The following is a 44,757-nucleotide window of genomic DNA, read 5'->3' as shown; positions in this document are numbered from 1 at the left end:
ACTTACAACACCGTGGGATCGCTCCCTCTTGGTCTCGTAAGCCGCCTCAGACACATCAAGACTTTCGCCTCAAGCGCTTCGGCTTGCGCGCTCGCCTCTCGGCTCCCGCGCAAGACAAAAACATAACCCACTAAGCCCCCTTCTCGCAACAGAGACCTTTCAGGGCCGCAGCAAAGCCTCTCCCCAGGGGAGGAAACGAGCCAGATGAGCCCATGAACCGGCCGCTAAAACAGGAAAGCCGAGGTCGGCAACGTCTTGCCCTGCAGAGAGGTGCGCAGGATCCGCATCCAACCAGCGAATCGGACAACCCAGTTCATCGAGCACCAACCAAGCCGCTGCAAGATCCCAGATTTTTGGCGTGGCCTCCAATGAGGCGATGGTCTGCCCCATCGCAACACTGACCAAATTGAGGCTGGCGACACCAAGCAGACGGATCTTCCCGGGAAAACGCTGATCCGGTTTGCGCTGCAACACTCGAATCGAGCGGCTGCAAAGGGAGACGCAAGCACTGGTGGCCAAGGCTCGGGTCTCCGAAGTCAGCGGCTGATCGTTTCGAGTGGCACCCCGACCACGCAAAGCGACAAAGCGTTGATTCAGCGCAGGCACATCCAGGAAAACCTCACTGGGACGGCCATCGACGAAACGGGCCACGGAAATCGCCCAACAAGGAATGCCCGCCGCGAAGTTGGTGGTCCCGTCCAGGGGATCCACCACCCAGTAGGCCCGCGTGTTCGGAACTGTTTTCGATCCTTCCTCACTGAGGACGCCTTCACCGGGGGCGATGCTGGCCAACCCCTCCACCAAAGCAGCGTCACTCCAGCGATCGCAGTCCGTAATCAAAGAGCCATCGGGCTTTACGTCAGAACCGATCTGGCCGAAGTCCTGCAGCTGACGAGCACGGATGCGATCCAGCAACACATGAACAGCGCCCAGTTGGTCGTCACTGAGCACCGATATCACCACAGAGGCTGAACAGGAGTGATCTCAGTTTGATTCACCGACGAACCTGTGGTGGCCACCGATGGGCAGGCGGACTTGAGCGGTGTGGGCTCAATCGGGATCGGTTCTTGATCAGGTTCTGGCTTGGTTCCCGTCAGTGAAACCGCATTGCAGGCCACCAGGGCATCCAGTCCTGTGCGTCGGCTGAGCTCCGACAGGTTGGTGTTGTAGTCACGAATTGCACGCGCGTATTTCAGCTCGGCCTGAGTGAGATCACGCTGAGTGTTGACCACCTCACGCTGAGTGGTGACGCCTGCCTGAACCCTCAGCTGGGCCAGACGCAGAGATTCCCGAGATGAGAGAACCTCGCTGGCTGTGGTGTCGATGTTCTGAACAGCAGTCCGAAGACCGAGGAAGCTTTGCTCAACCTGAAAACGGATCTGATCGCGGGTTTGAGCGAAATTGAAACGGCTTTGATCCGCAGCCTGCTTCGAACGACGGTATTCGGCACGAGCACGGCCTCCATCGAACAAACGCCATGTCGCCGTCAACGCAGAGCTGTTCTGAACGCTGTAGCTGAAATCGCCCTGATCGATCGGACTGACTGAGGTCTGGTTGGTCTGACCTTGGGTGCGAGACGCCGTGGTGGAGTTCACGAAGCTCAGAACCGGCTGCACTGCGGCTAATGAAGCATTGGCCCGACTGTTGTTAACAGAGATATCAAGGATCAGTTGGTCGAGCTCTTCGCGGTAATTGAAAGCAGCGACGATGCTGTCCTGCAATGAGGATTGCCACAAGCCCAAGGGTCTTGAGGGTGAGGCCGCCGTCGGTGTCACCTGCTGGGGAAGGTCCAGCACAACCGCCAAATTGCGGCGTCTCAACTCCTGCTGACCAAGATTTGTCGCAAGCAGGTTGCGATCTCGAGCAAGCTGGGTTTCGGCCTCCAACACCTCCAGTTTGGTGTTGACACCAGCATTGAAGCGGGCACGGGCATCACGAAGGCTGACCAGGGAAGCTTTGACACCTGCCTGACCAATACGGACGCCTTCATCTGCTTCTTGGAGATTGAAATAAGCCGTCTCCGTCTCGAGGCGTAGATCCCGCAATGCGATGAGATACGCATGCCTTGCTCTCTCAAATCGATCCCGAGCTGCAGCAATCTCCGGGACACGAGCAGGATTGATCAAATCCCAACTGACCCTCAAGCGACCGTTCAGCCTCCACTCACTTCCATAGAACTCGTTATTGGTTTTGCCTGTACTGGGATCCGGGGTGACAAAGTCTGGATTTCGGTAGGAGTAGGAAGCGAAATATTCAGGAAGAGCACTTGAGGTGAGGTCAACGGTGGGATACCAGGCTGCAATTGCTGAGCGCAGTGATGACTTGGCCTGATCCACCTGGCTTGCAGCAGCCTTGAGGGTTGGACTGTTGAACTCCGCGAGCTGAAGCGCTTCCTCGAGAGTGAGCGGGCGCAGCTCATGGATGCGCACCTGCGCCGGCTCCTCGGGAAGAGCAATAGGAGGGGGAGCAACCAACGACTCGAGGGATGGCGGCAAGCCCTCCACTGCTGGAGTCAAAACAGAGGGGTCTGCCTTGGGACGAGCACCCTTCAGATCGATCGCATCCGGGAGGGTGGCTTGAACAACCAAGGCCGACTCAGATTGAACTGCGTCTTCGCTGAGCGCAGGGGGAACACCGGAAGAGACAACGCCAGCTACGAGACAAATACCCGCGGTGATCCGGCGCACAGCAATCAATGAATTTCATCGAGCTTAGGGACTTTTCCCTACGGCACCCAAAACTGAGTCCACGACGTCAGCCGCCCCATGCACGATCTGAATGGGGACAGGCAACTGCGCGGCCAGGGATTCCAGGGTCATGTCATCCAGGAAAACGGGCTCCTCTTGCCGCAACATCACCGATGGCAGCAGCAGCTCATCGCCCAGCTCTCGTCCCTGCAGGCCAGTAAGCAGATCCTGTCCCGTCAGCAATCCAGTCACCACTTGCTCCTGCCCCCAGTAGGGACTCGGCAAGCCGATCAGGTGAAACTCGACGCCATCAACTGCATTCAGCCGGTCAGCCACAGGCTGCAACGCCTGCGCCACGATCTGACCGACCACCCAGCTGCAACGACGGGGCTGAGCAACCGCGATGGGCAACTCCTGAGTTGCCGCATCCAACGCTTCAAGGAAGGCACGGATGCTGCCCACGCCGTTTTCCTGCTGCGGGAGATCCTCGTAGTTATCCCGGGGCGGCAAGGGCAACCCCGCCACCAGGTACCACTCATCGGAGAGCCAGGCGAAACGGGTGCCCAAAACCTCCTGAAAGTGCTTCTGCATCGGTTCCACCTGAGCAATCACCCTGCGGGCGCAGTCCGGATCCACAGGAACCAGGCCATCGTCAGCCGGCCTGAAACGGGTAAGCCCCACCGGCACCACCGCCGCAGACAGCACCGCCGGCCAGGGGCCAGCCGCGAAGGAGGCGAGGTCGTTCAGCGTTCTCGCCAAGGCAGGACCGTCATTCAGTCCCGGACAAACCACCACCTGGGCATGGATTTGCAGATCGCGCTGATCAAACCAGGCGAGCTGGTCCATCACCTGGGCAGCACGCGGATTCACCAGCAGGCGTGAGCGCAACTCGGGATCCGTGGCATGCACCGACACAAACAACGGCGATAAACGCTGGTCTTCAATTCGCTGCCAGTCGGCCTCGCCCAGGTTGGTGAGCGTCAGATAGGAGCCATAGAGAAAACTCAGGCGGTAGTCGTCGTCTTTGAGATAGAGACTGTCGCGCCGCCCTGGGGGCTGCTGATCGATGAAACAGAACGGACAGTTGTTGTTGCACTGGCGCAAACCATCGAACAGAGCCTCGGTGAAAGCCAGCCCAAGGCCGTCATCGGCATCCTTCTCCAACTCAACCCGATGCAGCGCACCTTCTGCATCACGTACCTCAAGGCAAAGCTCCTCCTCCACGCAGAGGTAGCGGTAATCGATCAGATCGCGCGGTCGAATGCCATTGATGCTGAGCAACTGATCACCGGGCTCAAAACCCAGCTCATCCCCGATCGAGCCAGCCTCGACGGAGGCCACCACCGCGGGCTGCGGTTGACGACCACTGCTACTTGGATCCAGGGCTGCAACGGCAACCCCGGCGGATGGCTCATTCCACACAAGCCGGCTTCGTCTGAACTCAGTGTGCGTTGTGAACGCCCCACCAGACCAGCAACAGCAGCCCGAACAGCAGCCGGTAAGCAACGAAGACCCAGGTGCTGTTGCGCTGCAGGAACTTCAGCAACCAATCGATCGCCAGCCACGACACCACTGCAGCCGAAGCAATGCCAACCAGCAACGGCAGGGGGCCGTTGCCAGGGCTGGCCGCCAAAGCATCCTTGAGCTCCACCAGACCCGCGATGGTGATGGCGGGAATGCCCAAAAGAAAGGAAAAGCGGGCTGCATCAGCACGATTCCAACCGTCGAACAAGGCCGCCGTGAGGGTGCTGCCGGAACGCGAGACCCCCGGGATCAATGCGAGGGCCTGAGCCAGCCCCACCAGCAGGCCATCGCGGCCTGAAACCCCTGGAAGCTGCTTTAGTCGTGCGCCGACCTGTTCGGCAAGGGCCAGCAGCAACGCCATCACAATCGAGACGATGGCAATCGAGGGAACACTGCGCAGGGGTGACTGTTCATAGCCCTGGGCCCAGGCAAATTTGATCCCTAATCCGATCAGCAAGATCGGCAGGGTGCCCACCACCATGGCGAACCCGAGACGCGCCTCAGGTTCGCGCCACTGGCCATTGCGAAAGGCGCGGCTGATGCCCCGCAGCACCTGGCTGAGATCGGTGCGGAAATAAGCGATAACGGCAACGATGCTGCCCAGCTGAATGGCGGCGGTCACGGAGACACCCGGATCGCCCCAACCGAGGAGCTCAGGCACCACCTTCAGATGGGCGGTGCTGCTGATCGGCAGAAACTCAGTGAGTCCTTGAACCACCCCCAACACCAGATCACGCCAGCAGGCCTCAAGCAGGCTGAGGGATGCAGAGGGGTCCGCCATCAACGTGTGAGTGTCGCTCTGACGGTATCCCCGGCAGGAGAAGCGGGCATGTCAGCCACGTCACTTGATGATGTCTTCTAAGGTTCCGTGACTTTCTTCACAAAGGACATTTGATCGGCGGCACCTGGCAAACATCAGCCCCCGATCGGTCGTGGTCCTTTCCCGTGGCCCGCATCGCAGCAGCCATGGTGGTGCTGCCGGTGTTCCTGCAAGCCCCCTGGGTGAGGCTGGATCCGTTTTCAGCCACCTTGTTCACCGGAGTTCTGGTTGCAGCTGGACTGGTGATGCATCAGAGCCGCTCCCAGACAACATCCGACCTGGGTTACCTGCTGGTGGGTTTCAGCGGCAGCTGGCTGGCAGGGTGCATTTTCTGGGGTTGGCTGCGGGCCCATCCCGTTCTGCACCTGCCGGTGGAAGCCTTCGCCGTGCCCGTGGCCTTGGGCGGCCTGCAGGGGCGCTGGCGTCTGGCGGCCACGTTCTATTTGTCGTCCCTGGTGGGCACAGCTTGCACCGACCTGGCCATGGCAGCCACCGGCGTGATGCAGTTCTGGCCCGCAGTGGTGACGGCGTCCCTCGATCAAGCACCGCTACTGCTGCATCAAGCGGGAACCCATCTGCTCCAGCCGCTGCCTTTGGTCACCCTTGTGATCTCAGCGGTCCTCGTTCTGTTGGCTGGACGTCGCCTGAGCAGGAACAGCGGCGGTTTCACCGGTGACGCGGGATCCATGGCCGCTGCCGTCTTGATCACCACCCTTTGGGTGGATGGCTTGTTCTTGCTTTCAGCCTTGCTGCAGCCGGGGCTGAGTGGCCTGATCGAGTGAAACGAACTGCAAAAGCTGCCCCGGTTCAAGGGCTTGAACGGCGCAACGACTTGTAGTCTTCCGGAGCCGGCACTGCCGGTCGACCCGTTCCGACCCCTGATCGAGAGTTGAGATGAAGCGGCTTCTGAGCTGGCTGACCGGCGCACTGGTGATGGCGAGCCTGATGGCAGGCCTTGTGCTTCCGAGCAGCGTTTACGCCGACGACGACCTTCGCAGCAAGTATTCCGGCAATGAGATCCGCAACATTGCGGACGACAAAATTGCCGCACGGGACGGCAAGGTGGATTTGAACAATTCCTCCGTGCGCCGTTTCCAGCAATTCCCCGGGATGTACCCGACCATGGCCGGCAAGATCGTGCTGGGTGGCCCTTACGACAGCGTTGACGACGTGCTCTCTCTTGATCTGACCGAACGTCAGCAGGAGCTGTTCGCGAAGTACCGCGACAACTTCACCGTCACCCCTCCCTCCATTGCTCTGAACGAGGGCGACGACCGCATCAACGACGGTCAATACCGCTGATTCCTGACCCCGTCACACTGGTTGTGATTGCTTGAACCGCCGGACCACCGGCGGTTTTTTTGTCCCCGTGATGGCCCAGCCCCGCAGCTCTGATCCCATCCCCTCAGGTCCCTGGGACGTGGTGGTGATCGGTGCCGGGGCTGCCGGCTTGATGACCTGCCTTGATCTGCCGCCGGAGTTCAAGGTGTTGCTGCTCAATCGCAACACAGGGCGGCGTTCTTCCAGCCGCTGGGCCCAGGGGGGCATCGCCGCCGTGACCCGCAAGGAGGACAGCGCCGACAGCCATGCGGAGGACACCGTTCTGGCTGGAGCCGGCCTTTGCGATGGCGATGCGGTGCGGCTGTTGGTGCAGGAGGCACCCCATTGCGTGGAGCGCCTGGAGCAGCTGGGCATGGCCTTCGACCGGGATCAGGACGGTCTGGCCACCACCCTGGAAGCAGCCCACAGCCACAGGCGGGTGCTGCATGTGCAGGACCGCACAGGGCGAGCCCTGGTGGATGTGCTGCGGGATCGTGTTGAGCAACGGCCAGGATTGCTGCATCGCCGCGGCGTGCGCGTGACGCAACTGCTGGTGCGCGATGGGCGCTGTTGCGGTGTGCAGGTGCTGGATGGGGCCCATCTTCACGGGATCGAAGCCCGCGCCGTGGTGTTGGCCAGCGGCGGTGGTGGTCATCTGTACGCCAACACCACCAACCCAGCCCAGGCCTGTGGCGAAGGCATCGCCCTCGCCTGGCAGGCGGGCGCAGCCGTGGAAGATCTGGAATTCGTTCAGTTCCATCCAACGGCCATCCGCCTGGATGACGCCCCATGCTTTCTGATCTCCGAAGCCGTTCGCGGAGAGGGCGGCGTGCTGGTGGATGCCCTGGGGGGCAGCCCTGTGGCCCACCTGCCCCAACGCGACCTCTCACCGCGGGACCAGGTGAGCCGAGCCTTGATGCAGGCCATGCAGCGGCAGCAGGTGAAGCAGATGTGGCTCGACTTCGCCGCCATCCCGCGGGAGCAAGCGGAACGACGCTTCCCAACGATCCTCGACCGCTGCGACGAACTCGGACTGAATCCATTGGAACGGCCCATCCCCGTGGCCCCAGCCGCCCACTACTGGATGGGAGGGGTGGCCACAGACCTGCAGGCCGCCACCACGCTGCCGGGGCTCTATGCCGTGGGAGAAGTGGCCTGCACAGGCCTGCACGGCGCCAACCGGCTGGCCAGCAACTCCCTGATGGAGTGCCTGGTGTTCGCCCATCGCCTCAAAGAGATCGAGCTCGGCCCCGTCCCAGCGGCCCTCGCCAGCGACAGAACGCAGCCGCTTGGCTTGGACCTCGACGGCTGCAGCAGTTCGCAGTTGATCGACGCCATCGAGCAGCTGCGGCAGCTCTGCTGGCGACGGGCGGGGGTGGAACGATCGGCCGCTGGACTGCGCCAGGCCATCGGCAAGGTGAAAGCCGACGAACAACATCTGGAGCAGCAGGCACTGCTCCAAGCCCTGCTACGGGAAGACCCTTGTGCCTCCAGGCTGTTGGCTGAAAACAGCAGGCGCGATCTGAACCTTTTGCTGGATCTCCACCACAGGTTGCTGACCAGCCGGCTGATGCTGGAGGCCTGCCTGTTTCGCGGAGAAAGCCGGGGAGGCCACTACCGCAGTGATGCTCCTGCGCGGCTACCGCAATGGAGGCAGCATTCCCGGCAACAACGGCAACGGGGCATCGTCACCCGTGCCGTCCGGGACTGAAGGCAGTCCTGATTCAGAAGTCGGTGTCGCCCTCATAGCCACTGAGTTCCGCAAGGGTGTCGAGCCCTTTCACCCCGGAATCGATGCTGCCGTTGATCTCCCAGCTGGGGAAACCCTCCAATCCTTTGCTGCGGCAGAGATCAGCCTGGTTGTTCTCACCGTCCGGCGCACACTCGACCACGTTCAGCTGGTCCGAGGCCTGCTTGCCAAACAGCTCCTTCTGTTCGTGGCAGTGGGGGCACCAGTAGGCGGAATACATCACGGCGCCGCTGCTGGTGAGGTGCTCAGCCAAGGCGATCGAAGCGGCCGTGCTCTCGGTGGTGACGACGGGTGCAACGCCGGATCCGCTGGCCACAGCGTCGGGCCGGTTTGGATCCACCACCGACGCCCAGATCAAGCCCCCCAGCAGCACCGCCAGGGCCAGAAGCACGCCGCGGAACAGCAGCTGACCGAAGTCGTCCCAACCACCACCAACGATGGACAGCACAAACAGGGCGAGGGAGAGCGCAGCCGAAAGAACGCAGAAAAAGCAGAAAGCCTGGATCTTGAGCAGCATCACCCCCAACAGCACACCGCTGAAGACGGCCATACCGAGGGACACGGTGAACAGCCCCCACCAGGTGCGACGGGACAAGTCACCCTTGTTCTCTTGCAGCCCTGGCAAAAGGGGCAGCAGCGCCATCAGCAGCACAGCGCCATAGGCCAGCACCCCCACCAACGAGAGCGGAATCCCGGCGAACACCGTGCCCCAGGCGCTGTTGAGCACCTTGTCGCAACCGTCAGCTCCCATCGGACAGGTGAGGTTGCCGAGCAGACCCCAGCGCTTCAGGGTGATCGAACCGGTGTCGATCAGCCCAGCGGTGGCCAGCATCGCCATGGCGATGCGGGCCCACTTAGCGCCGGAATCCTGACGGCGACGACTGACGAGACGGGTGGTGCCCATCCTTGAACTTCAAGTGATCGGATTCTGTCAGTTCCGGCGTGATCAGGCCGCTTCGTAGGCTGATCTTTGGCCTGCCGGCGACGTGATGACCAGCACCCCGACGAAACCGACGGTCGCCTTCGCCCATCTGGGCTGCGAGAAGAATCGGGTGGACACCGAACACATGGTGGGGCTGCTGGCGGAAGCGGGCTACGGCGTCAGCACCGATGAACGGGATGCCGCCGTTGTGGTGGTGAACACCTGCAGCTTCATTCAGGACGCCCGCGAAGAATCGGTGCGCACCCTGGTGGGACTGGCGGAACAGGGCAAGGAATTGATCATCGCGGGATGCCTGGCCCAACATTTCCAGGAGGAGTTGCTGGAGTCGATCCCCGAGGCCAAAGCCATCGTAGGAACCGGCGACTACCAGCACATCGTGGATGTGTTGCAGCGGGTGGAAGCGGGGGAGCGGGTGAACCAGGTCAGCGCCGTTCCCACCTTTGTGGGTGACGAACACCTGCCACGCCAACGCACCACCGACCAGGCGGTGGCCTTCCTCAAGGTGGCAGAGGGCTGCGACTACCGCTGCGCCTTCTGCATCATTCCCAAGCTGCGAGGGGATCAGCGCAGTCGGCCGATCGAATCCATCGTGGCTGAAGCCCACCAACTGGCGGAACAGGGGGTGCAGGAGCTGATCCTGATCAGCCAGATCACCACCAACTACGGCCTTGACCTCTACGGCAAACCCAAGCTGGCGGAACTGCTGCGAGCTCTTGGCGACGTGGAGATCCCCTGGATCCGGGTGCACTACGCCTATCCCACCGGGCTGACCCCAGATGTGCTGGCGGCCTACCGGGAGGTCCCCAATGTGGTGCCTTATCTGGATCTGCCGTTGCAGCACAGCCATCCGGAGGTGCTGCGGGCGATGAACCGCCCCTGGCAGGCGGATGTGAACGACCGCCTGCTGGATCAGATCCGCGACCAACTCCCCGATGCGGTGCTGCGCACCACGTTGATCGTGGGGTTCCCCGGCGAAACCGAGGAGCACTTCCAGCACCTGATGGGCTTCCTCGAGCGCCAACGCTTCGATCATGTTGGAGTGTTCACCTTCTCTCCGGAGGACGGCACGGCAGCGGCGGACCTGCCCGATCGCGTCGATCCCGAGGTGGCCCAAGCCCGCAAGGATGCCCTGATGGCTCTGCAACAACCCATTTCGGAGGAACGCAACAGCCGCTGGGTGGGGCGCACTGTTGACGTGCTGATCGAACAGCACAACCCGCAAACCGGCGAGATGATCGGGCGCTGCGCCCGCTTTGCGCCCGAAGTGGATGGTGAAGTGCGGGTGCAGCCCGGCGCCGATGGTCAACAGGCCGCGCCGGGGAGCCTGGTACCGGTGGAGATCACCGGGGCTGACATTTACGACCTGAGCGGAAGGATTGTTGGTGCCCGCGCCATGGTGGCCGCAGCGAAACGCCAGGGTTGACCCTTCTCAAACTGCAGGCCGAGCAGCAACGCCAGCTTTTTCTGATCGCCTCCGGCGTGAGCACGGCGGGTTCTTTTGCCGGCATCACCGCCAAGGGCTGGATTCTGATGAAAGGGGGCGTGGACCCCTTTGTGCTGGCGTTGAACTTCGCCGCTCTTTCACTTCCAACCTTGCTGGTGAGTGGTCCAGCGGGGGTGCGCACCGACCGGGTGGGCTGTGAACGGGTGCTGGTACAGGCGCAATGGGCACTGCTGACGGCCTCTGGCCTGGGGGCCCTGGCAATTCCCCTGTTGGAGGGCACAGCCCAGGTGCTGCTGCTGCTCTGCAGCACCCTTTTGGTGGGCATCGCCGGCGCCTATGAGTTAACGGCCCGCAACAAGTACTGCTCGATCCTGGTGGAGCAGCCGGAACAACTGGCGGGCTACCTCACCAGCTTTTCGGTGGTCTTCAACATGGGCAAGCTGGTCGGCCCCCCGATCGGCGGGTTGTTGCTGGCGGCCACTGGCCCGGCCTGGGCCCTGGGCATTGATGCGGCCAGCTACCTGCTGCCAATCGCCAGTGTGATGTTCTTGCTCAACCCGAATCGGGATCAGGAAGTGCGCAGCAGCAGCGGGCAAGACGCCAGCCTGCTCAACGCCTGGCACCACTGCGGTGGCACCCTTCAAGGGGTGCTCAGCTTCACCGCGGTGCTGTGTCTGATCGGGTTCTATCACCCGGGACTGGCCCCATTGATCGCCTTCGATCAACTGGGACCCAATCCCACGGATCTGGGGCTGTTCACCAGCGTGCTGGCGGGCGGGAGCATCGTGGGCGGGCTGGTGCTGCAACGCAACAGCCAACGTTTCTGCCGGCGCCCTTTCCTCACTCTCGGGGGGTTTGGATTGATTACCGCCGTGGCCCAGCTGGGAATGGCCCGTACTCCAGGGCCTGTGTTCAGTCTGGCCATGGCGTTTCTGATCGGGGCTGGCACAGCCGGGCTGCTGAGCAGCTGCAACCTGATCAGTCAGATCGGATCACCGCAGGTGATGCGAGGCCGAATGGCTGGGCTCAGCCAGATCGCCTTCCTCGGTGGTGGCGGGCTCAGTGGATTGATCGTTGCCCTGATGGTGATGTTCACCAATCTCTCCACGGCTTTCGCCGTCACCGGTGGCCTCAGCGCTGCTGTGGCTGTGCTCTGGATACGAAAGAGAGGGGGGAAGACGCTGGAACCGCTCAGATGAGCTTGATTCCCTTCAGCAGCTTGGTGAGCACAAAAGCCGTCACCAGACCGGAACCAACCAGGCCGAGATAGATGCCGACGCCCATGTGCAAGTACGGAGGTGACCACCATTAGATCAGACACCGGCCTGAGTTCCGGCCATTGCGCTTAGGGTTTGTGAAGAGCTGATACCGACTGAAAGGCATCTCAAGCCGGGCTGACCGGACGTTCATCCACCAACGCCCGACGCCATGCGCACGCTTTTCGTTTATCCCGAGTTCCCGAAAACCTTCTGGAGTTACGAAAAGATTCTCGAGCTGGTGAATCGCAAGGTGTTGCTGCCTCCCCTGGGGATGGTGACCGTGGCAGCACTTCTCCCTCAGGAGTGGGAGATGAAGCTGGTGGACCGGAACGTGCGGGAGGTGACGGACGAGGAGTGGAACTGGGCCGAGCTGGTGATCATTTCTGGAATGATCGTCCAGAAGGACGACATGGCTTTGCAGATCAGCAAGGCCAAGCAGAGAGGTCTTCCTGTGGCCGTTGGTGGCCCCTTCGCAAGCTCCACACCGGATGCACCGGAACTGGAGCTGGCGGATTTCAAGATCCTTGATGAAGGGGAAATCACCCTGCCGATGTTCCTGGATGCCCTGGAACGGGGGGAGACCGGTGGTCGCTTCACCGCAGAGGGAGACAAGCCAGACGTCACCGCCACCCCGATACCACGCTTCGATCTGCTGCAACTCGAGGCCTACGACTCGATGAGCGTGCAGTTCTCGCGGGGCTGCCCGTTCAACTGCGAGTTCTGCGACATCATCGTTCTCTACGGCCGCAAGCCCCGCACCAAGACCCCCGAGCAGTTGGTGGCCGAACTGCAATATCTGTACGACCTGGGCTGGCGGCGCTCGATCTTTCTGGTGGACGACAACTTCATCGGCAACAAACGCAACGCCAAGTTGCTGCTGCCCCAGATCCGCACCTGGCAGGAGGAGCGGGGCTACCCCTTCAGCTTCTCCACTGAAGCCTCCGTGGATCTGGCCGACGACGAGGAGATGATGCGGATGATGCACGACGCGCGCTTTGAAAGCGTCTTTCTGGGCATCGAAACCCCGGACGAAGCCAGCTTGGAAACGGCTCGCAAGGTGCAGAACACCCGCAACCCACTGGATGCCGCAGTGGACCGGATCACCGCCAACGGAATCCGCGTTATGGCGGGTTTCATCATCGGTTTCGACGGCGAGAAGAATGGCGCAGGCCACCGCATCGTGGACTTTGTCACCCGCACCGGTATCCCCGCCGCGATGATGGGCATGTTGCAAGCCCTGCCCAAAACAGCCCTCTGGGCACGGCTGGAGCGGGAAGGCCGCTTGATTCAGGGAGAAGACGCTGCCAAGGGTGTGAACCAAACCAACCTGCTGAACTTCAAACCCACCCGACCGATCCGCGACATTGCCAACGAGTACGTGGACGCGTTCTGCGCGCTGTACGAGCCCAACGCCTACATGGATCGGGTTTACAGCTACTACCTCAAGATGAGCGCACCCCGCTGGAAAGCCGCGGCCAAACTGCCCAGCCTGGTGGACCTCAAGGCTCTGAGCATCGTGGTGTGGCGGCAAGGCATCAAGCGCAACACCCGCACCCGTTTCTGGCGTTACCTGCTCGGCATGGCACGCAACAATCCTGCCCTGCTTGAACAGTTTCTATCGGTGCTGGCCCACAACGAGCACTTCCTCGAATACCGCTCGATCGTTCAGAAAGAAATCAGCGAGCAGCTGGAATCACTGCCCCCAGAAGAACCCACAGCAGCCAAAGAACTGCAGCCGGCCTGATCCTCAGTCCTGCACATAGACCGTGCCGTCACGCAGGCACTGCTCAGCCTTCTGCAACTCCCGTCCCAAATAAAGGGCATGGTCGAGGCGACTGACCGGGTGTGGGGCTTCCCCTTCCGTGAGCTGGATGCCCAGCTGTTTGGCCGTACTGCCGCGGTAAACCGCTGAAGGGCGCCGAGGAGCATTGCCCCCGTCGCAGCGCAACACCTCACCAGTCTCGGAATCTCGGGCCAACCCCTTGTCATCGATGGTGTTGCCGTAGTGCTCAAGCACCAATTCGGCCGCATCACGATCCAGTTTGATCAAGAAATAGCCACTGGGATCCAGAGCGATGAACCGCTGGGACAGGCGCTGATCAAGAGCATCCATCGCCGCAGCAGTGGATGCCGGTGCTCCCGGGGTTGTGGTCATGCCTTCAACCTACAAAGCCAAGGCCGGAGGTTCTGCTTTGAAGGGCAGCTCCGCATTGATCGCCTCGATCTCCTCCAGCATCAAGCCATTCACCTTGAGCAACCAGGCACGGATCAACTGATCCATCTGGGGCTGATACCAGCGGTGCAGGCTGGCGTGGGGACGAGCTACAAAGCCTCGCCGGCGTTTATGGCTGCCACCGGCTCCAGGGTCAAAGCTGACGATGCCGTTGGCCAGGGCCCATTCGATCGGAGCGTAGTAACAGACTTCGAAGTGAAGACAATCGATCTCCTCGTGGCTGCCCCAATAGCGGCCCCAGAGCTGCCGGCCGTCCTGCACGCACATTGACATCGCCACTGGATCACGCGGGTCACCTCGATGGGCAGAAAAAAGCACCAGCTGATCGCGGTGCAGCCGTGCCAATGCTTCAAAGAAGCCCTCTTCCAGGTACTTGCTGCCCCACGGTCCCCAGCGCGCACAGTGCTGCTCGTAGAAGCGATGCATGGATTGCAACAGCGGCAGATCCAGCTGATCGCCGCTGAGGGGTGTCACAGTGATCCCGGCCTTGGCCACAGCCTTGCGTTCCCGCTTGATGTTGCGGCGCTGGTTGGCATTGAAACCCTTGAGGTAATCCTCAAACGTCTGGTCGTCGTCGCGGCTCCACAGGCTCTGCTGGTTCAGCCAGGCGGCACAGCCGGCGGCCTCCGCCAGGGGCCGCCACTGCGGATCCACGTAGAGGAAATTGCAGCTGAGGATGCCGTTCTGTTCGCAAAAGCGATCGATCGCCCGCAGCAACTCCCGGGTGAGCAGAGCTTCATCTTCTCCAGATCGCACATGGAAGCGGTAACCCAGCACTGGGCTGACCGGACTCATGCCCAGGAGCTTGGGGTAGTAGCGGAGCCCCAGATCCGCCGCCAGACGCGCAAAGGTCTGGTCGAACACAAACTCGCCATAGCTGTGGCCCTTGAGAAACAGCGGAGCCACCGCAATCGGGATGTCATCACGCCAGAGGGCCAGATGCAGGGGCTGCCAGCCCTGCTCAGGAATGATGCTTCCGGAGCTTTCCAAAGCCTCCAGCCAGCTCCAGCGATAAAAGGGAATCGCGTCGGCTCCCACCAGGCTGTTCCACTGTTGCTCCGGGATTTCCTTGATGGAGCGATGCCAGCGGGCCGTGAGTGACGTCATGGCGACGGTGCCTTTGGCCTTTGTGCGATGACCTTAACCAGGTCGGATCCGTTGGTAGCGAAGGAGCCACTCACCGTCTCCGAGGTCCTCAACGCCTTCGGACTGCCAAGCGCCCGGTTGCGCCAAGGCAGCTGGCAACGGTGCATCGGTGCAAGGCAACCAACTGAAGCGGCCGCCCAGGAGCTGGGGCACCAAGGTGAGCTGGATCGCATCGACGCAATCGGCTTGCAACAGATCGGCACTGAGTTGGGCGCCACCCAGGAGCACCAGACGCTGAATCCCAGCCTCTCCAAGGGCCTTGAGCCGCTCCGGCCAGGTTGGGGCCAGAGGGAACCAACGATCAAAACCTTGATCCACAGGTTCAGGAGCCAGCAACCAACGCTGAAGCGGCTGGTCAAAGAAGCGCCAGGTGCTCGAGAAGTTGGGCGATCGGGTCACCACAACGGCAGCCGGCTGCTCCGCTCTGCCCTCCTCTCGGCGTTGCTCCAGCAACTGAGGGCTGCGGATCAGGCAGGTGCACTGATGGGCACGCAGGGTTCCTGCACCGATCAAACAGGCATCCCCCCAGGCGAGTGCCTGCTCCAAGGAGCGCCGGTCTCCCTCACCGCCCAGCTGAGCAGCCCCCCCTTCTGGGGGCGCCAAGCGGCCATCCATGCTGATGGCCAGCACCAGTCGGACTGAGGGGCGTTTCAGACGGCAGCCACGGCATCAAGGGCAGCTGGGGACATCTCCAGTTGCGGTGCTTCGGCGTAAACCTCGGCCGCATTGTTCGGGCTCTCCTGCAATCGCACCTTGTGCAAGCTGGCGCCGATGGCCTTGATCGGGCTGGAGAGACGATCAGCGATGTGCAGGGCGATGTTCTCGGCCGTGGGCACGCACGCCTCGAAGAAGGGCACGTCCTTGTTGAGGAAGGTGTGGTCGAAGGGCTCGACCACCAGATCATCCACGAGGCGCTGCAGCGCGGAGAGGTCGCAGACCATGCCGGTGCGGGGATCAATATCACCACGCACGGTCACATCCACCAGGTAGTTGTGGCCATGGCCGTGGGGACGGGCGCACTTGCCGTAGATCGCTTCGTTCTCTTCCTGACTGAGTTCCGGGCGGGCCAGTCGGTGAGCGGCGGCGAAGTGGGTGCGGATGGTGAGGAAGGCGTCCATGGGATGTCCGAGATAGTCGGCCCAAAGGCCCGGTTGTTCGTAGAGGCGCAGCGCCGTGATCGGCAGATGAGGGCTGAGGCGCTGCCAGATCACCCGCACCAGGGCCTCGGTGGTGGGGAGGCAACCTTCAGCGGTGGCAACGTCAAATTCCGGCCAGGCCTCATTGAGGAAGCGGAAATCGAGTTGGCCCGTCACCTCGTTGCGGATGGCGTGCTTCACCTCCGAGAGGTTGAGCACCATGCCGTCGGCGTCCAGACCGCCAGCCATGGAGACAATCAGCTCGTAGTTGTGGCCGTGGCCAGGAGCCAAAGCGCAGGGCCCGAAACGGGCGGCATTGTCATCAGCAGACAGTTCTGGCAGCCAATAGCGATGGCTGGCACTGAAACAGGCCCTCCGGGTGATGACACAACCACGACCTTGGCCGTGCCGTGCTGGTGACTTCGTTTCAGTCATGTGACGTTCCGGCCGCGAGGCATCCTAATGAGCTATTGCCGTTTCCGAGTCATGGCGGATTCCACCCCCACCCTCAAGCAGCGTCTTGCCGGGCGCAGCCTCTATCTGGTGGGAATGATGGGCAGCGGCAAGACGAGCACGGGCCGCCCCCTGGCCGAACGTCTGGGCTACGGCTTTGTCGATGCCGATGCGGTGATCGAACAGGCGGCGGGCTGCAGCATCCCGGACATCTTTGATCGGGATGGTGAAGCGGGCTTCCGCAAGCTGGAAAGCCAGGTGCTCAACGCCATCAGCCAGCGCCACTCGCTGGTGGTCGCCACCGGTGGTGGCGTGGTGACACAGCCGGAGAACTGGGGAATGCTCCACAGCGGCATCGTGATCTGGCTCGATGTGGTGCCGGAGCAGTTGCTGCAGCGGCTGAACGCCGACAGCACCGTGCGCCCATTACTGCAAACCGCCGATCCGGAGGCGGCTCTGAACGCACTGTTGAACGAGCGTCGTCCCCTCTATGCCGAGGCCGATCTCACGGTGGTGATCAATGACGAAACCCCAGAGGCCGTGGCCGACGGAATCCTGCAACTGGTGCCAAGCCTGCTGAAGGATCCGACCCAACGTCGAACCGACTGAACCTCAAGCGGTGGGCGGCTCCAACCGCACCGCAAACCACTGCAAGGTCACCCCAGGGCTGATCTCCAGATCACAGGCCGTATCGATCAACCGCTGCGCCGCTGCGTCGACATCGGGTTGATCTGCCAGATCGGCCGGCAACTGATCGAGGCTGCGCAACCAACCGCTCAGCCATGTCAACGTGTCGGCAGCGCTGAGCAGCTGCTCCGGCTTGCCGGGCTCCAGCACCACATAGTCATCAAGGGCACGGATCAGGGGATCAGACATGGAACGGCGGTTGTGGATGCTGCTGATCAGCCTCACCATCCTGCTCAGCGGCAGCCCCGCCTGGGGCCAGACAGGTCTTGAGCAGCGGTTGAACAGTTGGCCCGACTGGAGCCTGCCGGCACCGTTGCCGCGGCCCTCAAATCGGGACGACCTGATTTACCCCGACTGGTTTGCCGGGCAGTGGCAAGTGGAGAGCATTGATCTCGATGCCCCCGACGATCCACCCCTGCTGCATCAGGCACGATTTCAAGCCGACCGGCGCGGTCGACTGGTCGGCGATCGCAGCTTCAACGCCACGGCCATCGGTCGTGCCCTGCTTGGCGAGCAGCTGCTGAAGGTGGAAGAAGACCCCGACTCCGCCAACCGCCAGATTGCCCGACTGAAAGGGGATCTCTATCTCGAGACCACGGTGACGGGCCGCCGCCAGGAGAGCCCGAGCACCGACACCTTCCTGGCCGATGAATTGGTGCTGCAGATCCTGCATGCGCCGGGGCCGCCGCGGCTGAGCCGGGTCGAAACCCTCAGCCGTTATCACCGCTGCGGCAAGGACATCTGCGCCGAGCAATGGCAAGGGCGCTACGCCTCGCCAGGCGAGAGCCTGCGGGATCAGGCCATCGCCCAGCACCACTACCAATTGCGCTTCACACCTCTTCCAGAGTCCGCTCCATCAATTTGAGTTCGATCTGGTCGCGCCACTGGAACAGGGGCTGCAGCTTGGGGTGATCGCTCAGTCCAGGCACGCCCTTGCCGGCCAGGGCCGAACCCGCAGAAGAGGGGAAGCGCAGCAGCGACAACTGAGCGGCAACGGCGATGTCGGCAATGGTCATGCTGTCCCCCACCAACCAGGGGCTGGCCTGCACGGATGTGGCCAGCTGCTCCAGGCTGGCCAGCAGCTCGGTGCGCTCCTTCTGGTTGACCAGTTCGGTGATGTTGCTCACCCAACCTCCGGGGATCACGCCCATCACCGAACGCACGGGGTCGGGCAGGTCGTCGGGCAGCAGAGCAACCCGTAGCTCAGGATCCAGTGCCGCGGCCTGCACCAGAGAGGAGCGGCCCGCCATGGCTAGGGTGGTGTCGGCCCAGTCCTCCAGCAGATGCACCTGGGCGGCCTGACGCGGATCGGCGGGAATCAGGGCAGGGTCTGGCTCCCGCTGATCCAGATGCAGTGCAATGGCGCTGGAGTCGGCAATGACCTGATCCCCATCCACCAGCACGGGCACCTGCCGTTGGCCGGACAGCCGGAACACAGCCACCTGGCCGACACCGGGGGTCACCTCCACGGTGCGGAAACTCAGCCCCTTGGCCTGCAACACCATCCGCACCTTGAGACAAAACGCGGAATGGCGGAATTGATGCAGCTCCAACATGTCCAAAACAGCCATGGGCCCGGCAGAGTAGCCAGCAGATTTGCAAGCACGCCAGAACCATGCGGGAGTTTTTCCTCAACGTCTCCCGTTACCCCCGTTACTTGATCGCCTTCACCCTCGGGGTGATGAACTCCGTCGCCGAACCCCTGGCCGCACGCCGGAGCAATCCCGTCACGGCTGTGGCCTTGATCGGCGCCTTGATCAGCGGTGGAATCAGCCTCACCTTGGTGCTGCGTGCCATGGTGAATTCAGCACCGATGGCGTGATGGCACAGGGGCGTCGAGTGGAGAGGGTGGCCGCCCTGATCCGCAAAGAAGTCAGCGAACTGATGATCAACGGCATCCGTGATGAACGGGTGCACCAAGGCATGGTGAGCATCACCGAAGTGGAAGTGTCCGGCGATCTGCAGCACTGCAAGATCTTCGTGAGCGTGTTTGGGGAAGCCCAGGAGCGCGACCAGGTGCTCGAGGGGCTTCAAGCTGCCAGCGGCTTCCTGCGGGGAGAACTGGGGCGACGGCTGCAGATGCGACGCGCCCCCGAAGTGGTGTTCCAGCTGGATCGGGGTCTGGAACGCGGCACCTCAGTGCTGGGACTGCTGAATCGCCTCGAAGACGAACGGCAGCAGCGGGGCGAGATTCCACCCGGGAGTGATCAACAGCCAGGCGGCGATGAACAGCCCGCCGGCTAACAGCCTGCGGCGCCGCGTAGCGGAACTGCTGGTGGTGCGGGCCAGTGGTCATCTGAGCGACCAGCAGCGTTGCTACCCGCAGTGGGAGCTTCCAAACAGCGAACTGCAGCGCCTGCTGCGGGAAGGTGTTGGTGGCGTGATCCTGCTGGGGGGGAGCGCTGTTGAGCTGCAACAACGCACCAAGCAACTGCAGGGCTGGAGTGAGCAGCGGTTGCTGGTCTGCGCGGACGTTGAAGAAGGCGTTGGCCAGCGCTTCGAAGGGGCCAGCTGGCTGGTGCCGCCCCTGGCCCTCGGGCGACTCCACCAGCGGGAGCCCGAGCTGGCCTTGGAGTTGAGTGAGCGTTATGGCCGCTGCACCGGCGAACAGGCCCGCCGCTGTGGCCTGAACTGGGTGTTGGGGCCGGTGTGCGACGTCAACAACAACCCCGCCAACCCTGTGATCAACGTGCGGGCCTGGGGCGAGGATTCCAAAACTGCCAGTGCCCTGGCGGTGGCGTTCCAGCGGGGGCTCAAGCAAGCGGGGGTGCTCGGATGCGCCAAGCACTTTCCCGGCCACGGCGACACCAGCAGCGACTCCCATCTGGACCTGCCGGTGCTGCCCCACAGCCGCGAACGGCTGGAGCAGATCGAACTTCCGCCCTTTCAGGCCGCCATTACCGCCGGTGTAGAGAGCGTGATGACGGCCCATCTGGTGCTGCCGGAATTGGATCCGAAGCAGCCCGCCACCCTCTCCAAAGCCGTGCTCACCGATTTGCTGCGGCGCCAGATGAGGTTCAACGGGCTGGTGGTGACCGATGCCCTTGTGATGGAAGCGATCAGCGCACGGCACGGCGCCGCCGAAGCAGCTGTGCTGGCCTTTGAAGCCGGGACCGACCTGATCCTGATGCCGGCGGATGCGGATGCCGCCATCGATGGTCTCTGCGACGGTTTCAGCAGTGGAAGGCTGTGCCTCGAGCGGTTGGACGAGAGCCTGCAGCGCCGGGCCCACGCCCTGGCATCGATCCCCACCAGCACAGCTACAGGTCCGATCGTCAGCGTAGACGAGCAAGCCCTTGAAGCTGAACTGGTGCGTCACAGCATCACGGTCGGCGAAGCAAAGGTCCTTCCACAAGCAGGCATCAACCTGGTGCGCGTGGATGCCATGGTGCCCAGCGCAGCCGCCCTCAGCGGCTGGTCCCCGGCTCTGCGCACTCCTGAAGCACAAGGATTTCGCTCAATCGTGATTCATGGCGAAGGGCTATCGCCCTGGAGCGGCCAAGCGGACGCGCCCCTGGCGATGGACCGCCTCGGCGATGGAGCGGTGCTGCTGCAGCTGTTCCTGCGGGGCAACCCCTTCCGCGCCGGACGGGATGCCCAAGAACCCTGGGCCGCAGCGATCCAGCAACTGATCGCCCTCAACCGGCTGGCCGGAGTCGTGGTCTACGGCAGCCCTTACCTCTGGGACAGCCTGAAGCCGCTGCTGCCCAGCAGCTGCCCTGCCGCCTATTCCGCCGGCCAAATGCAGGAAGCCCAACGCCAGGTGCTCACCGAACTGTTCCCCAGCGCGACGCCGACCGGCAACAGCGGTGCATTCACCGACTGACCACCACCAACCAACCGCACTGGCCAACCGCACTTAACCTCGCGCCAACCCCAAGCCGGCCGGCCATGCTCAGCCTCTCGATGATCGTGCGCGATGAAGAGGCGCGTCTCGGGGAGTGCCTGCGCTCCGTGCAGGGCTTCGCCGACGAGATGGTGGTGGTGGACACCGGCTCCACCGATGCGACGGTGGCCATCGCCGAAGCGGCCGGAGCCCGGGTTGAGCAGATTCCCTGGCCGGGGGACTTCGCCCCAGCCCGCAACCAGGCCCTGGAGTTTCTCAACGGCGACTGGGTGCTGGTGCTGGACGCCGATGAACAACTGCGCCCCGAGGCCATCCCAGCCCTGAAGGCGTTGATGGCCCAGCCCGATGTGCTGGTGATCAACCTGCTGCGTTACGAGGTGGGGGCTGCCATGGCTCCCTATTCCAGCGTCAGTCGTCTATTCCGCCGCCACCCCTCGATCCGGTGGAGCCGGCCGTACCACTCGATGATCGACGACAGCGTTCGCACCCTGCTGGACGCCGAACCCCAATGGCGCATCGCCGATTGCAGTGAGCCGGCAATCCTCCATGACGGCTACCGACCGGAACTGCTGGCGGGCAGCGACAAGGCCGATCGGCTGCGGCAGGCCATGGAGGCTGATCTGCAGGAGCGTCCCGGTGATCCCTACGCCAGCGCCAAGCTCGGGGGGCTGTTGATCAGTGAGGGCAAGAACGAAGACGCCATTCCCTTGCTGGAAAACGGCCTGAAGCAGTGCAGTTCAGCCGGTGCCGAACGGTATGAACTGCTGCTGCACCTGGGATTGGCCCTGACCCCCAGTGATCCCGACAAGGCGGTGAACTGCTACCGACAAGCCCTGGAGATTCCCCTGGACACTCGGGTGAGTCTTGGAGCCCGCCTCAACCTGGCGGCTCGACTGATGGACCAGGGCAACCTGGAGGAAGCGATCAGCCTCACCCAAACCGCCGCCCAGCGGGCACCGGAAGTGGCCCTCGCCTGGTACAACCTGGGGCTGATGCAGCGGAGGCGCGGCGACCTCGCCGCGGCCCTGGAGGCCTACAGGCGCGCCCTCAGCCTGGATCCCAACAACGCTGAGTGCCATCAGAACAATGCCGTGGCCCAGTTGTTGGGCGGCAACATCGACGCCGCTCGCGGCAGCTTCATCCGCGCCATCAACCTGCTTCAGGCCCAGGGAAACGCTGACGCTGCTCAGCAGCTGCGCGAAAGGGTGGAGGGGGTGGTGAAACTGGACGGGGAGGCTGTCGCTTGAGCCAGCCCTTGCAAAGCCGAACGGTGGTCGTCACCCGCGCGGCCGACCAACTGGGAGCCGCGCGCCAGCTGCTGGAGCAGCGGGGGGCGACGGTGCTGGATCTCCCTGCCCTGGTGATCGGACCACCTGACCACTGGGGTCCTCTGGATGACGCCCTCGAGGACTTGGAGAGCTTTCACTGGCTGGTGTTCTCCAGCGCCAATGGCGTGCAAGCCGTGGAACAGCGGCTGAAACGCCTTGGCCGTTGCCTAGCCAGACGCCCCGCCAGTCTCAAGATTGCCGCGGTGGGCCGCAAAACGGCGCAGGTGCTGGACGACCTGGGGGCGGCCGCTGATTTCGTGCCTCCGAGCTTCGTGGCCGACAGCTTGATCGATCACTTCCCGGTGTCGGGCTGGGGTCTCAAGATGCTCCTTCCACGGGTGCAGAGCGGTGGTCGCACCCTGCTGGCGGACGCCTTCGGTGAAGCCGGGGTGCGGGTGGTGGAAGTGGCGGCCTATGAGTCCGGCTGCCCCGCCACGATGCCGGAGCCCACAGCGACCGCCCTGGAGGGAGGTGACGTTGATGCCATCGCCTTCAGCAGCGGCAAGACGGCGGAACACACCGCGCAGCTGCTGGAACAGCGCTTCGGCCAAGACTGGGCTGAACGGTTGGAGGGGGTGAAGTTGGTTTCAATCGGCCCCCAGACCAGCCGCAGCTGCCGCCAATGCTTCGGCCGGGTGGATGCTGAGGCCGACCCCCACGATCTCGAAGGGTTAGCCGAAGCCTGCGTTCAGGCGATGCAGAAGGGATCCTGAGGCTCATCGTTCAGCGCGAAGCGAATGCAACCGCGCGCCACATCGATGCTGAGCACCGACCATCCAGTTGGCAGCAACAGCGGAGCATCCGCGCCGCAGCGGCCATCTGCGCCCACACAGATCACACCACTGCCGCTGGGGGTGGTCACGATGGCTCGTTTCTGATCTCCCACCAACAAGACGCCAGTCAGGGCGAGGCCAGTCGTGGGGTCCTGAGCATCCGCAGGCTCCGCACCAACAAAAGGAGCAAAGGGATCCGCCCGGCCGCCGGGGGCAGCCTGCTGCACCTCCTCAGCCGAAGGCAGAGGGGTCAGGCCAATCGGCGGGGCCTTAACCGCTGAGGTTTCCGGAAGCGGCTCAGGTTTCACTGGAACCGATGGCAGCGCCGTGGCCGTTGGCGTTTCGCCACCACAGCCCCCCACGACCACCAACACGGCAACGGGGGCAAGCCAATGCTTAGCCGCCTGCTTCCACCAGGTCACGGAAACGGTCAAGGTTCGCCTGAAGCTCCTTGGTCACGATGCCCCCCAGGATGCTGGGTTCCATGAGCGGTGCCAAGACACGCGGCAATTCGTAGGTCACGCTCAACTTGACCACAGTGCGGTCGTCGGCTTCGGGGTAAAAGCGAACGGCACCCTTGGTGGGCAGGCCACCCACTGATTCCCAGTGCAGTTGCTGGGCTTCAACCCGCTGGGTGATCCGGGCCTTCCAGCTGAAGCGGAAGCCCTGTGCCGCCAAGGTCCAATCGGTGAGATCAGGGTCGTCGAGGGGCTTGACCGACTCAATCCAGCGCATCCAACGGGGCATCGCCTCGAGATCACTCCAGACCTCCCAGACCTTGGCGGCCGGGGCCCGCACCTCGGAGGTGACCGTGTGTTCGAGCCAGCGTCCCATCAGGCCACCGCCGCGTTGGTGGCCAGCTTCACCGGCTGATCGAGGATGGCCGCCGCCGCCAGATGACCGCTCATCGTGGCTCCCTCCATCGAATCGATGTAGTCCTGACGGGTGTAGCTACCGGCCAGGAAGAAATTACGAATCGGCGTGCGCTGCTCCGGGCGGTAGGGCTCCATGCCCGGGGCTTCGCGGTACAACGACTGCGCCAGTTTCACCACGTTGCTCCAGGTGAGCTTGAGGTTGCGGGCCGATGGGAACAGCTCGCGCACTTGACGGTCGGTGTGGGCCACGATCTCATCCACCGACTTGGGAATCCAGGGATCACCAGGGGTGAGCACGCATTGGAGCAGAGAGCCCTCTCCCTCCTTGCGGTAATCCTCCGGACTGGCCAGGGCCAGATCGGCAAAACAGCTGAAATCGGCATCAGCCGTGTACAGCAGGTTGTTGAGCCCCGTGGGTGTCGCCACATCCCGGCGCTGGGCTTCCTGGGCATCTCCCAGCTCGGTCACCCAGCCGTCGTAGCGGAGCTGAACCGTGGCCACGGGTACAGCCTCCAGCTGATGAATCGCCTTGAACTGGGGGTAACGGTTCCAGGCCTCGGGCAGCAGTTTCTGAATCCCGGGCACATCACAGGCGGCCAGGTAAGCGTCAGCCTCAACACGAATGTCTCCTTCGGGCGTTCCCAGCTGCAGGCCAGTGATCTCAGGGGATTCACCCTCGCTGTAGTCCACCTGCTTCACCCGATGACGCAGATGCAACTTGCCTCCACGCTGCTGGATGTAGTCGAGGATCGGACCCGTGAGCCAGCGATGGGGTGATCCCTTCAGCAGATTGAGCTTGGAGGCTTCCGTCTTGGCCGCAAACATCATGAAGATGGTGAGCATGCAGCGGGCGGAGATGGCCTCGCAGTCGATGAAGCCCAGGGCATAGGCAATGGGATTCCACATCCGCCGGATGCTTTCGGGGCTGCCGCCATGGCCCACAAACCAGTCCTGGAAACTGACGGAGTCGAGGGCTCGGATGGTGCGCATCGCCCCCTCGTAGTCCACCAGACCCCGCACGATCGGACTCGTGCCCAGGGCCAGGGCATTGCGCAGCTTATCGATCCAGCTGAGCTGCGGTGTGGTGAAGAACGCCTTGAGGCCGTTGAAGGGTGCGCCGATGGGGAAGCGGAAATCCAGCTCCCGCAGATCGCCCCCCTTGTTCACGAACAGGTGTGTGTGCTGCTTCGGCAGAAGGTTCTCGAACGCTCCCACCTTGCGCATCAGAGCGAAGAGGTTGGCGTAATTGAAGAAGAAGACGTGCAACCCCATCTCGATGTGGTTACCGCCCTCATCCACCCAGCTGCCCACCTTGCCGCCCATGAAGGGACGGGCTTCGTAGAGATTCACCTCATGGCCCGCATCCACGAGGTCCACTGCAGCGGAGAGGCCGGCCAGGCCGGAACCAACGATCGCGACCCGCACATGATCTGGTCAACTAAGGCGACTCTATGTATGAGCGTTCATAGAGTGAGAGCGCGAGCCTGCGTTGAACATGACTTCCACCCCCGATACCGCGCCGGCCCATACCGCCAAAGACGGCAAGGGCATCCTGATCACCGAACCGGCGATGCAGCAGCTGGCCAAGCTGTGTGGCGAACAGGGTGAGAACCAGGTGCTGCGCGTCGGGGTGAGGTCCGGTGGTTGCAGCGGCATGAGCTACACGATGGATTTCGTGCCCGCCTCAGACACCCTCGACGACGACGAGACCTACGAATACATGGCGGCTGATGGTCAGAGCTTCCGGGTGATCTGTGATCCCAAAAGCCTGCTCTACATCTACGGAATGCAGCTGGACTTCAGCACGGCTCTGATCGGTGGTGGCTTCAACTTCACCAACCCCAACGCCAGCCAGACCTGTGGCTGCGGCAGTTCCTTCGCCGTATGAGCGAAGCCACGTGGGAATCTGAAGGGAGATCACTGCCCTCTCCCTGTTGATGGAGACTTCCCAGGACAGCCTGTTTGAGCAGGCCATGGCCCGATATCAGGCTGGCGCCGCGGCCGAAGAGGTTCTCCCTGATTTCGCCCGCATCGTTGACGCCGCCCCCCGCCAATCGGCGGGCTGGACCTGCCTGGCCTGGCTGCAGCTGCTCTGCAATGAGCCAGAGGAGGCGCTGCGGTCGGCACGTTTCGCGGTGAGACTCAACGGCCAGGACCCCCAGGCCAGGATCAACCTGAGCCTGGCGTTGCTGGAAACCCAATCCAAGGGCGTGCGTGACCACATCCAGGTGGTCCAGCAGGTAATGACCCTGGCCCCAGAGGTGTCTGGCGAACTCAAGGCCTCGATCGCCGACGGGCTTGAGCGCAAACCCGGCTGGAAGGCCCTCGAGAAAGTGAAAGCCTGGCTTGAGCTCTGATCACAACGGACGCGCTGCATGACAGCCACTGCCTGACAAACCCTGCATGACAGCCACCTGGACCATCACCCGTCTGCCGTCCCAGGTTCGCGTGCGACCTCCAGCGGATCGTTCGGCTCAATTACGGCAGGAACGCCTGGCCAGCGAAGCGCGACGGTTGGAGCTGGCCAGGCGCGCCAACGGCATACCGGATCCGAGCACCTGGATGTGGTGATGGGCAGCCCGGCGATGGCACGCATCCTGCTGCTGAGCAATGGCCACGGTGAAGACCTCTCCGGCGCCCTGCTGGCCCAGGAGCTTCAGCAGCAGGGCCACAACGTGCAGGCTCTTCCGCTGGTGGGCCTTGGCAGCGCCTACCAAACAGCCGGCGTACCGCTGCTGGGACGCAGCCATGAATTCAGCACCGGCGGCATCGGCTACACCAGCCTTCGCGGCCGCCTCACCGAGATCGCCCAAGGGCAAGTGCTGTATCTGCTCCGACGCCTCGTGCGTCTGATGCGGTACCGGCGTCGCTTTGATCTGATCCTGGTGGTGGGAGATGTGATCCCTGTGATCGCGGCATGGCTCAGCCAACGGCCTGTGGCGACCTACCTAGTGGCCTACTCCAGCCACTACGAAGGGACGCTGCGCCTGCCCTGGCCCTGCGCTGCTCTGTTGAAAAGCCGCCGCTTCAAAGCGGTGTACAGCCGCGATCAACGCACCGCCGAAGACCTCAGCAGACAACTGCAACGGCCGGTGACCTTCCTGGGCAATCCGTTCATGGATTCGGTGCTCACAGCGGCCACCCCGCCGCCCAGCAGCACGCCACTCATCAGTCTGCTGCCCGGCAGCCGCCGACCGGAACTGGAACAGAACCTGCAGCTGTTGCTGCGGCTGATCGAGCTGCTGCCCAACACAGTTCGCTGCAACGTCGATCTGGCCTTGGTGCCCAGCCTCGATGACGACAGCTTGCGGCAGCTCGGCGAACGATGCGGTTGGCGGCTGGACAACAACGGCGTGCTGCATCGCGATGGAACTTTGGCCATCAACGTGCGCCGCGGAGCCTTCGGTGCCGTGCTGCAGGGCAGCGACCTGGTGATCGGCATGGCGGGCACCGCCATCGAACAAGCCGTTGGCCTGGCCAAACCGGTGCTGCAGCTGCCGGGCCAGGGGCCTCAATTCACAGCGGCATTCGCTGAAGCCCAGCGGCGCCTGCTGGGCCCCACGGTGTTCTGCGCCGACGGGGAGAGTGGCAGCCGTGAGGCCCTGGAGGCCACAGCGGAGCTGGCCATGGCCCTGCTGGATCGTGCGCGACAGGATCCTGGCTTGCAGCGGCAATGCCAGGTGGAAGCCCAACGACGGCTCGGAGAAGCGGGAGGAGGCCCGAGAATGGCGGCAGCCATCAGTGCACTGCTGTCATGAGTGCCCCCACAGAACCGGTCTGGAAACGCTGGCTCGACCGGCTGCTGATGGTGAATGTGCTGCTGGTGTTTATCGGCGCCGGGGTCTTCGCCGTTGCCGTGGTGCAACAGGGCCAAGGCCATGACTGGCTGATGGACCAGGTTCAGCTGCTGTGGCAACCCCTGTTCGCCCCAGCCATCAGCCTGCTGATCATGGCGGCCCTGGTGAGCGGCATCTTCAGCTGGTGGCAGCGGCGAGTGCTGAAGCCAGATCGGGGTAGCGGAAGCTGAAGTTCAAGCCGTCAAGCCGCTCCGAAGCCACCTGCTGGCCCTCAAGCACCACCTTGGCGCCATCCCCCAAGAGCACCTGCAGCACGGGGGCCGGCACTGGCAGGAGGCTGGGGCGGCCCAGGCTGCGCCCCAATTGCTTGCAGAAGGCCGTCATCGAGACGGGCTCGGGAGCCACGGCATTGATCACACCACTCCAGCTCTCGTCCGTGAGGGATCGAAGGATCAGAGCGCAGAGGTCAGTGCGGTGGATCCAGCTCATCCATTGCCGGCCACTGCCGATCGGACCGCCAAACCCTGTGCGGAACACCGGAAGCATTTTTCCGAGTGCGCCGCCGTCGGCCGCCAGCACAATGCCGATCCGCAAAGTGACCTGCCGTACAGCGGAAGGCACCGCCTCAGCCGCCGCTTCCCAGCGCTCACACAAGCTCGCAAGGAAGTCGTCGCCAGGGGTGCTCGATTCAAGAAAACGCTTGTCCAGGCTGGAGCCGTAGAAGCCGATGGCCGAGGCATTCACCAGCAGCTTCGGTGGCGTGGCACAGGCCTCAATCGCCTTCACCAACTGAGAGGTCGTTTCCAGACGGCTGGTTTCAAGCAGCTGCCGATGGGTCGGGGTCCAACGCTTCTCGGCAATCGGTTCGCCCGCCAGGTTGACCACTGCATCGGCCTGGTTCAGGGCATCCAACAGCCCGGCGTCGGCCCAGGTGCTGCTGCTGGCGGGGTCGAACTGCATCCAGATCAGTCGCCCATCCGCCCGTTCAGCGTCGTAGCCGCGGGCCAAGCGGCGGCTCACCACCGTGAGCTGATGGCCGGCCTGAAGCAGGAGCGGCAGGAGCTCACGGCCAACAAAACCAGTGCAGCCGAACAGCAGCAGACGCATGAAAGCGGGGGTGGTGCGGCTGGGAGGCTAAGGGGGTTCGTGGGCGATTGGTTTTAGCCTGGTGCCATCACCATCCCCTGTCATGGCCGAATCCGACGCCGCTGCCCCCGCCAAGGCCAAGCCTGCTGCGCTGCGCAAAGGGGCTTTGGTCAAGGTGAACAGAGCCGCCTACAGCTCCAGCCTTGAGGCTGGAGCCAGCGATCCCACAGCACCCGACTACATCTTTGAAGGTCCCGGCGAGCTGCTGGTGGTGAAAGGGGACTACGGCCAGGTGCGCTGGAACCGTCCGGTGCCCGATGTGTGGCTGCGAATGGATCAGCTGGAAGCCTGCTCCTGATCCTGATCTTGATTGGAGGCGGGCTCCAGGGCCTCCTCCACGGCTGTGACGGCCGCTGGAACTGACGTGATGGCAGCAGGGATGCGCCACAAAGCACCGGAGAGCACGCCGCTGAGATCCCCCAGCCCCGCCAGCACAGGATTCGAAACGCCGGCCCCATCCGCAGCGGCGGCGGCCTGCCAGGGGTTCCACCCCGCCAGGTTGACCACACTGCGGTAGGCCGCTGGCCAGGGGTTATCAGGCAACAGCCGTTGCAGCGCCTCGAACTGCTCCGCTGCCTGCGCCGGGCGGTTGTCCAGCACCGCCAGCAGCGCCAGGGTCCAACGCGGTTGCACAGCATCGGGATCCTGCGCCAAGGCCGCCAAGGCCTCAGAACGCACCGGCTCCCGATAGCTGAAATGGCCATCGAGCATGTGCTCCTGCCCCACCACAGCGAACACCGGATCCAGCCCCACCGGCCCTGCCGCCAAGCCAGCGGCGAGCTCGGGGAAGCGCTGCGCGAAGGAAGGGCCTGCAATCGGGTGCGTCGCGCTGCGGCGCCAGAGGGAATAACTCCCCCCCTTCGGACGTTCAAACTGCTGCACCAGCTCGAACACACCGCTGCTGCGCACCGCTTGATCCAGCTTTCGCGCCGCTTTGCGCACGGATCCCTGGTTCCCTTCCGCCAACACCACCCATTCCGTCCGTGCCAGCACAGGCTCACGGTCCTCGCGATTACCACCCAACTGACGTCCAACGGTCTGACCACCGCGGCGACGGCCGTAGAAGCTGACGTTGTGCTGGTTGAGGTCGGAGGTGCTGGGAACCACGATCAGGGTGGCAGAAGGCCTACTGGGATCTGCACCGCCGGCGGCCTCCACCACAGCCTCCACCGGACCGCGGGAACGGTGCTCAAACCGATGCAGCTGATGCGCCCAGCCCGCGGGCACACAAGCCAGAAGCCCTAACGCAAAAAAAGGCTTCGCCATCCAAGGGCGCCTGGTTGTCCACCAGTGACCCCACTGCCACCACCCCCGGGCCAGCAGCAACACAAGTGAGGGCAAAAGCGGCGTGATGTAGCGACCATCCTTGTTCGGGCTCAGGGTGGTGAGGACCCAGGCCCCAACAAGGTTGAGCATGAGCCAGCGCCAGGACCATCCGTGATCGGTGGAGACCTTCTGACACTGCCAGCACCAGAGCAATAGTCCAGAAAGCCCCACCAGCAGCAACACACTGCCCAGCTGCTCCGGCAACAGGCGCGGATACCAAAGCCAACTGTCCAGACTGAAAACGCTGGGGTCCCCCTCCCGAACCGCCGACTCGAACACGGCCCGGTTGGTGCCGCCGAGGCTGGTGATCCAGTTATGACGCAACCAGGGACCAATCAGCACCGCCGTGAGCAGGGGCAAGAGCAGGGCCTGCCGCAACCAAGGACCACCACGCCGCAGCGCGATTCCTGCGGCCCAGACACCGGCGGGGACCAGCACCAGAAGGGCACTTTGCTTCACCAGCACGGCTGCCAAAGCCGCCACGGTGCAGCCCCAGGCCTGCCCCCAGCGGCCACCTCTCTTGGGATCACACCAGACCCCAAGACGCCAGATCGCCAAACTGCAGCTGGCCATCAGAGCCATCTCCAGCACGTAATCCGTGCGCAACTCCATGAACACAGGTGTCAACGCTGTCAGGAGGCAAGCGATCAGGCCAAGGCCATCCCCCTGCAGACGCCGCCCCCAGCCGGCCATCACCACCAGCAACATGCCGTTCCAGAGGCTGAGGCTCCAGGCCGCCTGCTCAGGGGCATCTCCAGCGATCGCCATCACACTGCCGTTCACCAGGGATGCCAAAGGCGGAATCTTGGGAGATAGATCCAGCAGCGCCGGCCAACCCTGCCAAGCCCCACCGGGAAGCAAGCCCAAGGCGCGGCCATGGTCCATAGCGCTATTGAGGTAGTCAGCCTGATCCCAGGCAGGGACTCCGGTCTGGAGCGTCCACCACAGCCGATCCACCAGAGTGGAGAGCACCCAGATCAGGGCAACCGAAGCCCAGAAACGCCAGCGCTGTTTCACACGATCTCCAACCGACGCCGTTCATCTTGGAGCCGCTTGCGTCGCTGCTTAGCCTCCCGCAGCATCTCGCGACCATCGTGGAGGTACCCATCCACGTAGCCCATGGTGTAGCGCTCCAATTCGGCCAGAGCGTCTTCCACTTCCGAAAGACAGTGATAAAGGCTCAGACCAAAGCCACGGGCCGAGGCCGGCGTGGGCAACGACTGAAACAGCTGCTTGACCTTGTCCATCCGACGTCCGCTCGCCTCGAGATAGCTGCAGAACGCCTCCATCAGCTCATCGTCGTAGGGATCTCCCGACAGTGCCTTGAGTTGCTTGGGGAAGGGATTGATCACCTCACCGAGCATCCGATCGATCGGGGCGTAGACCCGCCGCAGCCACTCCACCAGAGCATCATCCGCGGCCACAGCACGATCATGGGCACGGCTGGCCCGGCGCAGATCCGTCGGCGATGCAGCCCGTGCCGGCTGGGGCCGTGTGCGATCAAAGGCCTTGCGGCGCTCGGGATCCCCAAGAACTTCCCAGGCAGCATTGAGTGCCAGCATCTGCTGGTCGTCGCCACCGGCATCGGGATGGTGCTGCTTCACCAGCTGGCGGTAGGCCGCCTTGATCTCAGCGTTGCTGGCGGTGCCGCTAACACCGAGCACGGCATAGGGATCGCTCACAGCTGACCATCCCTTCGGGCGGGAAGCTGCGAAGCAGCACTGAACATCGGGGTGGAGAGGTAGCGCTCGCCATAACTAGCCAGCATCACCACCAGGCGTTTGCCCGTCATGGCGGGGTCCTGGCCCACCCGCAGGGCTGCGGCCATGGCTGCTCCGCTGCTGATGCCGCAGAGCAGGCCCTCCTCCCGGGCCAGACGCCGGCCCACCTGCATCGCTTCCTCATCGCTCACCGTGAGGATCGAATCAATCCGATCCAGTTCAAGCACCGCAGGAACAAAACCAGCTCCAATCCCCTGGATGCGGTGGGCCCCAGGGTGCTTTCCAGACAGCACAGCACTGGCCTCGGGCTCAACGGCAATCACCTGCAGCTGCGGCTGACGCGCTTTTAAAAGACGGGCACAACCGGTGATGGTGCCGCCGGTGCCCACCCCCGCCACAAAGGCATCGATCTGGCCATCGGTATCGCGCCAGATCTCCTCCGCCGTGGTGCGTTCATGCACGGCTGGATTGGCGGGGTTGTCGAACTGCTGAAGCAGGTAGGCGTTGGGGATCTCCTCCACCAGCTCCTTGGCCAGCGCAATGGCCCCATTCATGCCCTGGGCACCGTCGGTGAGCTGCAACTCTGCTCCGTAGGCCCGCAGCATCGCGCGACGCTCCGTGCTCATGGTGTCCGGCATGGTGAGAATCAGCCGGTACCCCCGGGCTGCCGCCACCATGGCCAGCGCGATCCCGGTGTTGCCGCTGGTGGGCTCCACCAGCACCGTTCGCCCGGGAATGATCGTGCCTGCCTGCTCCGCATCTAGCACCATGGCGCTGGCAATGCGGTCTTTGACCGAGGCGGATGGATTGAAGCTCTCCAACTTGGCCAGGATCTCGGCCCGGCAGCCGCAGGCCTGGGGCAATCGGTTCAACCGCACCAGGGGCGTGCCACCGATCAAGGCCGTGATGTCAGGCGCAATGCTCATGGCTGCAGCTTGCCCGCAGAGCGACCATAAAAAAAGCCCTCCGCAGGGGAGGGCTAGGACGTGTGTATGAGGAAGGTCGTTCTGAAGGCTCAACCGAAGTTGGGCTGAATGATCAGAACTTGAAGACAGTCTGGAGAACGGCACCAAACTGCTCATAGCCCGACTCACCCTGCTTGGAACTGGACTCAGGCAGATAGAAGATTGCCGGAATCAAAGTGATGTTGCTGGAAACCTTGTACTTCAGAGAGGCTTCCCAAGCAAGCTCGGGAGCATCAGGGTCATCACCCTCTTGGGATTCGACATACAAGGGTGCGCCGAAACCAACAGCCAGACTGTGGGAAGAACCGGCAATTTTGTCCCACTGAAGGCCCACCATCCAAGTGCGGAGCTCTTCGACAGTGCTGCCTTCGAGGTCAGACCAGCCGTAAGAAGCACTCAGTGACGGAATAAAACCAGTCTCAGCGGGCTTCCAGAAGCCGTTGATGGCGAAGTTCTGGGAGTCGACGGTGTCACCCTCTGAACCGCAGGACTGGGACTTGAAGTAGCCGGTGCCGAATCCAGCACCACACTGGCCATAGCGATAACCCAATGCAGCACCCCACTGCTTGGTGCCATAACCAATCTGAGCGGTGGTGTTCCCCTTGGAATCAGACGTGAGCATGCCTGCTTCAGAGCTGGCCTGTTCTCCGTCATCAGCGACGTAGTTGAGAGCAGCAGTCAAGCGGGGCTCACCCTTGGCAACTTGCTGCTTCCAGATCACACCAACGAGACCGCCGGTCTCTTTGTTGTAGACGTTTCCGGCACCAAACTGACCACCGAACATGTTCAAGGTCTTCAGCGTGTAAGCCGTGGGCTTCATCCCCAGACTTTCGGTGTTACGGGCCATGGGGCCAACGATGGCTTCAAAGCCTGAAGCGACAGGGAACTTGTAGTACAGGCGGTCAAGCTCAAGAGTGTTGCCAGACATGCCGGAGACATCCAGCTTGCGGAAACCACCTGAAAAAGCAGAGCCGTCCTTCATATTGCCGGCACGCAGGCGTGCAAACAGAAGGTCCTTACCAGTGAAGGAAGTCTTCAGACCGAGGCGATAGTCGTAAGAGAAGCTGAATGCGTCATCGTCTGCCTTCGCTTCGCTGTCCTCGGAATCAAGGGCACCCGTGACGAAGGTTGCTTTACCTGAAAGCTTGGTGGTGGTGGAGAACTGGGTTGCTTCCAGTTCGCCGACGCGGGCCTCGAGGCCGTCAACGCGACCTTTGAGGATGGCCAGCTCGGTCTCGAACTCAGCCATGAGGCGGCGCAGCTCGTCGGTCACTTCGGTGACGCGGTCGAGGCAGGCGTTCAGCAGGGCAGCCGCTTCGTAGCGGGTCATGGCCCGGTTGCCACGGAAGGTGCCGTTGGGGTAACCGGCGACGCAGCCGTAGGTCTCCACCAGGTTGGCCAGAGCCTGATAGGCCCAGTCGGTGGGGTAGACGTCGGAGAACTGGGTGACGCTGGTGACCTGATCAGCGGAAGCCGCGTAATCAGAAACGCCGTTGATGTTCAGCTCGGCGGCATTAGCGCCGGTGGCCAGGAGGCCAAGGGCGGCAGGAGCCACCAGCAGTTGCTGGAAAAGCTTCATTTTGGGTTCTCACACCATGAGAAAAGTGCCGGCAAGACATGCCAGCGGGTCCACGCTATTGGCGCGCTTTAAGCCAGCCAGTAAGAGCAGTCCAAGAGTCGTTTATGTATCGGTTAAGACCATCCGCCAAACGCCAAAAAAAAAGCTCTCCACTGATGTGGAGAGCAGTTCCCGAAAATGAGGATCCAAGGGACCCAAAATTCCGACTATCAGAAGACGAAGGTCGTCTTAACCAAGCCGCCAAAGACCTCTTCAGCGTCACCACCATCATCGATACCAAAGACGGCAGGAGTAATGGTGATGTTGTCGGTCACAGCGAAGCTGTAGAAGACTTCCCACATGGTGCTGGAGTCCTCATCCTCGAAGCTGGGAGCTTCACCGATAGCGCCACCGAAGGAGTTGCCTTCGATGAAGACGTCACTCCACTCAAGGCCGACGTACCAAGAGTCGATATCGTCGGAAGTGTCGTCGACATCAGCCCAGGAGTAACCGGTGCTGATGGAAGGCATCAAGCCTGCGTCGGCAGACTTCCAAGCAGCAGCAACGCTGTAGCCGCTGCGGTCAGCAGTGGTATCGGCTGTGCCGATGGCCAGGCCAGCGTTCTGCTCGTAGGAATAACCAACCTGAGCAAGGAAGTTGCCGTCGAAGACTTCGCCTTCGTAGAACAGCTGCCAAGCGGAAGTGGTAACGCCGGCGTCAGTACCGATGCCCTTGGAGGAGTCGTCGCCATCAACAGCAACGTAGTTGCCGCTCACTTTGAAGCCGCTATCACCCAGGGTGTAGACAGCACCAACACCAGAACCGGTGTAAGCCAGGTTGTTGGTGGTAGGAGCGCCGCCGTAGGTGAAGAAGTCCAGCAGCAGGTCAGAGGGGTAGTACGTGGCATAGCCGGCGTACATGGAAGCATCGTCGGTACGGACGATGGGACCTGCGGTGACGCTCAGAGAGTCACCAACAGGGAATGTGTAGAACAAACGGCCAAGCTTGACGCTGTTACCGCTAGCCATTGCGGTTTCAACGAAAGTCAGGCCGGTTCCGAAGATGGAATCGTCAAAGTTGCCGGACCGCAGCACGGCAGTCAGCTCATCCTCACCAGTGAAGGAGGTAGCCAGCTTCAGGCGGAAGTCGTAGTTGAGGGTGGTGGCTTCAGAGCCATCGATACCATCAAGGGCACCAGCAACCCAAGCGGTGTAACCCTTGAGCTTGGTGGTGGTGGAGAACTGAGTTGCTTCCAGTTCGCCGACGCGGGCCTCGAGGCCGTCAACGCGACCCTTAAGGATGGCCAGCTCGGTCTCGAATTCAGCGATCAAGCGCTTGAGCTCGTCGGTCACTTCGGTGACGCGATCGAGGCAAGCACTCAGCAGGGCAGCCGCTTCGTAGCGGGTCATGGCCCGGTTGCCACGGAAGGTGCCGTTGGGGTAACCGGCGACGCAGCCGTAGGTCTCCACCAGGTTGGCCAGAGCCTGATAGGCCCAGTCGGTGGGGTAGACGTCGGAGAACTGGGTGACGCTGGTGACCTGATCAGCGGAAGCCGCGTAATCAGAAACGCCGTTGATATTCAGCTCGGCGGCATTAGCGCCGGTGGCCAGAAGGCCAAGGGCGGCGGGAGCCACCAGCAGTTGCTGGAAAAGCTTCATTGAATTCCTCACACAGGAAATAGGCGCTAGTGCGCCATCCCGGATTGTGAGGGGCAACCATTCGTTAATAAATGCAGCTTGTGCCGGTCCCTACATCGACATGTATCAGTGGATACCGTCTTGAGCCGGTAAGCCATCCCCCTCAATAAACGATGCCCCCGCCCGGAGATCCGGACGGGGGCTCTCGCCGGGTCCGATTTTGCCGCGGAACCGGATGATCAGTTCAGAAGGCGCCGTTCAGCCAGCGTTCTCCGCGATCAGCAGACCCTGCATCAAACAACTGGAAATCATGGACACCTCCTCCTGAAGGATTGTGAATGCCGGCAACGCCTTCGGAATGATGAACATCTCCCGAAGGAAGCATTCATCTCTCCACGCCGCTGCATCCTGAACACAAGGACCATACTCAGTTTTTGATGTGATGGGAGCCACCCATGCGCTCCGGCTCAGCTCCTGAGGCAGCCCCCTGGATCGCATTGGGGGGGCTTGGCTTGGCCGCCGCCGTGCTGGCCCTGATCGGGCTTGGCGATCTCCCCCTGCGGGACTTCGACGAAGCCACCGTGGCCCGGGTGGCCCTCGAACTTCGCCACGGACTCGGGGAAGCCCCATGGCTGCCCACCCTCTGGGACAAGCCCTACCTCAACAAGGCACCTGGTCTGCACAGCCTGATCGCCCTCGTGATCGGTGCAACGACACAGCAAAACCAGCTCCCTTCAGAGTGGGCGATCCGTCTGGCACCGGCCTTGCTGTCGTGCCTGGTGGTGCCGCTTGGGGGTTGGCTGCAATGGCTACTACGACCGGGAGATCGCTCCAGTGCCCTCGCCACCAGCCTGATCTTGCTGACATTGCTACCGGTAGCCCGGCATGGACGCCTAGCCATGCTGGACGGCACCCAGCTGACGGCCATGGCTCTGCTTTGGCTGGCCTTGCTGCAGCTCAATAGCAGCCGGTACAGCGCAATCTGGGGGGCCATCGCCGGCCTGATGGCCAGCGCCATGCTGCTGCTTAAGGCCCCTCTGCTGGTGCCCGCGGCGGTGGCCGCCGGTTTGGCGCTGGCCTGGGGCAAGGAATGGAAATGCTGGAACAACAGGTCCACTGCCTTGATCGGGATGTTGCTGGGCCTGGCACCGGGGATCGGCTGGCATCTTTGGCATGCCCACATCCGGGGGAGCAAAGCGCTCTGGCTCTGGGGCGGAGATGGTGCCGGGCGGGTTCTTCTGGATGCCGGCGAAGGCAGTGATCTGGGCTGGCGGGTCCCGCTGATCGAAGTGCTGGAGGGGGGCTGGCCCTGGCTGCCGCTGCTGCCCTTCGCCCTGATCTGGGCCTGGCAGTGCCGTCAGAGCCGCTGGGGCCGCTGGTCGCTGGCCTGCCTGATCACCTTGGGCGGAGCCATTCTTCCGCTGCGCACCCAGCTCCCCTGGTACAGCCACCCGCTCTGGCTGCCCATCGCTCTCCTCTGTGCTCCGCTACTGGTCTGGCTGGTGGAGCGTCCCCATTCTTCGTCAAATTCACCTGGCAACCCAAAGCCCCCCTGCCGCTGGCTGCTGTTGCGGCTTCCAATTTTCTGGCTCGGGCTCGGGCTTCTGCTCCTGCTGCTTTGGCTGGGCAGCTTCAGCAGCATCGGCGGCAGCCTTGCGCCCTACCGCGGCCTAGCGGGTCTACTGGGCCTTGGCTGGTGTGGCGGTGGATGGTGGCTGCGCTTTGGCGCACCACAGCGACGACGCCTTGGGGTGATCAGCCTCAGCTGCGGCAATGTGGCAGCGCTGGCCATGTTGTTTCACTCACCCCTGTGGTTGTGGGAGCTCAACGAAACGTGGCCCGTGCAACCGGTAGCAGCCTTGGCCAGAGCCAACCCTGGACGTGAGATCAGGCTGAAGGGTTACGACGAACGTCCCAGCCTGAACTGGTATGCCGAACAACGCATCCGTCGTTTCAAAAAAGGCCCAGGCCGGCCTTTAAGCGACAAGCCCCAAGAGGATTGCATCATCGAAGGCCAAGCGGGTCGATGGACGCTGGCCAACTGTCGGTAGCCTGAGCCGGACTGGAGCGCACTGTGTCGTCCACCACGGAACGTGAAGGAGCAACGAGCCACAGCGGCCTGTCGATCGTGCTTCCCACCTTCAACGAGGGCGGTTCCATCCGCCAAGTGATCGAATCCCTCCTCCGTCTTGAGACGGAGAATCCGATCGAGATCCTGGTCGTCGATGACGATTCCCGCGATGGCACCCCAGATCTGGTTCGCGCCCTGGCCCGCCAGGACTCCAGGATCCGGATCATCCAACGGGTGGGACGCTCCGGACTGGCCAGCGCCATCAAAGAAGGCCTGATCGCAGCCCTCTATCCCACCGCTGTGGTGATGGACAGCGATGGACAGCACGAACCGACCTCCGTGGGCGAAGCCGTGCAGCTCCTGGATCGAGAGGGACTGGACCTTGTGGCCGGGAGCCGCTTCCTCGACCGCTCCGTAATCCGTGGCCTCAGTGATCGACGCACCGATGGCTCCACCCTGGCCAACCGTCTGGCCCGTTGGAGCCTGCCCAGGTCCTACCGGCACCTGAGCGATTGCATGAGCGGCTTCATCGTGCTGCGCCTCAACCGCTGCCTGCCGCTGGTGCGTCAAGTGGACGTCAACGGATTCAAATTCTTCTACGAACTCCTGGCCATCAGTCGCGGCCGCCTGCAGGTGGGAGAAATTCCGCTGCGTTTTCAGCCAAGGCTGCATGGCAGTTCCAAGCTCGATCTCGCCGTCCTTTGGGACTTCGTGGTGTCCCTGATTCACACCGCAACCCTGCGGCTGCTGCCGCGGCGGGCCATCAGCTTCGGGCTTGTGGGCGCCTCAGGCGTGGTGGTGCAGCTGCTGTCCACAGCACTGCTGATGGGCCTGTTCAACCTGGCGTTTCAGCAGGCGCTTCCAGTGGCCGTGATCACCGCCGCAAGCTCGAACTATCTGGTGAACAACGCCCTCACCTTTCGCGACCGACGCCAGAGCGGACGGCAATTGATCCGGGGTTTGCTGAAGTTCCTGCTGGTGGCCTCCCTACCCGCGCTTGCCAACGTTGGCCTTGCGACCAGTTTTTACACCCTGATTCAGGCCCATGCGCTCTGGGCCCAACTGGCGGGCATTGTTGTCGTCTACGTCTGGAACTATGCGGCCTCATCCCGATTTGTCTGGAACAGCCCCTAAGCCGGCCTGGCTGCCCATCGGCCTGGGAAGCCTGCTGCGGCTGGTGCAGATCTGGATGCCTGTGGTCGGCGTTCACAGCTGGCGACAAGCCGACACTGCAGCCATGGCAAGGCATTTCAGCCAGGCAGGCACACCGATCTGGCTGCCGCAGGTCGACTGGGGCGGTGCGAGTGCCGGCTTTGTGGAATCTGAATTTCCGCTTTACCCCTTTCTGGTGAGCCGCCTGTACAACCTGATGGGCATGCAGGAATGGCTGGGCCGCGGGCTGTCGGTGCTCTGCAGCGCACTGACCATCTGGCTGGTGATGCGCCTGAGCCGGCGTTGGTTCAACCCCGAAGCCGGTTGGTGGGCGGGCCTGGCCTTTGCCATCGCACCTTTGGGGGTGTATTACGGGCGCGCCTTTCAAGCCGAAGCCCTGTTGCTGCTCTGTGCCGCAGGAGCCCTGGAGAGCCTGAGCCTCTGGCGCGAGCGACGGTTGCCCTGGGCCCTGGTCCTTAGCTGGCTGTGCTTCACAACGGCTGGCCTGATCAAGGTGATTCCACTGCTTTGGCTGGGGCTGCCCCTGCTGATGGTGCAGCTCACCCCATCGCCCCAAGCAGCAGTTGAATCTCCTCAACAGATCCTGCAACGGATCAGGCATTTGGCGCTGAGTCCATGGTTCTGGATCTACACAGCAACTGCCCTGGCCATGACGTCCGGCTGGTATTTGCACGCTTATCAATTGGGAGCAGCCAGCGGTCTGACCTTCGGCTTCTGGGGAGAGGACAGTGATCGCAGCAACATCGCGTTGGTGCTCGATCTCTCGAGCTGGATGAACCTTGGCGTCCGAACCGGCCTACGGGCCTTGGCTTTGATGGGGATTCCCTTCCTCGTGATCGGAAGCATCCGCAGCTGGCGGATTGGGGGAGGGCGCATCGCCCTAGGGGGGGTAATCGGGTTGCTGCTCTGCACCATGGCCACGATGAGATCAAGCACCGTGCATGAGTACTACCAGTTCCCTTTGTTGCTGTTCAGCTCCCCATTGGTGGGACTGGGATGGCAAACCTGGAAATCCAAACAGCAAGGCTGGCTGGTTCAAGCGGTGCTCAGCATCACAATGATGATCAGTTTGATGGTGCTGTCGTTCGATTACTGGGCTGTAGAGGTACGTCAGCGCAGCATCTGGATGCCACTTGCAGACACCATCCGCAGCGAACTCCCGGCTGAAGCCCGAATCGTGAGTGTCACAGGGTCCGACCCGACACTGCTCAATCTGGCCCGGCGACAGGGCTGGTTGATCTCAAACAAGAAGCTCACCTCGGAACGCATCGCGAAGTTGAAGCGCGCCGGTGCCAGTCACATCACAGGTAGCTTCCACTGGGAAGAGAGCTACCGACCACTGCCAAAAGAGCGGCGCACAATGCTTGAAAAGCTGACAGCTTCAAGCTCAGGTGCCTGGATTGATCCACGACAGCAGACTTACCTGCTTCCAATTAAGGAGTTGCCTGAGAATTTTTAATTCCGAGCCACAACGTTCTTTCCGACAAAGGGGACCAAGCTCAGTTCAACCACGAACAGGAGCGAGGATCGATTGCAGCTTCGGCGGATGTTCCGGCCTGAATTGAAATCCGCTTCAGGACAACAGCTCCCCGATGACAGTGCATCAACTGATAATTATCAGACGCAACAAGCTTTGAAAGCTTGCGGCCAATCGAGCGTTGCAGATTGCGCTCGAGCTTGAACACCGGTGCCAAGGGTGTGTAATAACCGGGGAAGGCCACCACCCAATCAACCAACTGTGGCTCTCCACCACGATCGAGATATTGCGTGGACTTCGGGAAACGGATCAACACCTCCCGTTGCGCCAGCCAGGGCAGCACAGATGTGTCGGCAGAGACACTGGCCTGCTCAGGGATCAAGGCCACAGCTTCACGTAACGCAGCGCGGCGCTCAAGCATGGCAGAGGGAGACACATGAACCCACGGCGAAAAACTATCGGGCACGAGGGCCGAAAGGCTGCGATGGGGATTTGCCACCAAGGTGAGCGTTAAACCAAGCGCCAAGGCACCGAACCAACAGCGACGGATCCAAGGCATGGTCCAAACCGATGCATGACGCTGCCACCAGAGAACTGAGCCCAAATAAAGACCAGGAACCAGAGCCAGCACATAGCGAAGCGTCACAGACAGTGCCGAGCGCCCTTGCGACACCAGCGCGATCAAGAGGGGGACAGCCACCAACAAGGCTGAATCGACCGACAGCAACGGGATCAACAGCAGAGGAAGACTGAGGGCCAGCAGGAAACCAAGTGTTGCGCCAGGGGGAGAAACGATCGCCTGCAGAACCGCCAGTGGATGCCGCAACATTGCAACCAGTACCGAGAGGGTGCCGCCCGAAACGTCATCCACCAAATGACCAAACTTTTCCTGGAGAAAGCGATCGGACAACGATGAATCAACCGCTGGCTGGATCCATCCGGTGACCATCAAGACCCAGAAAAATGACACCGCCATCAAGCCGACACCCTTCCAACGGGCGGCCGGCTGACGAACCAAGGCCCAAAGCCCCAAGGAGAACAACACCAGCCCGCTGTCTTCCCGAACCAGCAACAACATCACTGCCGCAAGAACGAGCTGACGGTTGTGCTGCTCCAAGAGTGCCTCCACCACGAGGAATCCCAGCAGAGGGAACCAGATCAGATCGTGAAAGTTTTCAAGGGCTGGGCCGATCACAGCACCACTGAGGTAATAAGCGGCGGTGATACGGATCGCTAGTGACTCCGGCAAACGCCTGGCAGCAATCCTCCAAAGCACCAAGCCTGCTGCCGTCAACAGCGAAACCTGCACCAATGGGAGCGCCCAGCTACCGAGCAGAAGCACCAAAGGTGCAATCAGCAGCGTGAGGAAATTGGCATGCTGACCGAGGTGGAGATAACTCACCGACGGCAGTTCACCGCCGACTTTCACAGCGGCGGACAGCACCGATGACAAGCTGCTTTCAAAAGGCCGCCCCTGAGCCGTTGACCAGAGCTCTTGCAGAAAGAGGGCCTGGTCATAGGTGGCACTAAGGCTCTCGAGCCGCCAGGCCTGAATGCTCAAACACGCCAAAAAAAACCCAGACGCCAAGATCACCACCGGAGCTGGCATTAGACCTCGGGATGGGGCAGCAGATGCACTGGGATCGCTCATGCAAACCTGACGTCGAATGGAGGGAGGTTAAGGATCCTCGGCAACGCAATCAGGAGCTTGAGGTTCCACAGAACCCAACAAGACGCGCGTCCGTAGAAGCGAGAGGAGGAGCGAGGCGTAAAGCACCAGCTCACCCCACTCCTGATCACGATTGAGGATCACATTGGAGAAGGTGCGCGTGGCAATGCAGAAGGCCAGTGCAGAAACGGCCATGAACAGCGGCCAGCTGTAGACAGCGGGAGTGAGGGCCCGGGACACGGCCGCCATCGATTCAGAACAGTTTCTTGTGAGCGCTCGCATCCAGCGAGGCGCGAGAACCACAACAGCCAAAACCCCAAGGGTCGCAAGGAAGGAGCCCATATCCAGTCGATCCTGAAACCAACCGATGTTGTGCAGGGTCGTCTCGTTCTGCGCGTTGATCTCGTTCAACAAGGGTGGGGTCTGCCAACTAAAGATGACCTGCCCCCAGGCGAGCTCCTCCATCAAAACAAGCGCCAGGCATGTTGCGCCGAACTTGAACAGGCGCCCGGGTCGGCGTTCCTCAAGACGCGCATTCAAATCGGCGCCGATCAACCAGGCCGTCCGGGTGGCGAGCAGCAGCACAAGCACTTGGCTCCACTCCACCAAGCCGCCCTCACCAAACACCAGCTGTTTGTAAGCATCACGGTTCGGCGCGCCTGTCTTCAATCCCACAACCAGTAAAAACACAAGTGCCAGCAGTCCCCAAACCGCGCGGGTACGACCTTGATGGGCTAAAGGATCAGCAACCGAAAGCAACAGCAACAGCCCCTTTGAACGGGTGGCCCAAACCGCCAACCCCGTGCTCACACCAGCCAAGACCCCCCAACCGAGATCAGGTTGGGAACCGCCAGAGGCAGACATCACCAGCTGCACGGCCACTGTCAACAGAGACGCAGCCGCCACCACCACGAACACAACGGTGATGGCGGCCTTGAGAGCACGACCCCGTGTGTAGATCACAGCCACCAAGCCATCCCTTGCGCGAAGCGCAGGTTAAGCAGAGGTTTAGAACCGAACTCTGAGACCGGGGTTCACCCTCCGCACAAGCCAACCGTGATTCAGCAACCGAATGCAGCGGATCCACGCCAGATCGGAATCATTCCGCTGACGCCACGATCGATCCGAAAGCTGCTGATGGCCATCACCGCAGGGCTCTTGCTGGCCCACAGCGTCGTGCAAGTGGGCATTTACGGCTTCGGGGCGGAGAAGCATTGGCTGGACAGCCTCAACATGGACCGCGAACTCAACCTGCCCACCCTGTTCAGCACCGCGCTGTTGCTGATGGCGGCCCTGTTGATGCAACGACTGGGGCAGAGCAGCGATCGCATCGCTGCCCAGGACTGGCGTTTGCTGTCGAAAATTTTCATCTTTCTGGCACTCGACGAAGCCCTTCAGATCCACGAGATCCTGATCATTCCAGGGCTCAGGCACCAAGTACACCCAGCTCTGGCATCCACCTGGGTGGTGCCCTACGCCGTCCTCGCCCTCATCCTGCTGTGGCGCTTTCGCCGCTTCCTCGGCTCAATCTCCCGAGCAACGGCATCACGGTTGCTGCGATCAGGGGCCGTCTACATCGGCGGTGCCATCGGCATGGAGATGATCGGCAGCTTCGCCGTTCGATCGAATCTGATCCGACTGCATAGCCCCTGGTATGGCGCCATTACAGGTCTGGAGGAAGCGTTGGAACTGCTTGGCATCGTTCTGCTCATCGATGCACTGTTACGAGCGCTGCTCGATCAACGCAACAGCCTCGATCTCACCTTGCGTCTGGGGCCTGATTCAGACAGCAACTGAACCAAAAAAAAACCGCCCGGATGGGCGGTTGAAGAAACAATCGGCCTTGTGATCAGAGGGCGTTGCCGCGGGGCAGAACCTCTTCAGGAAAGACGAAGTTTTCGTGCGGCTGGTCAGCCGGTGCCATCCAGGCACGCAGACCTTCATTCAGAAGGATGTTCTTGGTGTAGAAGGTCTCGAATTCGGGATCTTCTG

At 62.3% G+C, this 44,757-nt stretch carries 46 protein-coding genes and 1 pseudogene; 23 read left to right on the top strand and 24 right to left on the bottom strand.

Annotated features, from left to right (window positions below; translation table 11 throughout):
• Nucleotides 1-159: 159 nt before the first annotated feature.
• The 4 genes from NCN05_RS10180 to NCN05_RS10165 are packed head-to-tail and all read right to left on the bottom strand — an operon-like array spanning nucleotide 160 to nucleotide 4,992.
• On the bottom strand, nucleotides 160-951 hold the full coding sequence (locus tag NCN05_RS10180) for an inositol monophosphatase family protein (RefSeq protein ID WP_502988813.1): 792 nt from the start codon (nucleotides 949-951) through the stop codon (nucleotides 160-162).
• 5 nt (nucleotides 952-956) lie between these two features.
• The gene (locus tag NCN05_RS10175; protein WP_250397987.1) at nucleotides 957-2,687 is read right to left on the bottom strand and encodes a TolC family protein; all 1,731 of its coding nucleotides are present in this window, start codon (nucleotides 2,685-2,687) and stop codon (nucleotides 957-959) included.
• A 24-nt stretch (nucleotides 2,688-2,711) separates the two neighbouring features.
• Nucleotides 2,712-4,109 carry a TIGR03279 family radical SAM protein gene (locus NCN05_RS10170; protein WP_250397986.1) on the bottom strand — a complete coding sequence of 466 codons (1,398 nt, stop codon included), beginning with the start codon at nucleotides 4,107-4,109 and terminating at the stop codon, nucleotides 2,712-2,714.
• 19 nt (nucleotides 4,110-4,128) lie between these two features.
• Nucleotides 4,129-4,992 (bottom strand): undecaprenyl-diphosphate phosphatase, encoded by an 864-nt coding sequence (locus NCN05_RS10165; RefSeq protein ID WP_250397985.1) that lies wholly within the window; start codon nucleotides 4,990-4,992, stop codon nucleotides 4,129-4,131.
• Between the two features lie 110 nt (nucleotides 4,993-5,102).
• Between NCN05_RS10165 and NCN05_RS10160 the strand changes: the two genes are divergently transcribed.
• From NCN05_RS10160 to nadB, 3 genes are all read left to right on the top strand, one after another.
• Nucleotides 5,103-5,813: a DUF3120 domain-containing protein gene (locus NCN05_RS10160; RefSeq protein ID WP_250397984.1), complete on the top strand. Its 711-nt coding sequence runs from the start codon at nucleotides 5,103-5,105 to the stop codon at nucleotides 5,811-5,813.
• 112 nt (nucleotides 5,814-5,925) lie between these two features.
• On the top strand, nucleotides 5,926-6,333 hold the full coding sequence (psbU, locus tag NCN05_RS10155) for a photosystem II complex extrinsic protein PsbU (RefSeq protein WP_115009316.1): 408 nt from the start codon (nucleotides 5,926-5,928) through the stop codon (nucleotides 6,331-6,333).
• A gap of 70 nt (nucleotides 6,334-6,403) precedes the next feature.
• Complete coding sequence (nadB, locus tag NCN05_RS10150) at nucleotides 6,404-8,062, top strand: L-aspartate oxidase (protein WP_250397992.1); 1,659 nt, start codon at nucleotides 6,404-6,406, stop codon at nucleotides 8,060-8,062.
• 13 nt (nucleotides 8,063-8,075) lie between these two features.
• Here the strand turns inward: nadB and NCN05_RS10145 are convergent, their stop codons facing one another.
• Nucleotides 8,076-9,005 carry a vitamin K epoxide reductase family protein gene (locus tag NCN05_RS10145; RefSeq protein ID WP_250397983.1) on the bottom strand — a complete coding sequence of 310 codons (930 nt, stop codon included), beginning with the start codon at nucleotides 9,003-9,005 and terminating at the stop codon, nucleotides 8,076-8,078.
• 85 nt (nucleotides 9,006-9,090) lie between these two features.
• On the opposite strand from NCN05_RS10145, the gene rimO reads away from it, so the two are divergent.
• Together rimO and NCN05_RS10135 are read left to right on the top strand one after the other, a co-directional pair.
• A complete protein-coding gene (rimO, locus tag NCN05_RS10140) occupies nucleotides 9,091-10,467 on the top strand; it encodes a 30S ribosomal protein S12 methylthiotransferase RimO (protein WP_250397982.1) in 1,377 nt (458 codons plus the stop codon).
• Nucleotides 10,464-11,687 carry an MFS transporter gene (locus NCN05_RS10135; protein WP_250397981.1) on the top strand — a complete coding sequence of 408 codons (1,224 nt, stop codon included), beginning with the start codon at nucleotides 10,464-10,466 and terminating at the stop codon, nucleotides 11,685-11,687. The genes rimO and NCN05_RS10135 overlap by 4 nt, the downstream gene beginning before the upstream one ends.
• Here the strand turns inward: NCN05_RS10135 and petL are convergent.
• The gene (petL, locus tag NCN05_RS10130) at nucleotides 11,680-11,772 is read right to left on the bottom strand and encodes a cytochrome b6-f complex subunit PetL (RefSeq protein ID WP_011365270.1); all 93 of its coding nucleotides are present in this window, start codon (nucleotides 11,770-11,772) and stop codon (nucleotides 11,680-11,682) included. The genes NCN05_RS10135 and petL overlap by 8 nt on opposite strands.
• A 144-nt stretch (nucleotides 11,773-11,916) precedes the next feature.
• Between petL and NCN05_RS10125 the strand changes: the two genes are divergently transcribed.
• The gene (locus NCN05_RS10125; RefSeq protein ID WP_250397980.1) at nucleotides 11,917-13,491 is read left to right on the top strand and encodes a B12-binding domain-containing radical SAM protein; all 1,575 of its coding nucleotides are present in this window, start codon (nucleotides 11,917-11,919) and stop codon (nucleotides 13,489-13,491) included.
• Nucleotides 13,492-13,494: 3 nt separating this feature from the next.
• On the opposite strand, the gene NCN05_RS10120 is transcribed toward NCN05_RS10125, so the two are convergent.
• The 4 genes from NCN05_RS10120 to NCN05_RS10105 are packed head-to-tail and all read right to left on the bottom strand — an operon-like array spanning nucleotide 13,495 to nucleotide 16,697.
• A complete protein-coding gene (locus NCN05_RS10120; RefSeq protein ID WP_250397979.1) occupies nucleotides 13,495-13,902 on the bottom strand; it encodes a DUF4346 domain-containing protein in 408 nt (135 codons plus the stop codon).
• 9 nt (nucleotides 13,903-13,911) lie between these two features.
• Nucleotides 13,912-15,087: a GNAT family N-acetyltransferase gene (locus tag NCN05_RS10115; protein WP_250397978.1), complete on the bottom strand. Its 1,176-nt coding sequence runs from the start codon at nucleotides 15,085-15,087 to the stop codon at nucleotides 13,912-13,914.
• Nucleotides 15,088-15,120: 33 nt separating this feature from the next.
• Entirely contained in the window at nucleotides 15,121-15,780 is a 660-nt protein-coding gene (locus tag NCN05_RS10110; RefSeq protein WP_284500617.1) for a RibD family protein, read from the bottom strand.
• Nucleotides 15,777-16,697 (bottom strand): 6-pyruvoyl trahydropterin synthase family protein, encoded by a 921-nt coding sequence (locus tag NCN05_RS10105; protein ID WP_250397977.1) that lies wholly within the window; start codon nucleotides 16,695-16,697, stop codon nucleotides 15,777-15,779. Before NCN05_RS10105 ends, NCN05_RS10110 begins: the two co-directional genes overlap by 4 nt.
• Before the next feature lie 51 nt (nucleotides 16,698-16,748).
• Between NCN05_RS10105 and NCN05_RS10100 the strand changes: the two genes are divergently transcribed.
• Nucleotides 16,749-17,324, top strand: a complete 576-nt coding sequence (locus tag NCN05_RS10100; protein WP_250397976.1) for a shikimate kinase — start codon at nucleotides 16,749-16,751, stop codon at nucleotides 17,322-17,324.
• A gap of 3 nt (nucleotides 17,325-17,327) precedes the next feature.
• Here NCN05_RS10100 and NCN05_RS10095 read toward each other — a convergent pair whose 3' ends face one another.
• Entirely contained in the window at nucleotides 17,328-17,591 is a 264-nt protein-coding gene (locus NCN05_RS10095; RefSeq protein ID WP_115009308.1) for a CRR7 family NDH-1 assembly protein, read from the bottom strand.
• Here NCN05_RS10095 and NCN05_RS10090 point away from each other — a divergent pair.
• The gene (locus NCN05_RS10090; RefSeq protein ID WP_250397975.1) at nucleotides 17,590-18,267 is read left to right on the top strand and encodes a DUF6816 family protein; all 678 of its coding nucleotides are present in this window, start codon (nucleotides 17,590-17,592) and stop codon (nucleotides 18,265-18,267) included. The genes NCN05_RS10095 and NCN05_RS10090 overlap by 2 nt on opposite strands.
• Here the strand turns inward: NCN05_RS10090 and NCN05_RS10085 are convergent.
• The gene (locus NCN05_RS10085; protein ID WP_250397990.1) at nucleotides 18,233-18,958 is read right to left on the bottom strand and encodes a glutathione S-transferase family protein; all 726 of its coding nucleotides are present in this window, start codon (nucleotides 18,956-18,958) and stop codon (nucleotides 18,233-18,235) included. The two genes, NCN05_RS10090 and NCN05_RS10085, sit on opposite strands and share 35 nt — an antisense overlap.
• 59 nt (nucleotides 18,959-19,017) lie before the next feature.
• Here NCN05_RS10085 and NCN05_RS10080 point away from each other — a divergent pair, with 59 nt between their 5' ends.
• The 5 genes from NCN05_RS10080 (at nucleotide 19,018) to NCN05_RS10060 (ending at nucleotide 23,290) form a co-directional block, all read left to right on the top strand.
• Nucleotides 19,018-19,224 carry a DUF751 family protein gene (locus NCN05_RS10080; RefSeq protein WP_006850467.1) on the top strand — a complete coding sequence of 69 codons (207 nt, stop codon included), beginning with the start codon at nucleotides 19,018-19,020 and terminating at the stop codon, nucleotides 19,222-19,224.
• Nucleotides 19,224-19,646, top strand: coding sequence for a 30S ribosome-binding factor RbfA (gene rbfA / locus NCN05_RS10075; protein ID WP_186496214.1), 423 nt, complete (start codon nucleotides 19,224-19,226; stop codon nucleotides 19,644-19,646). The genes NCN05_RS10080 and rbfA overlap by 1 nt, the downstream gene beginning before the upstream one ends.
• The gene (locus tag NCN05_RS10070; protein WP_250397974.1) at nucleotides 19,627-21,228 is read left to right on the top strand and encodes a glycoside hydrolase family 3 N-terminal domain-containing protein; all 1,602 of its coding nucleotides are present in this window, start codon (nucleotides 19,627-19,629) and stop codon (nucleotides 21,226-21,228) included. Before rbfA ends, NCN05_RS10070 begins: the two co-directional genes overlap by 20 nt.
• A 65-nt stretch (nucleotides 21,229-21,293) precedes the next feature.
• Entirely contained in the window at nucleotides 21,294-22,496 is a 1,203-nt protein-coding gene (locus tag NCN05_RS10065; RefSeq protein WP_250397973.1) for a glycosyltransferase family 2 protein, read from the top strand.
• Nucleotides 22,493-23,290 (top strand): uroporphyrinogen-III synthase, encoded by a 798-nt coding sequence (locus tag NCN05_RS10060; RefSeq protein ID WP_250397972.1) that lies wholly within the window; start codon nucleotides 22,493-22,495, stop codon nucleotides 23,288-23,290. The genes NCN05_RS10065 and NCN05_RS10060 overlap by 4 nt, the downstream gene beginning before the upstream one ends.
• On the opposite strand, the gene NCN05_RS10055 is transcribed toward NCN05_RS10060, so the two are convergent.
• Genes NCN05_RS10055 through zds form a run of 3 tightly spaced genes read right to left on the bottom strand, consistent with a single transcriptional unit; the run spans nucleotide 23,266 to nucleotide 25,650 of the window.
• Nucleotides 23,266-23,784 carry a hypothetical protein gene (locus NCN05_RS10055; protein WP_250397971.1) on the bottom strand — a complete coding sequence of 173 codons (519 nt, stop codon included), beginning with the start codon at nucleotides 23,782-23,784 and terminating at the stop codon, nucleotides 23,266-23,268. The two genes, NCN05_RS10060 and NCN05_RS10055, sit on opposite strands and share 25 nt — an antisense overlap.
• Nucleotides 23,747-24,184 (bottom strand): SRPBCC family protein, encoded by a 438-nt coding sequence (locus tag NCN05_RS10050; RefSeq protein ID WP_250397970.1) that lies wholly within the window; start codon nucleotides 24,182-24,184, stop codon nucleotides 23,747-23,749. Before NCN05_RS10050 ends, NCN05_RS10055 begins: the two co-directional genes overlap by 38 nt.
• The gene (zds, locus tag NCN05_RS10045) at nucleotides 24,184-25,650 is read right to left on the bottom strand and encodes a 9,9'-di-cis-zeta-carotene desaturase (RefSeq protein ID WP_186541380.1); all 1,467 of its coding nucleotides are present in this window, start codon (nucleotides 25,648-25,650) and stop codon (nucleotides 24,184-24,186) included. Before zds ends, NCN05_RS10050 begins: the two co-directional genes overlap by 1 nt.
• A 70-nt stretch (nucleotides 25,651-25,720) precedes the next feature.
• Here zds and NCN05_RS10040 point away from each other — a divergent pair, with 70 nt between their 5' ends.
• From NCN05_RS10040 to NCN05_RS10020, 5 genes are read left to right on the top strand one after another with little or no spacing between them, the layout of a single operon-like run.
• Complete coding sequence (locus NCN05_RS10040; RefSeq protein WP_114987465.1) at nucleotides 25,721-26,113, top strand: HesB/IscA family protein; 393 nt, start codon at nucleotides 25,721-25,723, stop codon at nucleotides 26,111-26,113.
• Between the two features lie 49 nt (nucleotides 26,114-26,162).
• Nucleotides 26,163-26,582, top strand: coding sequence for a hypothetical protein (locus NCN05_RS10035; RefSeq protein WP_250397969.1), 420 nt, complete (start codon nucleotides 26,163-26,165; stop codon nucleotides 26,580-26,582).
• A 46-nt stretch (nucleotides 26,583-26,628) separates the two neighbouring features.
• Nucleotides 26,629-26,796, top strand: coding sequence for a hypothetical protein (locus NCN05_RS10030; RefSeq protein WP_250397968.1), 168 nt, complete (start codon nucleotides 26,629-26,631; stop codon nucleotides 26,794-26,796).
• Between the two features lie 14 nt (nucleotides 26,797-26,810).
• Nucleotides 26,811-27,983 (top strand): lipid-A-disaccharide synthase-related protein, encoded by a 1,173-nt coding sequence (locus tag NCN05_RS10025; protein WP_250397989.1) that lies wholly within the window; start codon nucleotides 26,811-26,813, stop codon nucleotides 27,981-27,983.
• Entirely contained in the window at nucleotides 27,980-28,252 is a 273-nt protein-coding gene (locus tag NCN05_RS10020) for a DUF8620 family protein (protein WP_250397967.1), read from the top strand. Before NCN05_RS10025 ends, NCN05_RS10020 begins: the two co-directional genes overlap by 4 nt.
• On the opposite strand, the gene NCN05_RS10015 is transcribed toward NCN05_RS10020, so the two are convergent.
• Nucleotides 28,200-29,129: a TIGR01777 family oxidoreductase gene (locus NCN05_RS10015; RefSeq protein ID WP_250397966.1), complete on the bottom strand. Its 930-nt coding sequence runs from the start codon at nucleotides 29,127-29,129 to the stop codon at nucleotides 28,200-28,202. The two genes, NCN05_RS10020 and NCN05_RS10015, sit on opposite strands and share 53 nt — an antisense overlap.
• Before the next feature lie 82 nt (nucleotides 29,130-29,211).
• On the opposite strand from NCN05_RS10015, the gene NCN05_RS10010 reads away from it, so the two are divergent.
• Nucleotides 29,212-29,466, top strand: coding sequence for an NAD(P)H-quinone oxidoreductase subunit O (locus NCN05_RS10010; RefSeq protein ID WP_006850906.1), 255 nt, complete (start codon nucleotides 29,212-29,214; stop codon nucleotides 29,464-29,466).
• On the opposite strand, the gene NCN05_RS10005 is transcribed toward NCN05_RS10010, so the two are convergent.
• From NCN05_RS10005 to NCN05_RS09985, 5 genes are all read right to left on the bottom strand, one after another.
• On the bottom strand, nucleotides 29,445-31,511 hold the full coding sequence (locus NCN05_RS10005; RefSeq protein WP_250397965.1) for a glycosyltransferase family 39 protein: 2,067 nt from the start codon (nucleotides 31,509-31,511) through the stop codon (nucleotides 29,445-29,447). The genes NCN05_RS10010 and NCN05_RS10005 overlap by 22 nt on opposite strands.
• Nucleotides 31,508-32,176, bottom strand: a complete 669-nt coding sequence (locus NCN05_RS10000) for a J domain-containing protein (protein ID WP_250397964.1) — start codon at nucleotides 32,174-32,176, stop codon at nucleotides 31,508-31,510. The genes NCN05_RS10005 and NCN05_RS10000 overlap by 4 nt, the downstream gene beginning before the upstream one ends.
• The gene (gene cysK, locus NCN05_RS09995; protein ID WP_250397963.1) at nucleotides 32,173-33,141 is read right to left on the bottom strand and encodes a cysteine synthase A; all 969 of its coding nucleotides are present in this window, start codon (nucleotides 33,139-33,141) and stop codon (nucleotides 32,173-32,175) included. The genes NCN05_RS10000 and cysK overlap by 4 nt, the downstream gene beginning before the upstream one ends.
• 112 nt (nucleotides 33,142-33,253) lie before the next feature.
• Nucleotides 33,254-34,759 carry an iron uptake porin gene (locus NCN05_RS09990; protein ID WP_250397962.1) on the bottom strand — a complete coding sequence of 502 codons (1,506 nt, stop codon included), beginning with the start codon at nucleotides 34,757-34,759 and terminating at the stop codon, nucleotides 33,254-33,256.
• 209 nt (nucleotides 34,760-34,968) lie between these two features.
• Complete coding sequence (locus tag NCN05_RS09985; RefSeq protein WP_250397961.1) at nucleotides 34,969-36,396, bottom strand: iron uptake porin; 1,428 nt, start codon at nucleotides 36,394-36,396, stop codon at nucleotides 34,969-34,971.
• Between the two features lie 434 nt (nucleotides 36,397-36,830).
• On the opposite strand from NCN05_RS09985, the gene NCN05_RS09980 reads away from it, so the two are divergent.
• From NCN05_RS09980 to NCN05_RS09970, 3 genes are read left to right on the top strand one after another with little or no spacing between them, the layout of a single operon-like run.
• Entirely contained in the window at nucleotides 36,831-38,426 is a 1,596-nt protein-coding gene (locus NCN05_RS09980; protein WP_250397960.1) for an ArnT family glycosyltransferase, read from the top strand.
• A gap of 23 nt (nucleotides 38,427-38,449) precedes the next feature.
• Nucleotides 38,450-39,580, top strand: coding sequence for a glycosyltransferase (locus NCN05_RS09975; protein WP_250397959.1), 1,131 nt, complete (start codon nucleotides 38,450-38,452; stop codon nucleotides 39,578-39,580).
• On the top strand, nucleotides 39,543-41,078 hold the full coding sequence (locus tag NCN05_RS09970; protein WP_250397958.1) for an ArnT family glycosyltransferase: 1,536 nt from the start codon (nucleotides 39,543-39,545) through the stop codon (nucleotides 41,076-41,078). The genes NCN05_RS09975 and NCN05_RS09970 overlap by 38 nt, the downstream gene beginning before the upstream one ends.
• 40 nt (nucleotides 41,079-41,118) lie before the next feature.
• Here the strand turns inward: NCN05_RS09970 and NCN05_RS09965 are convergent, their stop codons facing one another.
• Nucleotides 41,119-42,657 carry a DUF2079 domain-containing protein gene (locus tag NCN05_RS09965; protein WP_250397957.1) on the bottom strand — a complete coding sequence of 513 codons (1,539 nt, stop codon included), beginning with the start codon at nucleotides 42,655-42,657 and terminating at the stop codon, nucleotides 41,119-41,121.
• Between the two features lie 117 nt (nucleotides 42,658-42,774).
• Nucleotides 42,775-43,734 (bottom strand): hypothetical protein, encoded by a 960-nt coding sequence (locus tag NCN05_RS09960; RefSeq protein WP_250397956.1) that lies wholly within the window; start codon nucleotides 43,732-43,734, stop codon nucleotides 42,775-42,777.
• A gap of 87 nt (nucleotides 43,735-43,821) precedes the next feature.
• Between NCN05_RS09960 and NCN05_RS09955 the strand changes: the two genes are divergently transcribed.
• Nucleotides 43,822-44,562 (top strand): DUF8692 domain-containing protein, encoded by a 741-nt coding sequence (locus tag NCN05_RS09955; RefSeq protein ID WP_250397955.1) that lies wholly within the window; start codon nucleotides 43,822-43,824, stop codon nucleotides 44,560-44,562.
• A gap of 52 nt (nucleotides 44,563-44,614) precedes the next feature.
• On the opposite strand, the pseudogene NCN05_RS09950 reads toward NCN05_RS09955, so the two are convergent.
• A pseudogene (locus tag NCN05_RS09950) lies at nucleotides 44,615-44,757 on the bottom strand (photosystem II D2 protein (photosystem q(a) protein)); the annotation flags it as partial.

It is taken from the genome of Synechococcus sp. MU1651, assembly GCF_023630635.1.
Lineage (GTDB): Bacteria > Cyanobacteriota > Cyanobacteriia > PCC-6307 > Cyanobiaceae > Parasynechococcus.
Note: the sequence above shows the minus strand (reverse complement) of the source record. Positions and strands in the feature narration are given on the sequence as shown.

Excerpts from the sequence above, each read along its gene's own strand:
- NCN05_RS10165 (WP_250397985.1), bottom strand. The coding sequence starts at position 4,992 with ATGGCGGACCCCTCTGCATCCCTCAGCCTGCTTGAGGCCTGCTGGCGT.
- psbU (WP_115009316.1), top strand. The coding sequence starts at position 5,926 with ATGAAGCGGCTTCTGAGCTGGCTGACCGGCGCACTGGTGATGGCGAGC.
- nadB (WP_250397992.1), top strand. The coding sequence starts at position 6,404 with ATGGCCCAGCCCCGCAGCTCTGATCCCATCCCCTCAGGTCCCTGGGAC.
- NCN05_RS10145 (WP_250397983.1), bottom strand. The coding sequence starts at position 9,005 with ATGGGCACCACCCGTCTCGTCAGTCGTCGCCGTCAGGATTCCGGCGCT.
- rimO (WP_250397982.1), top strand. The coding sequence starts at position 9,091 with ATGACCAGCACCCCGACGAAACCGACGGTCGCCTTCGCCCATCTGGGC.
- petL (WP_011365270.1), bottom strand. The coding sequence starts at position 11,772 with ATGGGCGTCGGCATCTATCTCGGCCTGGTTGGTTCCGGTCTGGTGACG.
- NCN05_RS10125 (WP_250397980.1), top strand. The coding sequence starts at position 11,917 with ATGCGCACGCTTTTCGTTTATCCCGAGTTCCCGAAAACCTTCTGGAGT.
- NCN05_RS10120 (WP_250397979.1), bottom strand. The coding sequence starts at position 13,902 with ATGACCACAACCCCGGGAGCACCGGCATCCACTGCTGCGGCGATGGAT.
- NCN05_RS10115 (WP_250397978.1), bottom strand. The coding sequence starts at position 15,087 with ATGACGTCACTCACGGCCCGCTGGCATCGCTCCATCAAGGAAATCCCG.
- NCN05_RS10105 (WP_250397977.1), bottom strand. The coding sequence starts at position 16,697 with ATGACTGAAACGAAGTCACCAGCACGGCACGGCCAAGGTCGTGGTTGT.
- NCN05_RS10100 (WP_250397976.1), top strand. The coding sequence starts at position 16,749 with ATGGCGGATTCCACCCCCACCCTCAAGCAGCGTCTTGCCGGGCGCAGC.
- NCN05_RS10090 (WP_250397975.1), top strand. The coding sequence starts at position 17,590 with ATGGAACGGCGGTTGTGGATGCTGCTGATCAGCCTCACCATCCTGCTC.
- NCN05_RS10095 (WP_115009308.1), bottom strand. The coding sequence starts at position 17,591 with ATGTCTGATCCCCTGATCCGTGCCCTTGATGACTATGTGGTGCTGGAG.
- NCN05_RS10085 (WP_250397990.1), bottom strand. The coding sequence starts at position 18,958 with ATGTTGGAGCTGCATCAATTCCGCCATTCCGCGTTTTGTCTCAAGGTG.
- NCN05_RS10080 (WP_006850467.1), top strand. The coding sequence starts at position 19,018 with ATGCGGGAGTTTTTCCTCAACGTCTCCCGTTACCCCCGTTACTTGATC.
- rbfA (WP_186496214.1), top strand. The coding sequence starts at position 19,224 with ATGGCACAGGGGCGTCGAGTGGAGAGGGTGGCCGCCCTGATCCGCAAA.
- NCN05_RS10070 (WP_250397974.1), top strand. The coding sequence starts at position 19,627 with ATGAACAGCCCGCCGGCTAACAGCCTGCGGCGCCGCGTAGCGGAACTG.
- NCN05_RS10065 (WP_250397973.1), top strand. The coding sequence starts at position 21,294 with ATGCTCAGCCTCTCGATGATCGTGCGCGATGAAGAGGCGCGTCTCGGG.
- NCN05_RS10050 (WP_250397970.1), bottom strand. The coding sequence starts at position 24,184 with ATGGGACGCTGGCTCGAACACACGGTCACCTCCGAGGTGCGGGCCCCG.
- NCN05_RS10040 (WP_114987465.1), top strand. The coding sequence starts at position 25,721 with ATGACTTCCACCCCCGATACCGCGCCGGCCCATACCGCCAAAGACGGC.
- NCN05_RS10035 (WP_250397969.1), top strand. The coding sequence starts at position 26,163 with ATGGAGACTTCCCAGGACAGCCTGTTTGAGCAGGCCATGGCCCGATAT.
- NCN05_RS10030 (WP_250397968.1), top strand. The coding sequence starts at position 26,629 with ATGACAGCCACCTGGACCATCACCCGTCTGCCGTCCCAGGTTCGCGTG.
- NCN05_RS10025 (WP_250397989.1), top strand. The coding sequence starts at position 26,811 with ATGGCACGCATCCTGCTGCTGAGCAATGGCCACGGTGAAGACCTCTCC.
- NCN05_RS10020 (WP_250397967.1), top strand. The coding sequence starts at position 27,980 with ATGAGTGCCCCCACAGAACCGGTCTGGAAACGCTGGCTCGACCGGCTG.
- NCN05_RS10015 (WP_250397966.1), bottom strand. The coding sequence starts at position 29,129 with ATGCGTCTGCTGCTGTTCGGCTGCACTGGTTTTGTTGGCCGTGAGCTC.
- NCN05_RS10010 (WP_006850906.1), top strand. The coding sequence starts at position 29,212 with ATGGCCGAATCCGACGCCGCTGCCCCCGCCAAGGCCAAGCCTGCTGCG.
- cysK (WP_250397963.1), bottom strand. The coding sequence starts at position 33,141 with ATGAGCATTGCGCCTGACATCACGGCCTTGATCGGTGGCACGCCCCTG.
- NCN05_RS09990 (WP_250397962.1), bottom strand. The coding sequence starts at position 34,759 with ATGAAGCTTTTCCAGCAACTGCTGGTGGCTCCTGCCGCCCTTGGCCTC.
- NCN05_RS09985 (WP_250397961.1), bottom strand. The coding sequence starts at position 36,396 with ATGAAGCTTTTCCAGCAACTGCTGGTGGCTCCCGCCGCCCTTGGCCTT.
- NCN05_RS09980 (WP_250397960.1), top strand. The coding sequence starts at position 36,831 with ATGCGCTCCGGCTCAGCTCCTGAGGCAGCCCCCTGGATCGCATTGGGG.
- NCN05_RS09970 (WP_250397958.1), top strand. The coding sequence starts at position 39,543 with ATGCGGCCTCATCCCGATTTGTCTGGAACAGCCCCTAAGCCGGCCTGG.